Origin of the sequence: Dyella sp. (assembly GCF_035503745.1) — a bacterium.
Taxonomy (GTDB): Bacteria; Pseudomonadota; Gammaproteobacteria; order Xanthomonadales; family Rhodanobacteraceae; genus Dyella_B.
Window position 1 is genome coordinate 1 of record NZ_DATJTC010000001.1, and the last position, 45,545, is coordinate 45,545.

The following is a 45,545-nucleotide window of genomic DNA, read 5'->3' on the forward strand; positions in this document are numbered from 1 at the left end:
CCGCTGAACCTGATCGGCCTGCTCGACCGCGTGGAACAGGCGCTGGGCACGCCGGTGCAGACGGCGGTGAAGCGCGAGGACGAACAGGCCTTCGCGCTGGCCAACGGCAGCAACCTGATGTTCTGCGAGGACGCCGCGCGCGGCATCCAGCGCGCGCTCGATGCCGACGGCAGCATCGCCGATTTCCACGTGCGCCTGGAACATCAGGAAAGCCTGCATCCCCACGACGCGGTGGCCTACGCGAGCAAGGGCGTGCCCGGCGGCTACGGCGCGGACCGGCCCAAGGCCGGCTGAGCCATCGTCGAGAGGATTGCCGTGAAGATACGTCGTGGTTTAGGGCTTGTTGCCGTGCTCGCGCTTGCCGCGTGCGGCTGGATCCCGCACTTTGGCAAGAACAAGGCGCCGCCGCAGCAGGAAGTGCCCCAGCAACAGGTGTTGATGAAATCGCTGAGCGGCGAAGTGGAATACTCCCTGGCGCAGCCGCTGCCGCCGAATGCATACCTGGAGGTGGTGTTGTCCGACGTCAGCCGCCAGGATGCGCCAGCGCGCGTCATCGCCAAAGAGCGCATCTCCCCGGTGGGCGCCTCGCCGGTGACGTTCGTGCTGAGCTACGAGCCCAAGGATCTGGGCGACGGCGTGGATTTTGCCGTGTCCGCACATATCGAACAGGACGGTCAGCTGCTCGCCTTCAACGACACGCGCATCAGCGTGCTGGGCCGCTCCGGCAACAACGGCCCCGTGCGGATCGCACTGGCCGCCGCGCACTGAACATCGGCACCGGCTTCGTTCGAAGGCCGGTGCGGCGTGTGGCTTACCGGTCGAAGGTCAAACGCTGGCCGCGCACGCTGTCGTCGATGCGCGTGCCATCCCATACGCGCTGTCCGTTGACAAAAGTGGCGGCGATCGAGCTATCGAACGTGTAGCCTTCGAAGGGCGACCAGCCGCATTTGGAGAGCACTTCCTCGCGCCGCACCGTGTGCGGCTTGCGCGGATCCACCAGGACCAGGTCCGCGGCATAGCCTTCGCGCAGGAAGCCGCGTTCGCGCACGTTGAACAGCAGCGCCGGCGCATGGCATACCGCTTCGACCACGCGCTCCAGCGTCAACGTGCCTTCATGCACGCGCTGCAGCGCGGCCTGCAGCGCGTATTGCACCAGCGGCAGGCCGGACGGCGCCTGGTCGTACTTGAGCGCTTTTTCTTCCAGCAGATGCGGCGCGTGGTCGGTGGCGAGCACGTCGATGCGGCTTTCGGCCACGGCCTTGGTGATGGCCTGGCGGTCCGCGGCGGTCTTGATCGCGGGGTTGCATTTGATCAAGAAGCCCAGCCGCTCGTAATCGGCATCGTCGAAATGCAGGAAATGCACGCAGGTTTCGGCGGTGATCCGCTTGCCCGTGATCGGGCCGGGCTGGAACAGCGCCAGTTCGTCGGCGGTGGAGATGTGCAGCACATGCAGGCGCGTGCCGTGCTTCTGCGCCAGCGAAATGGCCAGCCGGGTCGACTTGATGCAAGCCTCGCGCGAGCGGATCAGCGGATGTTCGCGCGCGGGAATGTCCTGGCCGTATTTTTCGCGCGCCTTGGCGTGCAGGGCATCGATCATCGGCGTGTCTTCGCAGTGCGTAATGATCGGCGTGGGTGCTTCGCGGAAGATGCCGTCCAGGGTCTGGGGGTTGTCCACCAGCATGTTGCCGGTGGAGGCACCCATGAACACCTTGATGCCCGGCGCCGCCTTGGGGTCGAGCGCGCGGATTGCCTCCAGGTTGTCGTTGCTGGCGCCCAGGTAGAAGGCGTAGTTGACCGCCGAGGTTTCGGCCGCGCGGCTGTACTTGGCCTCCAGCGAGTCGCGGTCGAGCGCGGGTGGCCGGGTGTTGGGCATTTCCATGAAGCTGGTAATGCCGCCGGCCGCGCAGGCGCGCGATTCGTGCGCGATGTCGGCCTTGTGCGTCAGGCCCGGTTCGCGAAAGTGCACCTGGTCGTCGATCATGCCGGGCAGCAGCCACAAGCCGGAGGCGTCGATCGTCTGCTCGCCCGGACGCGTGTCCAGACCCTCGCCGATGGTTTCGATGCGCCCGTGCCTGACGCGCACGTCGGCGTGGAAGCGGCGCCCTTCGTTGACCAGTTCGGCGTTCTTGATCAGCCAATCAGTGGACATGCGGGTCTCCATGGTTGCGGCAGCGGGGAAAGTGGAGGCGCTCGGGCACTGGATCGTTGCCTCCTGCACAGAGCGGCTGGCAGCGTAATATGCGCCATCCGGCCAGCAGACTTCCACGCCAGGGGCCGAAACGGGAGACTGCGACCCGTGCATAATCGGAGCAACTGGGGTAAAAGCGACAACGCTGTCCGAGCAGGGGACTGATGAAGCGCTTGTAGAAGCGAAGTAGTAAAAGGATAAATCGACTCACGGCATTCACATCGCCGATACTGCTTGTGGCACCCGACCCAAGGCCACAAGTATCCCAGAAGGAAGGTTGCCGGTGTTAAGGATATTGGGCTATAACACCCGGCCGCCACGGCCAAAACGGTGAAGGTAAATGGCGAAAACCACGCGTAATACGACCGCCGCCAAGAAAGCTCACAATGGAAAGGCTGCGGGGAAGGGCCACGACGCCAAGGCCAGCAAGGCCAAGGTTGCCGTCGCCAAGTCCGCGAAGAAATCCGCGCCCGAGAAGAAGGCCGCGGTGAAAAAGGCGCCCGTCAAGGCTCCGGCCAAGAAGGAGCCTGCCAAGAAGGTTGTCGCCAAGAAAATTGCCAAGCCGGAACCGAAGAAGGCCGCGCCGGTCAAGCATGTGTCGGCCAGGCCGGAGCCGAAGAAAGCCGCACCGCCCAAGCCGGCGCCCGTGAAGAAAGCCGTAGAAAAGACCACCGTGAAGCCAGCCGCCAAATCAGCACCCGCTCCCGCTCCGGTCAAGCCCGTGCCCAAAGCCGTGGCACCCGCAGCGCAGCCGGCGCCCAAGCCGGTGGCCAGTCGTCCCCCCGTCGCCGGCAAGGTAGCCAGCGCCGTCGGACCGACGGCGCGCGTGGCAAGCGCCACCCACAACCCCACCAAGAAACAGAAGACCCCGCAGTCCTCAATGAATAGTTCCGCTACCACTCTCGACAATGGCGTAACCCGCGAAGACGGCCGTTATGCGCTGCCTACCACGGTCAACATCGACCTGCCTCAGGGATACCGCCCCTCCAACGACGAGGAGTACATGAATCCCCGTCACCTGGCGTACTTCCGCAACAAGCTCCGCGACTGGCGCGAGCAGTTGGTGGAGGAGTCGCGCCAGACCATGGAGAACCTGCGCGACGAAGTCCGTGACGTGGGCGATGAAGCCGAGCGCGCCACGCGCGAGACCGAAAACTCGCTCGAACTGCGTACCCGTGACCGTTACCGCAAACTGATCTCCAAGATCGACAAGGCCCTGCGCCGGATCGAGGAAGGCCGTTACGGTTACTGCGAGGAAACCGACGAGGAAATCGGTCTGGAGCGCTTGGACGCTCGCCCGATCGCCACTTTGTCGCTCGACGCGCAGGAGCGCCGCGAACATCTGCAGAAACAGATGGGCGACTGAACGGCGCGTCGAAACATGTGCAGGTGGAGAGCAAAGCCTCGCCGCCAGGCGGGGCTTTGCCGTTTCTGCCCGGCTGCTGTTCAGCCCAGCTGCTCGGCGGCGTAAGCCTTGATGCGCGCCAGCATCGCGGCCAGGCCGTTGGAGCGCGTCGGCGACAAATGCTTGGCCAGGCCGATGTCCTGGATGAAGGCAGGCTCTGTCGCCACGATCTCCGCGGCCGGCCGGTCCGAATACACGCGCAACGCCAGGGCGATCAGGCCCGAGACGATGGCCGAGTCGCTGGTGGCCTCAAAATGCATGTACGAGGCATCGCCACTGGGCACCAGCCACACCATGGACTGGCAGCCATGCACGCGGTGCTCCTCGGTTTTCCATTCTTCGCGAAAGGGCGGCAATTGCTTGCCCAGATCGATCAGGTACTGGTAGCGCTCGGACCAGTCGCCGAAGAAGGCGAACTCTTCGGCAATATCCTGCTGGGCCTGGGCGGCGCTGGCGGTGGCAATCGTGTTCATGGCGACTATTATCGCGCGGTTGCGGCTATGAAACCGAACCGCGGCGTACTCAACGCTTGATCACGCTCCAGCGCGTACCCTGGGCGCCGTCCTCGATGACCACGCCCATCTCGGTCAATTCATGCCGGATGGCGTCGGCACGCGCGAAATCGCGGGCCGCACGGGCCGTCCGGCGCTCTTCCAGCAGAGCTTCCACCCGACCGGCGTCCACGGCATGGCCCCCGGCCCGCTTGAACCAGGCCTCCGGATCGTCCTGCAGCAGCCCCAATACGGCGCCCGCGCCCAGCAGCGCGGCCTTGGTGCCGGCACCGGGGGCCTGGCGCGCGGCGTCGGCGAGCACGGACAGTTCGGCCAGCGCTTGCGGGGTATTGAGATCGTCGCAGAGAGCCGCTTCCAGGCGCTCGGGCACCGGCAGCGGCTGATCGGGGTCGATGGCGACGTCGTTCAGTTCACGCAGCACGCGATACCAGCCGTCCAGGGTGCCGATGGCTTGCGCCATGGCGGCATCGGACCAATCCAGCGGCTGGCGGTAGTGACCGCGCAACAGCAGCAGGCGCAGCGCTTCGGGGGGGTGTTGGGTCAGCAGTTGGTGCACGTGCAGCACGTTGCCCAGCGACTTGGACATCTTGCGCCCGTCGAAGGTCAGCATGCCGTTGTGCAGCCACCAGCGTGCGAACACCTTGCCGCCATGCGCGCAGGTGGATTGGGCGATTTCGTTCTCGTGATGCGGGAACTGCAGGTCCACGCCACCGGCGTGGATGTCGATGGTTTCGCCCAGATGTGCCGCGCTCATCGCCGAGCACTCGATGTGCCAGCCCGGACGGCCACGCCCCCACGGGCTGTCCCATCCGGGCAGCTCCGGCGTGGAGGGCTTCCACAATACAAAGTCGGTGGGATTCTTCTTGTACGGCGCCACTTCGACCCGGGCGCCGGCGATCAGCTCGTCCGTGTCGCGCCCGGACAACGCGCCGTAGGCGGGGTAGGAGCCGACGTCGAACAGCACGTGTCCTTGTGCTTCGTAGGCGTTTGCGGCGGCGATCAGCGTCTGGATCATCGCCACGATCTGGCCGATGTGCGCGGTGGCATAGGGCTCCACGTCGGGCGGGGCGATGCCCAACCCTGCCATATCTTGCCGGTATGCCTCGCTGAAGCGGCCGGTGATGGTGCCGATCGGCACGCCTTGCTCCAGCGCGGCGGCGTTGATCTTGTCGTCTACGTCGGTGATGTTGCGTGCATAGACCACGTTGGGATAGTGCCGGCGCAGCAGCTTGACCAGCACGTCGAACACCACCGGCCCGCGCGCGTTGCCGATGTGCACATAGTTGTAGACCGTCGGCCCGCACAGATACACCGTCACCCGGTTCGGATCGAGCGGTGCAAACGGCTCGATGCGGCGGCTGAGGCTGTTGTAGAGCGAGATCGGCATGGGGCTGGCGTCCAGGGTGGGCGGTGCGGGCTGGCCGGCCATCTTAACAAGGTCCTGCGCTAGGGAGGCTCTGACTAATGCTTCGCAGGTGTCGCCCGCTCTGTCTGTTCGCAGGCCACAGGGCCATCGGCGCCGGCAGACAGGCTGGCTGTCAAGACGATGGCCCTGTGGCTGCGGACAGACAGAGCGGGCTGCGCATCCTGAATTGACGTGATGGAGTGATGTCCAGAAGGCCCGCGGGCCGTGCCGCACGGCTTGGCAAGACGGCCAGTCTTCCCGGCGCCGCGCAACACCGCTTGCGAAGCATTAATCAGAGCATCCCTAGGGCAGCAGGCGGCCATTTGCGACAATCCTTAAAAGTGCGGCGGCGCTTACATTTCGCAACGCTCGTTCTAAGCGTGGATTCAGCGTGAATTTGTTGGAATTTGCCTATCTGCACGTGGCGCTTTTGATGCCCCCCCATTTCGGAGGACTTTTGTGAATAGAACGATGCTGTTGGCTCCCCTGCTGGCACTGGCCCTGGTTTCGACCGGAGTGTTCGCGCAGGACGGCGGTTATCCGCCCCCGCCGCCGCAGGGTGTCGGCGGCCCTCCGCCGGGAGCCGGCCCGGACAACGCCCACTACGCCTGGGCGGATGTATTGCGCGTGGATCCGGTTTACGGCGTCGCGCGCACGGCCACGCCCACGCAGCAGTGCTATGACCAGCAGGTCGTGCAGCAGACGCCCAGCAACAAGGGCATCGGCACGGTGCTGGGTGCGGTGGTCGGCGGCGTGCTCGGCAGCACCATCGGTCATGGCCGCGGCAACACCGCCGCCACGGTCGGCGGCGCGGTGGTCGGTGGCGCGGTCGGCAACTCGGTAGCCAGCGGTGGCAGCACCACGGTCTCCAACCAGACCGTCTGCCAGCCCGGCACCCAGGTCAGCGAGCAGCGCCAGATCATCGGCTACGACGTCGAATACCGCTATCACGGCGATGTCTACATGTCGCGGCTGAGCTACGACCCGGGCGAACGCCTGCGCGTACGCGTCAGCGTGTCCCCGGCCGACTGACGAACCCGCTGTCGTGGGCCTGCTGAAGGCGATCGCTGCTCCGGCGCGGTCGCCTTTAATTTTTTGTTGCGTAGCAACGGGAATCCGGTCATGATTGAAGTTCAGCCACCCGGAACACCCATGTCCGCAGCCGTCTATACCGCCACTGTTCTTACCAGCGCCCGCATGGCTGCTGGCATGACCTCGCGTGCGCGTCGACCGCTGGACCGACATTCGGCCGGGTAGGCTGTCGCCACGTTGCATGTGTAATACGACGACAAAACCCGGCCCTTGCGCCGGGTTTTTTGCTTTTTTGGACTGGAGTCACCGATGACGCTTCGCCATTTCCTCACCACCCAGGATTACAGCCGCGCCGAGATCGATGCGCTGCTGGAGCAGGCCGCCGCATTCAAGCGCTCGCCGCGCGGCCAGCAGCTTGCCGGCAAGTCGGTGGCGCTGCTGTTCTTCAATCCTTCGATGCGCACGCGCACCAGTTTCGAGCTTGGCGCTTTCCATCTCGGTGGACACGCCATCGTGCTTTCGCCCGGCAAGGACGCGTGGCCGATCGAGTTTCGCCCCAATGTCGTGATGGACGGCGAGGCGGAGGAGCACATCGCCGAAGTGGCGCGCGTGCTAAGCCGCTACGTGGACCTGATCGCGGTGCGCGCGTTTCCGAAGTTCCAGGACTGGGCGATCGATCGCGAAGACTCGGTGATCAAGGCATTCGCGCAATACGCCACGGTGCCGGTGATCAACATGGAGACGATCACGCATCCCTGCCAGGAACTGGCACATGCGCAGGCGCTGAAAGAACGCTTCGGCGATCTCACCGGTCGCAAGTATGTGCTGACCTGGACCTACCATCCCAAGCCGCTGAACACGGCCGTGGCCAATTCGGCGCTGCTGATCGCCACCAAGATGGGCATGGACGTCACGTTACTTTGTCCGACCCCGGACTACGTGCTGGACGAGCGCTACATGGCCTTCGGCGAACAGAACGCGCGCGAAAACGGCGGCTCGCTCAAAGTCAGCCACAACATCGAAGAGGCCTATCGCGGCGCCGACGTCGTCTACGCCAAGAGCTGGGGTGCGTTGCCGTTCTTCGGTAAATGGGAAAACGAAAAGCCGATCCGCGATGCGCACAAGCACTTCATCGTCGACGAAGCGAAGATGGCGCTGACCAACAACGGCGTCTTCAGCCATTGCCTGCCGCTGCGCCGGAATATCAAGGCGACCGATGCGGTGATGGATTCGCCCGCCTGCATCGCCATCGACGAAGCCGAAAACCGCCTGCACGTGCAGAAGGCGGTGATGGCGTCGCTGATCGCGCAGCGTTGACCGCCAAGGACACGCATGTACTTGCCCAAGTCGTTCCATGAAACGCGCCCGGAGGTTTTGCAGGCGCTCATCCGTGCCTATCCGTTCGGCACGGCGGTGATGCATGGCGATAAGGGATTCCTCGCCAACCATCTGCCGTTCGAACTGGTCAGTGATGCGCTTCTGCATGGCCACGTCGCACGCGGCAACGAGCTGGCCAAGGCCGATGGTGCGCCGGTATTGGTGATGTTCCAGGCGGCGGACGGCTATATCAGCCCCAATTGGTATCCGAGCAAGCACGAAACGGGTCGCGAAGTGCCGACGTGGAACTACGCCGTCGTCCACGTGCATGGGCGCCTGCGCGTGGTTAACGACAAGGCATGGCTGCGGCAATTGCTCGAACGGCTCACCGACACGCACGAAGCGAACCAGCCTAAGCCATGGCATGTCGGCGATGCGCCGGAGGATCACATAGAAAGCATGCTCACGCACATCGTGGGTATCGAGATCGCGATCGAGCGCATCGAGGGCAAGTTCAAGCTCAGCCAGAACCATCCCGACGCAAACCGCGCGGGCGTTCGCAAGGGGCTGGGCGAACGCAACGGGCGACGCGACAGCGAGTTGTTGGACCTGATGCAACAAGCCGAGGAGCGCCGCCGTGGCGGATAAGCAGCATCTGTATCCGGTCGGCGTCGTGTGGACCGGCAACCGCGGCGACGGTACCCGAACCTATCAGGGCTACGGTCGCGAGCATGAGGTGCGCGTTGCCGGAAAGCCCGCCATCGCAGGTTCGTCGGACGCGGCATTTCGTGGCGACGCAACCAAGCACAATCCCGAGGATTTGCTGGTAGCCGCGCTCTCCAGCTGCCACATGCTGTGGTACCTGCACCTGGCCGCGCAGGCCGGTGTCGTCGTTACGGCGTACGTCGATTCGGCCGTGGGTACCTTGGCCGAGCGAGGCAAGGACGGGCGATTCACCGAGGTCGTGCTGCGTCCGCTGGTCACCATCGCCGCGGGCGGCGACGCCGAACGCGCCGCCCGCTTGCACGAAGATGCCCACCACGCCTGCTTTATCGCCAACTCCGTCAATTTTCCGGTGCGCTGCGAACCCCGCATTGTCATCGAAGCTGTGTAAACCCCTCCCTTTACCGATAGATCTCCTGGACTTCGCATCATGAGCAAAGACATCGTTCTCGCCTTTTCCGGCGGCCTGGACACCAGCTTCTGTATCCCCTACCTGCAGGAACGCGGCTGGGCCGTGCATACCGTGTTCGCCGATACCGGCGGCGTCGATGATGAAGAGCGCGCCTATATCCAGGCGCGCGCCAAGGAGTTGAAAGCGGCCAGCCACGTCACCGTCGATGGCGGTCCGGCGATATGGAACGGTTTCGTCAAGCCGTTCGTGTGGGCGGGCGAGGGTTATCAAGGGCAGTACCCGCTGCTGGTGTCGGACCGCTACCTGATCGTCGATGCCGCGCTCAAGCGTTGCGCGGAACTGGGCACCAAGGCTATCGCGCATGGCTGCACCGGCATGGGCAACGACCAGGTGCGTTTCGATCTGGCGGTCAAGGCGCAGGGCGACTACGAGATCGTCGCGCCGATACGCGAAATCCAGAAAGAACACACCGAAGTGCGCGCCTACGAACAGAAATACCTGGAAAAGCTGGGTTTCGGCGTACGCGCCAAGCAGAAGGCCTACACCATCAACGAAAACCTGCTGGGCGTGACCATGTCCGGCGGTGAGATCGATCGCTGGCAGACACCGGGCGAGGGTGCCGTCGGCTGGTGCAAGCCGCGCGCTGAATGGCCGTCCAAACCGCTGCGCCTTAAGATTGGCTTCGTCAACGGCGAAGCGGTGGCGCTGGACGGCGAGAAGATGCCCGGCCATGCCATGCTTGCCAAGCTCAACGGCCTGCTGGCGCAATACGGCGTGGGCCGCGGCATCTACACCGGCGATACCACCATCGGCCTCAAGGGCCGCATCATTTTCGAAGCGCCGGGCCTGACCGCGCTGCTGGTCGCGCACCGCGCGCTGGAAGAGGCCGTGCTCACCAAGCACCAGAATCGCTTCAAGCCCGACGTGGCGCGCAAGTGGGTGGAACTGGTCTATGAAGGTTTCTTCCACGATCCGCTCAAGACCGATCTTGAAGCTTTCCTTGCCTCCAGCCAATCGCAGGTCAACGGCGAGGTGACGCTGGAAACGACCGGCGGCCTCGTCAATGCGGTAGCGGTGGAGTCCAGGCACATCCTCAACGCCAAGGGCGCAACCTACGCCCAGTCCGCCGATTGGGGCGTGGCCGAAGCGGAAGGCTTCATCAAGCTGTTGGGCATGAGCAGCACCCTGTGGGCCGAGGTCAACCGAGGATGAGTGCACTGCTGGATGCCACCTTGAAGCACCTCAAGGCGCTGGTCGGCTACGACACGCGCAACCCGCCGCGCAACATCGGCACCGGCGACATCTTCGACTACTTGCGCGAGCAACTGCCCGGTTTCACCGTGAAGGTCACCGATCACGGTGCCGGCGCGGTGACGCTGTATGCCGTGCGCGGTACGCCCAAGTACCTGTTCAACGTGCATCTGGATACGGTGCCCGATTCGCCGCATTGGACCTGCGATCCGCACGTGCTGAAAATCGAGGGCGATCGCGCGATCGGCCTGGGTGCGTGCGACATCAAGGGGGCGGCCGCCGCACTGGTCGCGGTGGCGAACGCCAGCCTGGGCGACCTGGCGCTGCTGTTCTCCACCGACGAAGAAGCCAACGACCCGCGCTGCATCGCGGCCTTCCTGGCCCAAGGCCATGCGTACGATGCGGTGATCGTCGCCGAACCGACCCGCTGCGAAGCGGTGCTGGCGCATCGGGGCATCCATTCGGTGCAGATGAGTTTCGCCGGGCAGGCCGGCCACGCATCGGGTGAGCTGCGGCCTAGCGACAGCGCCTTGCACCAGGCGATTCGTTGGGGCGCGGCGGCGCTCGACTACGTGGAGCGGCAGTCGCACGAACGCTTCGGCGGCCTTACCGGCCTGCGCTTCAACGTCGGGCGTGTCGAAGGCGGCATCAAGGCCAACATGATCGCGCCGACGGCGGATGTACGTTTCGGCTTCCGTCCGTTGCCGAGCATGGATCCGGATCATCTGCTGGAGACCTTCCGCACCTTGGTCGACCCGCAGCCTGCAACGTACGCCGAGCTTTTCCGCGGCATGTCGCTTCCCGCCGGCGATAACGCCACGGCGGAGGCGCGCCGCCTTGCCGCGCGCGACATTGCCGACGAACTGGGCATCCCCGTGGGCAACGCGGTGAATTTCTGGACCGAGGCGGCGTTGTTTTCGGCCGGCGGCCATATCTCCTTCGTCTACGGCCCTGGTGACATCGCCCAAGCGCATACCGCCGACGAATGGGTCGCGTTGGACCAATTGCAAACCTATGTCGACACCCTCTACGAGATCGTGAACCGTGGAATCGCATAAGAACACCCGCCAAACCATCGTGCGCCTGCTTTCGGCGATGGGCAGCGCCAAGGAAATCCAGCAATACCTCAAGCGTTTTTCGCAGTTGGACGCCAAGCGTTTCGCCGTCGTCAAAGTCGGCGGGGCGGTGTTGCGCGATGAGTTGAACGACCTGACTTCTTCACTCACCTTCCTGCAACAGGTCGGCCTGACGCCGATCGTGCTGCACGGCGCGGGGCCTCAGTTGGACGAAGAGCTGCAGGCGGCGGGCATCACCAAGCAGACCGTGAACGGGTTGCGCGTCACCTCGTCCAAGGCTTTGGGCATCGTGCGCCGCGTCTTCCAGCAGCAGAACCTGCGCCTGGTCGAAGCGTTGCAGGCGATGGATACGCGCGCAACATCCGTGCCGTCCGGCGTGTTCATGTCCAGCTTCCTGGACAGGGACGTCTACGGCATGGTCGGCAAGGTCGACAGCATCAACCTCGCGCCGATCGAAGCAAGCCTGCGCGCGGGCTCGATTCCGGTGATCGCCAGCCTCGGCGAAACCGACGAGGGCCAGTTCCTCAACATCAACGCCGACTTTGCCGCCAACGATCTGGTGCGTGTGCTGCAGCCTTACAAGATCGTGTTTCTTACCGGTACCGGCGGCTTGCTGGACGACAAGGGGCAGGTGATCGATTCGATCAACCTCAGTACCGAGTTCGATCACTTGATGCAGCAACCGTGGATCAACGGCGGCATGCGCGTAAAGATCGAACAGATCGCCGATCTGCTGCAGAGCCTGCCGCTGACCTCGTCGGTGTCGATCACGCGCCCGTCGGAACTGGCCAAGGAACTGTTTACGCACAAGGGCTCGGGCACGCTGGTACGGCGCGGCGAGAAGGTGTTCCGCTTCGAAAGCTGGGACGGCATCGATCTGGTGCGCATGCGCAGCTTGATCGAGTCCAGTTTTGGCCGCAAGGTGGTGGATGACTATTTCGAGCGCACCAAGCCCTATCGCATCTACGTGAGCGAAAACTATCGCGCCGCGATGATCCTCACGCAGGAAGAAGGTTTGGTTTACCTGGACAAATTCGCCGTGCTCGACGACGCGCAGGGCGAGGGTCTGGGCCGCGCAGTGTGGCTGGTGATGCGCGAGGAAAATCCACGCCTGTTCTGGCGCTCGCGCCATGGCAATCAGATCAATCATTTCTATTACGCCGAATCCGACGGTTGCTACAAGCAGGAGCGCTGGAAAGTGTTCTGGTACGGCCTGGACGATTTCGACACGATCGCACGCTGCGTCGCGCACTGCGCCGTGCGTCAACCGACCCTGGTGGATTGAGCAGACATGGCTATTTCGAAAAAACGCATCGGCATAGTCGGCGCACGTGGCCATACGGGTGCGGAGCTCATTCGTCTGGTGTCCGCGCACCCGACGCTGGAACTGGCGTATGTGTCCTCGCGCGAGCTGGATGGCCAGCGCGTCGACACGCATGTGGCCCAGTACCAGGGCGATCTGCGTTACAGCTCGCCGGCGCATGAGGATTTGCCCGGACTGGACGCCGACGTCGTCGTGCTGGCGCTGCCCAATGGCAAGGCTGCGGCATGCGTCGAGGCGTTCGATGCGGCGGGCAAGGACCCGGTGATCGTGGATCTATCGGCCGACTACCGCTTCGACGGCAAGTGGCACTACGGCTTGCCGGAATTGACGCGCAACACTTGGCGCGGCGAGAAGCGCATCAGCAATCCGGGCTGTTACGCGACGGCGATCCAACTTTCCATTGCGCCGCTGAAGGAACTGCTCGCCGCGCCGCCGGTATGCTTCGGTGTCTCCGGTTATTCGGGCGCGGGTACCACGCCCTCAGACAAGAACAATCCCGAGACATTGCGCGATAACCTGATGCCGTACTCGCTGACCGGCCACACGCACGAAAAAGAGGCCAGTCGGCATCTCGGTATCCCGGTGGAATTCATGCCGCACGTCGCACCGCATTTTCGCGGCCTTACGGTTACCACCAATCTTTATCTGTCGCGCGCGCTGAAACGCGACGCGGTAAAAGCGTATTTCGAGCGAGCCTACGGCGATGAAAAACTGGTCCGTGTGCTGGACGACGCGCCGTGGGTCAGTCGCATCGCCGGCAAGCACCATGCCGAAGTCGGCGGCTTTGCGATGTCCGACGATGGCAAGCGCGTGGTGATCGTCGCCACGCTGGACAACCTGCTCAAGGGCGCCGCGACGCAGGCGATGCAGAACATCAACAGGGCCATCGGCGTGGACGAATACACCTCCATACCTATGTAAGCGCAAACCTACCCTCTCCCCTGCGTGCGGCAGGGGAGGGCCGGGGTGGGGTAACGCCGTCACGTCACGGCAAGCTCCATGGCCCCTTCGAACCTTCCCGCATGCAGGGCAAGGACTAAAGACTGGAATGTACGAGGGTTACCCATGACCGATCTCCTTTGGCAAAAAGCCGGCGTCGAAACCAATGCCAAGATCATGAAATTCCTGGCCGGCGACGACGTGCTGCTGGATCGCGAGTTTTTTCTGCATGACATCGCCGCCAGCAAGGCGCATGTGGAAGGTCTGGCCAACATCGGCGTGGTAAGCGCGCAGGAAATGCAGGATCTCAAGCGCGAACTCGATGCGCTGGCCGAGGATTTCCGTGCCGGCCGCTTCTTGCTCGATGAACGTTTCGAGGACGGCCATTCGGCCATCGAGGCACGGCTCACCGACCGGCTCGGCGATGCCGGCCGCCGCGTGCACACCGGGCGCAGCCGCAACGACCAGATCCTGGTCGCCACCCGCCTATGGCTGAAAGAGAAGCTGGCCCAACTTGAAACGCACTGCCGCGCGATCGCGCAAGTGTGCCTCGACCGGGCGGCACAACCGGCGATCCCGCTGCCCGGCTACACCCATTTGCAACGCGCGGTGGTGTCGTCCACCGGCATGTGGTTTGCCGGTTTCGCGGAGGGCTTTATCGACAATGCCTGGCGCGCGCGGCAGACGTCGGCATGGATCGACGCCAATCCGCTTGGCACGGCGGCCGGATATGGCGTCAACCTGCCGCTCGACCGCGCGCACACCACGCACGCGCTGGGTTTCGCGCGCATGCAGATTTCACCGGTCTACGCGCAGCTTTCGCGCGGCAAGTTCGAGATGGCGGTGATGGAAGCGTTGAGCAGCGCGATGCTCGATGCGCGCCGTCTTGCATGGGATCTTTCGTTGTTCACCACGGCGGAATTCCATTTTGTATCGCTGCCCGCCCAATACACCACCGGCAGCTCGATCATGCCCAACAAGCGCAACCCCGACGTCGTGGAGCTGCTGCGCGCTTCCTATGCCACGGTGGCGGCTTCGCGTTGCGAAATCGAGCAGTTGTTGTCGCTTCCCACCGGTTACCAGCGCGACTTGCAATTTTCCAAAGGCTCCCTGTTCCATGGCGTGACGCATGGCCTGGCTGCGCTGGAGCTATTGCCGGACCTGCTTGCGCGGATGCAATGGAACGAGGCGGCGATGCGCGCGGCGATCGAGCCGGCGATGTACGCCACCGACGTCGCCATCGAGCAGGCTGCAGCGGGCGTGCCGTTCCGCGATGCTTATCGCGCGGCGGCAGAAGCCGCTACGGCGGCAGGGCAAGGCCGCACCCCCGAAAGCAGTCTTGCGGCGCGCACTTCACCCGGAGCCGGCAACGATTTGCAACTGAATGCGCTGCGGCAACGTCTTGCCGAACTTTTATAGCCATCACGGAGACGACATGGCCGCCGTCAGCACTGCCAACGCAGAGCATTACCACTGGGGCCAGTCGTGCGACGGTTGGCACCTGCTTGCCGGGGATGATTTGAGCGTCATCGAAGAACGTATGCCGCCGGGAAGCGTCGAGCAACGGCACCGTCATGCGCGTGCGCGTCAGTTTTTTTACGTGCTGGAAGGCGAGGCGATGATGGAGCTGGAAGGTGTCGTTCATCGCTTGCATCGTGGCGAAGGTTTGCATGTGCCGTCCGGCAGTGCACACCAGGTGCGCAACGAAAGCGCCGCGGACGTACGCTTCATGGTGATCTCCGCGCCGAAAAGCCATGGCGACCGTATCCCCGCACCGTTGGAAGCCGTGCAGCCATGAACAACGCACAGCGCGACTTGCCCGAACGAGCCTTGCCGACATGGCGTCGCGCCGTGCTCAAGGTAGGCAGCAACCTGCTGGCCGCGGACGGCGGCGGATTGACCGAGCGTTACGCCCAGGCGCTGGCGACGTTCATGACAGCCAGCCACGCAGTGGGCCGCGAAGTAGTGTTGGTGTCGTCCGGTGCTGTGGCCGCCGGACGCGCGCTGATGCGCGAGCGCGCCGCGCTGGGTGGCGACCTTGCCGCGCGCCAGGCGCTGGCCGCACTTGGGCAGGCGCCGATGATCGCGTTGTGGCAGGGCTTGTCCGAGCGCCCCGTGGCGCAGGTGCTGCTCACCCACGACGATCTGCGCAACCGCCGCCGTTACCTCAACGCGCGCGCCACCTTGCGCGAGCTGCTGGCGCTTGGCGTACTGCCGGTGGTGAACGAAAACGACACCGTGGCCGTCGACGAACTGAAACTGGGCGACAACGACAATCTCGCCGCTATCGTCGCCGCCCTGGTCGATGCTGACCTGCTGCTGATTGCCTCGGACGTGGATGCGCTTTACAGCGCCGATCCGCGCCGCGACCGGCATGCCGTGCCGATCGGCCATGTGCCGGACTTGACGCCGGACGTACTGGCGATGGCCGGCGGCAGCGGCACCAGCGTGGGCACCGGCGGCATGCGCACCAAGCTGGAAGCGGCCACGAAGGCCGCCGCCGCCGGCATCCCCACCGCTTTGTTCGGCGGCCGCGATGCGGACACGGTCCAGGCGCTAGCGCAAGGCAGGTTGCGCGGCACGCTGCTGGATGTCGCCGGCAACCGCATGCAGGCGAGAAAATACTGGTTGCGCCATGCGCCGGGCGGCAACGGGCATATCCGCGTGGATGCGGGTGCGGCGCGCGCCTTGCTGGGCGGCCGCGCATCATTGCTGCCTGGCGGTATCCTGGACGTGGCCGGCGAGTTTCACCGGGGCGACCTGGTCGAGATCGTCGATGCCCAGGAACGTGCCATCGCGCGCGGACTCTGCCAGTACGGTGCCGGGGAAGTGCGCCGGCTGGTTGGGCGGCACAGTCGCGACATCGGCTCGGTGCTGGGCTACAGCTATGGCGCCGAGATCGTGCATCGCGACGACTTGGCGACGCTTGCAAACCCCCAGACGACCCAGGGAGGAAGGGAAGCATGAGCGAGATCCGCAACCTGGCGCTGGCGTGCCGCGACGCAGCGCAGGCGACATTCGCGCTGGACGGCCAAACCAAGCGCCGCTTGTTGTGCGATATGGCCGCCGCGCTGGAAGCCCGATGCGATGCCATACTCGCCGCCAATGCACGCGATGTGCAGCAGGCGACGGCGAAAGGCATCCAGGGCGCCATGCTCGATCGTCTGCGCCTGGACGAGGCGCGTGTATCGGGCATCGCGCATGCAGTGCGCGAGATCGCCGCGCTGCCCGATCCGGTCGGGCAGGTCACGCGCAGCGAAACCCGCCCGAACGGGCTGGAAATACAGCGCATACGCATTCCGCTCGGCGTCGTTGCCATGATCTACGAGGCGCGCCCCAACGTTACCGCCGATGCGGCGGCGCTGTGCCTGATGGCGGGCAACGCGGTGATCCTGCGCGGCGGCTCCGAGGCCCTGCACTCGAACGTCGCCATCGCCGGCCTGTTGCGCCACGTGCTGGAACAGCACGACATTCCCGCCGCGGCAATCACCTTGGTGGAAGATCTCAGTCGCGATGCCATGGTCGAACTGTTGCAGCTGAGCGATCTCATCGATCTGGCCATACCGCGCGGCGGCGAAGGTCTGATCCGCTTTGTGGCCGAGCATGCGCGTGTGCCGGTGATCAAGCACTACAAAGGCGTGTGCCATCTGTACGTGGACGCATCGGCCGACATCCCGCTCGCATTGAATTTGCTGGTCGATGGCAAGACCTCACGGCCGGGCGTTTGCAACGCGCTGGAGACGTTGCTGGTGCACCGCGATATCGCCGCCCCCTTTCTTGCGCAGGCGGCACGCGTGCTGGAAGAGCGCGGCGTCGAATTGCGCGGCTGCGAGCGTTCGCGTGCCTACGTGCCGGGCATGCGCGCCGCCACCGACGACGATTACGCGGCCGAATTCCTCGACCTCATTCTTGCGGTGCGCGTGGTCGACGATCTTGGCGGCGCGATCGGCCACATCCAGCGTTTCGGTTCCGACCATACCGAAGTCATCGCCACCCGCGACGATGCTGCCGCCCGGCGCTTCGTGCAGGCGATTCGTTCGGCCGTGGTGATGGTCAACGCGTCGTCGCGTTTTTCCGACGGCGGCGAGCTTGGCCTGGGCGCGGAGATCGGCATATCCACCACCCGCCTGCATGCCTACGGCCCGATGGGAGCCCCATCGCTGACGATCGAGCGCTTCGTGGTCCGTGGGGATGGCCAGGTACGTCACCCGCAAAGCAAGTTGTAGCGGTTTGCGCCGCTTAAGGCGGCCTGGTTTTAAGGCGTGGCCGGCCTGGGGCATACTGCGGCCACATGCCTGTGGGAGCGGTTGATGAGAGACGCCGTCATTGCCATGCCGCGCAGAGTGTTCCAATGGTTTCGCGGGCAATCGCTTCCCGCGAAGGCGGTGGCGCATGAGCCCGTCCGGGATGTGCCGGCGGCAAGTATCCGGTCAGTCGAGCTCGACGCCATCGGCCCGCAGGGCCTGTTCGTCATTGGCGCGGCGCGCAGCGGCACCACGGTGATGCAAAACGCGCTGAACGACTCGCGTGAGATTTTCCTGTTCGGCGAGCCGGTTTTTCATGAGGATCCGGGCACGCCGGATTTTGCCGCGCGCTACAACGGCAAGCATCGCGGTTGGGGCAACCAGGAGAACAAAAGCAGCTTTTGCCCGCCGCTTTTCGAGGGCGATGCGCCGTGGTTCGCTTATCTGTGCCGTCTGGCGGCCATGTATCGCTATGTGGGCAGCAAGCTGGTGGTCAATCCGCATCGGGCGCAGGAGAACTGCCAGGCCATCTTCGACTTCCATTGCCGGTATTTCTATCGCGCGCATTATGTGTTCACGTTCCGCAATCCCATCGATGTACTGATGTCCACGCGCGGACTGGCTCAGCTCAACGGCGACACCGCGGCGGACTACGAGACGGTTTTGCGCAGTTTCGTCCACGTGGCGGGGTTGTACATTCGCATGCTGCGCAATCTTCCCGCCGTCAGCGCGGTTTTTCATGAAAACGTCGGCGAAGCGGTATTCCGCGATCTAGGCCAGGAACTTGGCGTGGATCTCTCGGCGGCCGTGCGCTACTACGATACCCAACGGGTGAGGCACTACACGCTGGATGATATTCCCGCGCCTGTGCGGGGAGCGGCCGAGGCCGTCATCGGTCTCTACGAAAACCTGCGCGAGCAGGCGCTTGCCGGATTCAAATCCATCCAGCTTGAGCAGAATTCCAAACATCTTGACGCGCGGCATTTCACGCCGCTGGGTGCGCTGCAGCGCGAGGTGGAGCAACTGCTCGCGCGGCTTTAACGAATCGGCCCGATCGCGCGGTGGCATCCTGATGCCGCCGCCGCGTTACCGCGGCGGTTTCCGTGGCAGGTCAGCGCTGCGCCTGGCTATGCCAGCGGCGCACCGCTTGGGCAAACGCCAGGCAGTCGGCAAAGCGGTTGTAGAGCGGCGCGGGGGAAATGCGAATGACGTCGGGTTCGCGCCAGTCTCCGATGATGCCGTGGTCGATCAGGTAGTCGAACAGCGCGCGCCCCTGTGCGCGTCCGCCAAGTACGCGAATGGACAGTTGCGAGCCGCGACGTTCGGGTTCCCTTGGCGTGACGATGTCCAGCACGTCCGCGAGCTGGCTGTGCACCAGCCATTCCAGATAGCCGGTAAGCGCCAGCGATTTTTCGCGCAGCCGCGCCATGCCCGCGCGATGGAAGATTTCCAGCGAGATGCGCAGCGGCACCAGGGCGAGGATGGGCGGATTGGAAAGCTGCCAGCCATCGGCGCCAGGCGTGGGCACATAGTGGGGGCCCATCTGGAAGCGCGTGTGCTTGTCGTGCCCCCACCAGCCGGCGAAACGCGGCAGTGTGGAGTGGGCGTGGCGCGCGTGCACGAACGCACCGCCCACGGCGCCGGGACCGCCGTTGAGGTACTTGTAGCTGCACCAGATGGCGAAGTCGGCACCGCTGTCGTGCAGGCGCAACGGCAGGTTGCCCACCGCATGGGCCAGATCGAAGCCGACCGTGCAGCCGTGCTGATGGGCCAGCGCGGTGATGGCCTTGAGGTCGAACGCCTGGCCGGTGCGGTATTGGATGCCGGGCAGCATCACCAGCGCGATGCGCGAGCCATGTTCGGCCAGGGCGCGCTCGATGGCAGCCATGGAGAGGGTGCCGTTCGGCTCGTCGCCCTCCAGCTCGATCAGCGACAGATTCGGGCTGAAACCGTGAAAGCGGATCTGCGATTCGACCGCGTAGCGATCGGTCGGGAACGCGCCCGCCTCGATGAGGACGGCATGGCGATCGGGCGTGGGGCGATAGAAGCTCACCATCATCAGGTGCAGGTTTACGCCCAGCGTGTTCATGGCCACCACTTCTTGTGGCTGCGCACCCACCACTTCGGCGAGGTGATCGCGCACGAACTCGTGGTAGTCCATCCACGGCAGGCGGCCCTTGAAGTGGCCTTCCACGCCAAGCTCGCCCCAGTAGTCCAGTTCCGCATTCAGCGCATCGCGCGTGGCGCGCGGCTGCAAGCCCAGCGAGTTGCCGCAGAAGTAGTGGGCGTCGCCCTGTTCGTACGGCGGGATCAGGAATTCGTCGCGGAACGCACGCAGCGGATCGGCGTCGTCACGGGCCTGGGCCCAGGCTGTGGTGGCTTCGTAGGTTGCGGACATCGGGTATTCCAGCTTTTTTCGATTCGTGCGCTGCCTGGGGTGCGGGGCAGGGGGATGGCGCGCCCGAAGGCAACCGCAGGCGCGCAACCGGTCAGATGTTCAGCGAGCCGGCCAGCGCGCTGCAGCCTTTGTCGAACGCCGCGGCCCAGCCCGCGCCGGCCTGGCTTGAGGTGGGGCGCACGCAGCGCAACTGGATGGCGTGGCCGTTGCGGAACCAGTAGCGCTCGAGGTAGGTGTAGGGCGTACCGCTTTCGGTGGCGGTGTAGACGAAGCTATTCTGGTCACCCGTGGCGCTGCTGCTGGGCTGGTAGTTCTTAAGGTCCTTCGCCTTGTTGACCGCGTTGCTGACGTAGTCGTTGAAATCCTGCAGGTTGGCGATCTGTTTCACGGTGACGGTGACGCGCGCCAAGGTGTCCTTGGCGCTGGGCGAGGGATCGGGTACCTGGAACACGCGCACTTCAGGGTCGCCATCCACTTGCATGATGCCAACCCAATTGGAAGGCGTGCTAAAGCGCACGCTGCCCGAAGCCATGGTCACTTCGTCGGCCTGGGCCACGGCGATGCCGGCCACGGCCAGCACGACGGTCACCATCATGTAGCGCCAAAAATTCATGCGTGCTCCTGAGTCGGTCGATCGGAAACGAAACGGCGATGCGGCAACCCCAGCCATTCCAGCGCGGTGCCGTGGAACAGGCGGGCGCAGTCGGACTCGTCCAGTTGCAGCGCTTCGATGCCGCTGCCTGGCTGCTGTTCCCCCAGCGGGAAAGGATAGTCGGTACCCAGCATCACGCGCTCGACGCCGGTCACATCCAGGAGATAACGCAGCGCCTGCGGATCGTGTACGCAGGAATCGAAGTACAGGCGCTTGAGGTACTCGCGCGGGTTGCGCGGGTTGTCGGTAGCGACCAGGTCCGGGCGCATGCGAAAACCATGTTCGATGCGCCCGATCGTCCACGGAAAGCTGCCGCCGCCATGCGCCAGCATCACGCGCAGTCTGGGCAGGCGCTCAAGCACGCCGCCGAACGACAGGCAGCAGGCCGCGCGCGATTGCTCGGCCGGCATGCCCACCAGCCAGGGCATCCAGTATTTGGGCATGGTCGCCGCGCCCATCATGTCCCACGGATGCACCATCACGGCCGCGCCAAGGTCCGCGGCGGCTTCGAAAAACGCAAACAGTTCCGGCGCGTCCAGATTCCATTCGTTGCAATGCGAGCCGATCTGTACACCGCACAGGCCCAGCTCATCGATGCAGCGCTCCAGCTCGCGAATCGCCAGTTCCGGTGCTTGCAGCGGCACGGTGCCGATGGCTGCGTAGTGCCTGGGATAGTCGCGGCACACCTGCGCCATGTGATCGTTCAAGTGCCGATGCAGCTCCAGCGCCTGGTAGCCCGGCGCCCAGTAGGAGAACAGCACCGGTACGGTGGAGATCACCTGCACGTTCACGCCGAAGCGGGCGTAGTCCTCGATGCGGTACTGCGGATCGAACGACGATTCCCACACCTCGCGGAAAAACTTGCCGTCCTTGTAGATACGATGCCGTCCGTCGCCGTGGATCATCACCGGGAAGGCCTCGTTGCCGTACTTGGCGGCAAGGTTGGGCCAGTCGCGGGGCAGGATATGGGCGTGGGTGTCGATCTTGAGCATTGCCACAGTGTATCGCGTATGGACGCGAGCCACGGTGGCGGGCCGGCGCCGATCAGGGGTGAACCCGCCGCTCCCCTTGCGCCGCCGCCGATTCCTGCGGGCCGCGGCTTACCACGTGCGTGAGGGTGTTGATGTTGTCGGCCAGGCGGTCGCTGATGCGCACCAGTTGCTCGGCCCGCGTGCGGTCGTCGGCCATGGCCAGCAGGGTGGCCAGGCTGCGCTGCAGCTGGCGCAGTTCCGGCGCGGTGGCGGGTACCTGGTTGTCGCGCAGCGCGCTCGCCAGGGCGTGCAATTGGGAGGCCGAGCGGTCGATGAACTGCGTTACCTCCGCTTGCTCGGGCAGGCTGTCGCAGTCATGCAGCAGCGCTTCCAGTGTCATCGCGGTGCGCGCCAGGCGGTTGCTGTTGAGGAACAGCGCGTTGGCCAGGTCCAGCAAGGGCAGCGGGGTGGCGGGTTCGGCCTGCATGCGGTCCAGCGACGCCTGTGCGTTGGTGCGCGCGGTACGCACCCCCGTGCGCGTTTCGCGGTGCGCGTCGCGACGCTCGGGCCGGGCCAGGGCGTGCAGGTACTGGGCATAGGCTTCCAGCATGTCCGAGAGCGCGGCGCGCGCGCGTCCGCGTTCCCAGGTCGGCCACAGCACGTACGCCAGCAGCGCCATGCCGCTGCCCAGCGCGGTATTGATCACCCGATCCATGACCGCCACGTCCGAATGCACGCCTTCGAACGAAAGAAACACCACCACCGTGCCGGTCAGCGCCGCTACCGCGATGCCGTAATGCGCGGTGGCCAGGTAGCGGAACAGCATGCACAGCACCGCCATCAACGCCAGGTGTGCCCACGGATCGTGCGGCGTGATGTACAGCAGTGCGGTAGTCAGCACCAGACCCAGAACCGTACCCACCACGCGCAGTAGGCCGAAGTTGAAGGTGGCGGCAAAATCCGGGCGCAGCACGATCGCCGCCGTCATCGGCAGCCAATAGCCATGCGGCAATTGCCAGATGCGCGACACCAGCAGCGCGGCGCTCAGGCACACCGCACAGCGCAGCGCATGGCGGAACGCGGCCGAACGCACGGTGAGCGATGCCTTCAGCGTGGACAGCGCCGAGCCGCCGCGCAGCGCGCGCGGCAGGCTCATCTCCGCCGCGGCGGCGCGCTGCTCGCCGCGCGCGCCGGCCCAGTTCGCATTGCGTACGGCGGCGGCCAGCTGGCCGGAAAGCGCATGGATGTGGGCGGCCGCGGCATCGGTGCGGGTGCTACGGTCCAGCAGGGCGCGCTCGCTGGCCTGCAGGGTTTGCAATGCGCGCGTGGCCTGATCGGGAGAGTCGCCGCTTTCCAGCGCGTCGGCGATCGCGCTCAGCACGCGCTCGGCATCCTGGCGGAACATGGCATGGATGGACGCGGCGCTGTGCATCTCGGCCATGGCGACCAGTTCCAGGCGAATGCGCTCGGCCAGTTCCAGCAACGCGGCGAAGGCTTCCATCGCGCGTCCGCGCGCATGGTGGCGGCCCAGCAGCGTGTGTTGCAACGTGGTCATCGACTCGGTGAGCGCGGGCGCGACCGATTGATCCTGCGCGTATTCCCGGGCGAGCGAGGCAAGCTCGCGATACACCGTCGCCAGCGCCTGACGCTCCGGGCGATAGCGGTTCAGCGGCCACGCGGCGACGGAAAACAGCGCCAACAGCAAGCCGCCGGCGAAAATCAGCGCGGCGCCGTCCAGCGCATGATCGAGGGTAGTGGGCGTGGCCGCGGTGATCACCAGCAGGATCATGCTGGTCATGCCCACGCGTGCGATGTCGGTACCGAACACCACCAGCAAGCCGCCGAAAAAGCCGAACACCATGGTAGCGAGCGTGATCGGCAGCAGATCGCCGCCGAGCAGGAATCCGCACAGCGAAGCGAGCCCGGCGGCCAGCGACGCAAGCAGCAGCTGCCACAGGCGTTGGCGATAGGGGCCGGGCTGGTCGGAGAACATCGTGTCCAGCGCGCCCGCGCCGATGGCCAGCCCCGCTTGCGGATGGCCGGTCAGCATGCCCGCTGCCAGCGGCAGCACCACCGCGGCGGTATTGCGCAGCACCACCCACGCCGGCACGTCCGGCCGCTTGGTGGTGGTCAGGCTTTGCAGCACGCTGGCGCGTAGCGAGTAAGCGCGGGTGGACATGGCGGGGAACGATGCCGACGATGCGTCGATTCTGCATCATCGGCGCCACCGCTGTCCCTATATACAGATACCAAAACGGCGTCGCCCGATGGCGGCGCCGCATGCATGTATTGGCGCAGGGGACTCAGGCGCGGCCAGCGAATTCGCCGGTCAGCGTATTGACCCACACCTTCTCGTCGTTGGTGATGTATTCAGGCACCTGGATCTCGATGCCGGTGCTGAGCTTGGCCGGCTTGGTGCGCTTGGTGGCGCTGGCACCTTTCAGTTCGGGGGCGGTGTCCACGACGGTAAGCATTACGCTGGTGGGCACCTGCAGGCCGACCGGCGCGTCGTCGATCACCTGCACGTAGTAACCCTCGACGCTTTCCACGATGTAGCCCGCGTTGTCGCCGATCAGCTCGGCGTCGAGCGTGTACTGGGTGTAATCCTCCGCGTCCATGAACACGTAGGCTTCGCCGTCCATGTACGAGAAGTTGGCGGCGCGGCGCACCAGATCCATTTCCTTCAGGTCGTCATCGGCACGCAGGCTCAGGTCGAACTTGCGGCCGCCCGGGATCGAATACAGCGTAAAGCGGAAGGTGACGTTGCCGCCACGCGCGGTGGGCGAGCTGCGCTCGATGTCGCGCACCTGGTAGACGGTGCCTTCGTGTTCGACCACGTTGCCTTTCTTGACGTCGGAAGCTTTCATGGATGTAAGCCGATGTAGTGGTGTTGGGGTTGCGCCATTGCGGCGTGCCGCAATGGCGGTGAGGCTGGTCGCGGCGGTGCCTTTGGGAGCGCAGGGTTACTTCGGCTGCAACCGCACTGCGCCATCCAGGCGGATCGTCTCGCCGTTGATGTAGCGGTTGCCGAGAATGAAAGCCACGGTAGTGGCAAATTCGTCCGGCTTGCCCAGGCGCGAAGGGAAGGGGATCGATGCCGACAGCGATTCCTGCACCTGCGGCGGCATGCCATCGACCATCGGCGTCCAGAAAATGCCGGGCGCAATCGTCGCCACGCGGATGCCAAAGCGCGACAGTTCGCGCGCCATCGGCAGCGTCATGCCGACCACGCCGCCCTTGGAGGCCGAATACGCGGCCTGGCCGATCTGGCCTTCGAACGCGGCCACGCTGGCGGTATTGACGATCACGCCGCGCTCGCCGTCTTCGCCCGCCTCGTTGTGCTGCATCAGCGCGGCGCCGGCCTTGGCCACGTTGAAGCTGCCGACCAGGTTCACCATCACGGTGCTGGCGAAGGTGCCCAGCGGCATCGGACCTTCCTTGCCCAGCATGCGGCCCGCGCCCAGGATGCCGGCGCAGTTGATCACCACATTGAGGCCGCCCATCGCATCGCGCGCGGCGGCGACGTTGCCGGACACCCCGTCTTCGGAGGTGACGTCGGTGCGGAAGAAGCGCGCATTGCCGCCCAGCGCCTTGGCCGCTTCCTGGCCCTTGTCCTCGTTGACGTCGAACAGGGTGACCTGGCCGCCGTTCGCTACCAGGTGCTGTGCTACCGCATGGCCGAGACCGGAAGCACCGCCGGTGATGATTGCCTTGACCTGATTGAGCTGCATGGGATGCCTCGGGAGGGAATGTAAAAACCGCAATGGTAGCGCACCGGCTTGGCGGGACGCCTCGGCGTCGCCGGGGCCTGAACGTGAAATCTTGCTGCGGCGAAGTGTTCACGGCGCATTCGGCATGCTGTCGCGAAGCTGACAGGCCCGTCGCGGCGATGATCCCGTGTGCGGTGGCAGGCAAATCAATGGATTACGGTAAGGAGTACATCATGAAGAAGCAGTTGGGAGCGATCATCCTGTGCGGCGCGATCGTGGCGTCGCCGCAATATGCGTTGGCCCAGGCGTACCGGCCGGGACCGCCACCGCCGTCACCGCCGGCATCGAAATATCACGGCATGTACGACCAGGGGCGCCATGAGGGCTGGTATCGCAAGGGCGGGCACGTGCCGGCTTCCTATCGCGGCAGCCGCTACGTGGTCAGCGATTGGAAGCGCTACCGCCTCAAGCCGCCGCCGCGCGGCTACCAGTACATCCGCAGCGATAACGGCGACTTTCTGTTGGCGGCGATCGCCACCGGCACGATTCTCAGCATCATTGCCGCCGGTCACTGACGGCGGATGAACCAGGGCCAGGCATGCAGTGCGTGCCTGGCCTTGGGGTTGATTCACGCGCCGGGCACGCGCTTTAACCATTGAAGCAGCTCAGGCGATGCGGCCAACGACGAAAACGCTTGCAGCGGCGTTGGTGGATTCGTGGGCGCTTGCAGCTGTTTCTGCCATACGCCCACGTCCCACCACTGTCCGGCTTTGTGGCCGGCCTTGCGCCATACGCCGGCCGCCGTAAAACCCATCGCTTCGTGCAGCGCGACGCTCACCTCGCCGGGCAGGGTGATCACGCCCATGGCCTGGTTGATGCCCTGCAGGGTCATCACCTGCAGCAAGGTGTCATACAAGCGGCGCGCAATGCCACGGCGACGCGCATCGGTGTGCACGTAGATCGAGGTTTCGGCGATCCAGTCGTATGCGGCGCGTTCGCGAAAGCGCGTGGCGTAGGCATAGGCCAGCACCTGGCCATGTTCTTCCCACACCAGCCAGGGATACTGCTGCAGGCGCGCAAGGATGCGCTGGCGCATGGCCTCGACGCCGGGCAGCTCGGTTTCGAACGTGATCGCGCTATGGGTGACGGCGGGCGCGTAGATGGCGTGGATGGCAGCGGCATCCTCGGCGCGGGCGATGCGGATCATTTCATGTATTTCCAGTTGCGTTGCTTGCCTTCGGCGAGCCATTCCAGTGCCGTGTCCATACGCCTTTGGCGGGTGGCATCGGTTTTGGCCTCGGTGATCCAATCGATGTATTCGCGTTGCGCGCTGGGGCTGAACGCTTCGTAGGTCTTGCGCGCGGCAGCGCGCTTGTTGAGCAGCGCCGCAAAATCGGCGGGCAGGATGGGCGGTGGTTTGGGCGCGCTTGCCGGGCGCGGTTTCTTGATGCCGGCATCGTTCAGTGCCATTGCCTTGCGTATATAACCGGTCAGCTCGCGCTTGCCGGGCAGATCCTTGATGCTGAGGATCTTGCCGAACTGGCCCATGCCTTGCTCGGCCTGTGTGCCCGTCACATCCTTGCGCTGCCAGAAGCCGAAGCTGCAGTGCTGCTTGAACGCGGCCATCGAACACATCATTGCGCCGCGATAATCGAAGTGCGGAAAACCCCATTTGATGGTTTCTTCCGCTTCCGGACATGCGCTGTGCACCACCATGCGAATGTGCTCCAGGATGGGCCGCGCGAAGTCGGCGGATTTGGCGATGTAGGCATCCACGCGCGGATCGCGGCTGGCCATGGCAACCTCGTCAAAGATCCAGGATGAAGAAACGGTCGCAGCTGAAGTGGCCGGTGCCGCCCATCGGTGCATTCAGCGGCACGAACCCGTGCTTGCGGTACAGCGACTGGGCGGCATCCATGCCGGTCAGGGTTTCAAGATAACAGCGTTTGAAGCCGAAGCCGCGCGCCGCATCCAGGCAGTGCCGCATCACCGCGGCGCCGGCGCCGATGCCGCGCGCTTGGGGCAGAAAGTACATCTTGCGCAGTTCGCAGACGTCTTCGGCGGCGCCTTCCAACTGCGCCACGCCGCCGCCGCCGAGTACGATGCCATCGCATTGGACCACGAAATACGCGCTGCGCGGCTGTGTGTAAGCGGCATGCATATTGTCCACTTCGGCGTCGTGAATGGCGAAGCCCGGGCCGTCGGCGCCAAATTCGGGCATGACGGCGCGAATGACGCCGGCGACCGCCGCGTCGTCGCGCGGCTCGATGGGGCGGATCACGAATTCGGACATACGGCGCTGGCTCAAGGGGAGTTCACCAGCGTAACGACCTTGCGGGCCGGCGCAAGATGCCGATGGTCAGGCCGCCGACATGGTGCGCGCTTTGGTCACGCGGCTGGCCGTGGGCTTGTTGAGCTGTGTGGCGAGCCACGCGCCGGTCGCGACGAGCAGGTCCAGGTTCACGCCGGTCTGCATGCCCATGCCGTGCAGCATGTAGACCACGTCCTCGCTGGCGACGTTGCCGGTGGCGCCTTTTGCATATGGACAGCCGCCGGTGCCGGACACGGCGCTATCGACCACGCGCACGCCTTCCTCCAGGCAGGACAGGATGTTGGCCAGCGCCTGGCCGTAGGTGTCGTGGAAGTGCACCGACAGCGCATGGATCGGCACTTCCTGCGCCACCGCGCGCAACATCGCACGCGCCTTGGCGGGCGTCCCGACACCGATGGTGTCGCCGAGCGAGATTTCGTAGCAGCCCATCTCGTACAGGCGTTTGGCGACGCTGACCACGTCGGCCACCGGCACCTCGCCCTGGTACGGGCAGCCCAGCACGGTGGACACGTAGCCACGCACCTTCACGCCATCGGCCTTGGCGCTGTCCATCACCGGCTGGAAGCGCACCAGCGAATCGGCGATGGTCGCGTTGATGTTGGCGCGGTTGAACGCCTCGGAGGCCGCGGTGAACACCGACACTTCCTGCGCGCCCGCCTCGCGCGCGGCGCGATAGCCTTGTTCGTTGGGCACCAGCACCGGATAACTTACACCCGGCACCTTGCGAATGTGGCGGAACACTTCGTCCGCATCGGCCAACTGCGGCACCCAGCGCGCGCTGACGAAGCTGGTCGCCTCGATGGTCTTGAGCCCTGTCGAGGAAAGCCGGTCGATCAGCGCGATCTTGACCTCCGGCGGCAGCAGCGTCTTCTCGTTCTGCAGGCCGTCGCGGGCGCCGACTTCGACGATGCGTACGAAATGGGAAGTATCCATGAGCATCCGGTTACGGCTCGGAAAGCGGGCGGGGTCGCCGCACGGGCAGGATGGGCGGGAGCATGGATGCCGCGCGCAGGCTGCGAACGCGCGCCGCGATCGCCCATGGCGCCATCGCGATGGATACTGCCAGGTACATCCACGCTTGCGTTGCCATACCTACCCACGCCAGGAAGCCGATGACGAAGTCTTCTATTTATCGGGTAATTAATTTGTAAAACGCACCAGAACCGCGTCCGCCTCGACGAATTGGCCCTGCGCGGCACTCACGCTTTCAATGGTGCCCGAGCGCGGGGCCTTCAAGGCAAGCTCCATTTTCATCGCTTCCATGACCAGGATTTCCTGGCCTTCTTCCACCTTATCGCCTGCCTTGGCTTTTACTAAAACGATGCGGCCGGGCATCGGCGCGATGATCTGATTGCCGCCGCCGCCTTCTTTCGACTCCCAGGCGAACGCGGCGGCGCGCGCGAAGGCGTAGCGTTGGCCGCAGGCGTCGTGCAGCAGCACGCGATCGCCGAAGGCGCGCGCGGCGAGCCGTACGCCTTCGGCGTTCAGGCGTGCGCTGAGTACCCCGTGCTGGAGGCGCGCGCCTTGCACTTGGCCTTGCGACGGGCCGTGCTGCAGTTGGTAGTCGCCGTCATGGCCATGCGCTTCGATTTCGTAACGCTGGTCGCGCGACGCCAGCGCCACGATGCGCTTGCCGGCATGACCGATGCGCCACGCATCGGCGCGCGACCACGGCGAGTAAGGATCGGAAGTGGACGAGGCGGCGGCGACCACGGCGCCTTCGTCGTACAGCAGCGCGGCAGTGGCGGCGGCGAACAGCACCGCTTCGGGTACGGCGGCGTCGCCGGTTAGGAATTGGTCAAGATGGCGGTCCAGGTAACCGGTGTCGATGCGGCCTTCGACTACCACCGGATGGCGCGCCAGCCGTTCCAGGAAGGCGATGTTGGATTTGGGCCCCACGATCTCGCATTCGGCCAGCGCCTCGCGCAGGCGCTGCAGCGCCTGCGTGCGGTCGGTGTCATGGACGATCAGCTTGGCGATCATCGGGTCGTAGAAAATCGTGACGGTGTCGCCTTCGATCACTCCGCCATCCAGGCGCACATGCCGCGACGGTGCCGGTAGCTTGAGCACGCGCAGCTTGCCCGAGCCGGGCAGGAAATTCTGGTCCGGATCCTCGGCGTACAGCCGCACCTCGATCGCGTGGCCGTGCGCCTGCACTTGCTCCTGCCGCAACGGCAGCGCCTCGCCAGCTGCGATGCGCAGCTGCCATTCGACCAGGTCAAGCCCAAGCGTTTCTTCGGTGACCGGGTGCTCCACCTGCAGGCGCGTGTTCATTTCCATGAAGAAGAACGTGCCGTCCTGGCCGACGATGAATTCCACCGTACCCGCGCCCACGTAATCGACCGCCCTGGCCGCGGCGACCGCCGCCTCGCCCATGGCCCTGCGGCGCTCGGGGTTGAGGAAAGGCGAGGGCGTTTCTTCCAGCACTTTCTGGTAGCGGCGCTGCGCGGAGCATTCGCGCTCGTTCAGATGGATGATGTTGCCATGCGTATCGCCGAACACCTGGAATTCGATGTGGCGCGGATGCTCCACATAGCGCTCCAGGATCACGCGCGTGTCGCCGAAGGAACTGGCCGCCTCGCGTTGCGCCGAGGCGAGCGCGTCGGCAAATTCCTTTTCTCCGCGCACGATGCGCATGCCCTTGCCGCCGCCGCCCGCCGCCGCCTTGATCATCAGCGGAAAGCCGGTCTTGCGTGCTTGTTCGGCAAGGAATGCGGGCTCCTGGTTGTCGCCGTGATAGCCCGGCACCAGCGGCACCTGGTGGCGCTCCATGAGCGCCTTGGCCGCTGCCTTCGATCCCATGGCGTCGATGCTTTCCGGGCGCGGGCCGATGAAGACGACGCCCGCATCGCTGCAGGCGCGCGCGAAGCCGGTGTTTTCCGACAGGAAGCCATAGCCGGGATGGATTGCCTGCGCGCCGGATTTTTTTGCGACCTCCAGGATCGCCTCGCCGCGCAGGTAGGAATCGGCCGGGCGCGGGCCGCCGATCGGCCAGGCTTCGTCGGCCAGGCGTACGTGCTGCGCGTCTTTGTCGGCTTGCGAATAGACGGCGATGGTGTGGACCCCTAAGCGCCGGCAGGTGCGGATGACACGGCAGGCAATCTCGCCGCGGTTGGCAATCAGTACGCGCTCGAACATGCGAGATCCTTGCGGGTGATACGACGGCTGCAAAGCCTGTAAAACTATCAGATTCGTACGCGTTAGCCGATGCGCGGCGCAGCATGGCGCCGGGCGCGGGTGTGGTTCATTCGCCGTCCCAGTAGTCCAGCGAATCCTCGGGCCGGCCGATCACGCGAACCTGCCGCGGCAGCGGTTTTCCGGATGGATCGCCCGATGCAGACGCAAGGTACTTGCCCGAGTCGGGGTATTCGCAGATGTCCACGTCCGACTCGGTACTCACGGCAAGATAACGAAGTTCCGCCTCGCCGGTGTTGATGATCTGGTGCGCCGTTTCCGGGCCGCCGGTGGGGCAGGCGATGACATCGCCCGCGCGCAGCGGGTAGCGCGCGTCGCCGTAGCGCAGCTCGCCGGTGCCTTGCAGGATGAAGAACATTTCCTCGTCCACGCGATGACTGTGGAACGGGCAACTGGTTTTGCCCGGCGCCACGGCGGTGAGGTTGTAGCCGAGCTTGCGCGCGCCGATCCGGCTGGCGATCTTGCCCCGGCGGATATCGTAATACTGCGCGTTCGCGCCCTTGGGCGCGCGATCGGCGGCAGGTGTTTGGAGCACTACTTCATCGAGGTTGAGCACCGGCTTGGTCATGACGACTCCAGAGGTTTCAAGTGTTGGCGCTCCATGCGGGCGCGCGTTTGTCGAGAAAGGCGCCCAGGCCTTCCTGGCCTTCGGCCGAGACACGCAACCGTGCGATCAACGCCGCGTTGTCGCGGTCGATGCGTACGGCCGCTTCCTCGGTGAAGCCGTGCATGCCAAATGCCAGCCGCTTGGCTTCGTGCTGCGCCACCGGGCCGGCCTTGGCCAATTGCTTGAGCACGCCGTGCACGGTGTCGTCGAGCATGTCCGCCGGCACCGCCTGATGCAACAGACCCATGCGCGCGGCGGTGTCGGCATCGAACACTTCGCCGGTAAGGAACAGCCGGCGCGCATTGCGCAAGCCGATCGCGGCGATCACATATGGCGAAATCACCGCCGGCACCAGGCCAAGTTTCACTTCGGTGAGGCCGAATTTGGCGCTATCCACGCCGATGGCGATGTCGCAGCACGCGACCAGCCCCACGCCGCCGCCGTAGGCCGCGCCATTGACCCGCGCGATGGTGGGCTTGGGCAGAAATTGCAGCGTGCGCATCAGCTGGGCCAGGCGCAGCGAGTCGTCGCGGTTCTCGGCTTCGCCGGCCTTGGCCATGCCGCGCATCCAGTGGAGGTCCGCGCCGGCGGAAAAACTTGCGCCCACGCCCGTAAGCACCACCACGCGCACGGCCGGGTCGGCAGCTGCCGCCTCCAGCGCGGCGGTGAGATCGGCGATCAGGCGGTCGTCGAAGGCGTTGTGGACCTCCGGGCGATTCAGGCGAAGCTCGCGGATGCCGCTGTGGTCGGCGATTTGGACGGCGCAGGTCATGGGGGGAATCCTGGGAAGCAAACGCGGGCATCTTAACTATTGCCGGGCAAAGATGACGGTTCCACTGCACTACATGCGAAAAGTGGATACAATGCGAACTATTCTTATTTAGAAAGCTGGCAACCGTGCGCCTGTCCGATCTGCCGAAAGGTGCTTCCGCTGTGGTTGAACGAGTCGAAGATAGCCATCCCGACGACCTGATCGCGCAACGCCTGCGCGATCTGGGCTTTGTCGAGGGCGAGCAGGTGCGCCTGGTGGCGCGTGGGCCGATCGGTGCCGATCCCTTGCTGGTGCAGATCGGCTCGACCCGTTTTGCGTTGCGTCGTGCGGAAGCGGCCAGGGTCAGCGTGCGGGCGCAGGAGGTCGCATGAGCGCCGATACGCTGCGCATTGCCCTGGTCGGCAATCCCAATTGCGGCAAGACCGCGCTGTTCAACCAGCTCACCGGCGGCCGCCAGAAGGTGGCCAATTACGCCGGCGTCACGGTGGAGCGCAAGGAAGGGCGCTTTACCGCACCGTCGGGCCGCGTGCTGCAGATCCTGGACCTGCCCGGCACCTACAGCTTCGATGCGGCCAGCCCCGACGAGCAGATCACCCGCGACGTGCTGGAAGGCAATTACCCGGGCGAGGCGGCGCCGGATTTGATCGTCTGCGTGGCCGATGCCACCAACCTGCGCTTGCATCTGCGCTTCGTGCTTGAAGTGAAGCGGCTCGGCCGCCCGGTGGTGCTGGCCTTGAACATGATGGATACCGCGCGCCGTCGCGGCATCGAGATCGACGTGCCCGAGCTGCAGCGTCGCCTGGGCCTGCCGGTGGTGGAAACCATCGCGGTCAAGCGCGGCGGCGCACGCGCGCTGATCGAGCGCGTGGACGGCGAAGTGCCCGAAGCGGCGCCCGCGCAGCCCGATGACCCGATCAGCCGCGCAGACCTGCATGCGCAGGTGCGCGAGTTGCTCGCCGCCACCGTGCGCATGCCGCGCGCCACCGACGCGCTGGACGATGCGCTCGATCGCTGGGCGCTGCATCCGGTGTTCGGGCTGATGATTCTTGCCGTGGTGATGTTTCTGGTATTTCAGGCGGTGTATTCGTTCGGCAAGCCGATGAGCGACCTGATCGGCGACGGCTTCGACTGGCTGGGCGCGCAGCTTGGCGTGTGGTTGCCGGAAGGGCCGCTGCGCGGCTTGCTGAAAGATGGCATCTGCACGGGCCTGGGCACGGTGCTGGGCTTTCTGCCGGAAATCCTGGTGTTGTTCTTCTTCATCCTCACGCTGGAGGAATCGGGCTATTTGCCCCGCGCGGCCTTCCTGCTCGATCGCCTGATGCTGGGCGTGGGGCTGACCGGGCGTTCCTTCATTCCGCTGCTTTCCAGCTTCGCCTGCGCCATTCCCGGCATCATGGGCACGCGCAGCATCCAGGATCCGCGCGATCGCCTCACCACCATCCTGGTGGCGCCGCTGATGACGTGCTCGGCGCGGTTGCCGGTGTATGCGCTGCTGATCGGTGCGTTCATTCCCATGCATCGCGTGCTGGGTATTTTCAATCTGCAGGGGCTGGTGCTGTTTGCGTTGTACGTGGCCGGCATCGGCGGCGCCATGCTGGTGGGTTGGGTGATCAAGCACCTGCACCGCGACCGCAGCGAGCACGCCTTGCTGATGGAACTGCCCGCCTATCGCATGCCGCAGCCGCGCGACGTGGCGATCGGCCTGTACGAGCGCAGCGCGATCTTCCTCAAGCGCCTGACCGGCGTGATACTGGCGCTGACGATCCTGATGTGGTTCATCTCCACCTTCCCATCGCCGCCGGCCGGCGCGACCGGGCCCGCGATCGACTACAGCATTGCCGGTTATCTTGGCCGTGGCCTGCAGTACATCTTCGCGCCGCTGGGTTTCAACTGGCAGATCAGCCTGTCGCTGATTCCGGCCTTCGCGGCGCGCGAAACCGCCGTGGCGGCGCTGGCGACCGTGTATGCGGTGGCCGGTGGCGATGCGCAGGGTAGCGGGTTGGCGCATGCGCTGACGACGAACTTCTCGCTGGCTTCCGCGCTGTCGCTGCTGGTGTGGTTTGCGTTCGCGCCGCAGTGCATGTCCACGCTGGCGGTGATCCGCCGCGAAACCAATTCGTGGCGCAACGTCGCCATATCCTTCAGCTACATGTTCGCGGTCGCTTACGCGGCGTCGTTGATCACTTATCAGGTGACGAGGCTGTTCCTGTGAGTACGAGTCTGCTTGTCCAGTACGTGGTGATCGGCGTGGCGGTGTTCGCCAGCGCGCTGTATGCGTTGCGCAAGCTCGCGCCGCAATTGACCAATCGCTGGCTGGCCGCGGCATCGATCCGTTTCAGCCAACCCGGGCACGCGGCCTGGCTGCGCGGCGTCGGCCGCCATCTGCAACCCAAGCAGGCCACCGGCAACTGCAGCGACGGCTGCAGCACCTGCGGCGCTTGCGGCCCCAAGCCGCCGGCTGCGGCGCATTCGGATGTACGTCCGCTGGAATTTCGCCCGCGCGCCAAGTAATGCCCTAGCGGCAACGCTCTGCAACCCGGACAGGCCGCCGGCCATGGCGGTGACAGTGACAGGGCGGGGTGACGCGATTCGGGGCAGAAGGCGTCGGCGTTGCGCGCTGGCGGCCTGTAGGCGGTCGGCGCGGAATAGAGGTGGTGTAAACCCCGTGCCCGGTCTCTAGCGAAGGCACATCTCCCACTTGGCTATCCGGCGAAGGCGCATGTGCCGTGCCCGGTCTCCATGGCTTGCGGTTCCTTGCGTTTTAGCGGCTCATGCCGTCCGGTGCCCCGTTTCCGGGGCGTCAGCCGCCTGGCATATCGCGAAAATCCGGCGCCAGCCGGCCGATATGTCCGCGGTTGGCCTTTTCGTTACGAAAGAATACGACAGGACTTGCAAGGCGTATTTGTTTTCGAATACTGTTGGTTTGCCGTTTTGAAACATTTCGATTTGCATCATATCTTGTCGGAAGCTTATGCCTGCCCAGCCCGTCCGGGATGTCCTCACCATCGAATCGTTGTGCGCGGCGTCGCTTGGCGAGCCGGCCCGGCTGGGTTGTGCCGGCACCTTGCGGGACATCCCGCGGCCGCCGGCCTGCCGGCGCAATGCGGCGGCCACGCTGCCTGGCGTCGAGGTTCGCGCGCTGTTGCGGGATCTGATCGCCCAGCGGCAGCGGCATGCCGGGCCAACTGACTTGGACGGTTGTATCGATGCCGGCGAGCGTCTCGCACTCGGCCAGCGAGACGGTGCGCGCGGTGGAAACGTTCGCGATCCATCGCGAAGCGGGGCACGCATGACAACGCCGCTTGCTGCGATGACGGGCAAGCGTAAACGGCGAGGCATCCCGTGCCCCGCCGCACGAATACCCACGACCTAGCGTTCGGCGCCATCCGCGCGGCTGGGGAGATGCGCGGACACGGCGATCGGACGAGCGGCAGGAAGTGGCAGGGGAGCGATGGATGCGCGCCAAGAACACCCGTGACGGCAACGTCGCGCAGGTGTCCCGCATGCCATGGAACGGGAGTACGGCAAGGCACTTTTTGCAGGGTTGATGAAAGTCATCATTCGAAAGAGGGAGGGGTTGGCCAACATGAAAAGAACGTATGCGTTGAAGAAGAAATGCCTGGGTCTGACGATCGGTTCGTTGCTGATGGCCGCTGGCTTGCACGCACAGTCCACCACCGGCAGCATTTACGGCCAGGTGCCGGTCGAGAAAGATCTCAGCGTGGTCGTGCGCAGCGACTCGGGCCTGACGCGCGAAGTCGGCATCGACAGCCAGGGGCGCTACAACGCCACGCAGCTGCCGGTGGGCACTTACACCGTCACCCTGATGCGCAGCGGCACGGCGGTACAGACGCACGATCACGTGACCGTGAACGTAGGCCTTGGTGTCAACGTGTCGTTCTCCGAGCCGGTGGCGGCCAAGCAGCTTTCGGGCGTATCGGTGACGGCGAACAGCACGCCGCCGATCGACGTGAGCACGGTCGATTCGCGCACCGTCATCACCGCCGCGCAGCTGGCGGCATTGCCCTTGCCGCGCACGGCGGAGGCAGCGGCGCTGCTCGCGCCCGGTGCCGTTGCCGACAGCGGCGGCTTCACCAGTACCACCGGCGTGCCGCTGGTGAGCTTCGGCGGTTCGTCGGTGCAGGAGAACGCGTATTACATCAACGGCTTCAACACCACCGATCCGTATCTGGGGCAGGGCGGCATCACACTGCCGTACGGTTCGATCGATCAGGAAGAAGTCTATACCGGTGGCTACAGCGCCCAGTACGGCCGCTCCGACGGCGGCGTGCTGAACATGATCGGCAAGAGTGGCACCAACCAGTGGCACTTCGGCGGCCAAATGCTATACGAGCCCGAGGGCCTGCGCTCGGCCCAGGACAACACCTATTACGCCAACGGCACGCCGCCTTCGCCGGTGGCGGGCAATCTGTTCGACCCCAACAGCAAGGACAGCCACTGGACGTCCGTTTACGACGCCTACGTCGGCGGCCCGATCATCAAAGACAAGCTGTTCTTGTTCGCCTCGGCTGAAATGAGCGACGAAGGCGGCCAGACCGTCAACAACGTTACCTCCAGCACGCCTGCCGAAAACTACAAGACGCGCCTGCCCAAGTGGTATGCGAAGGTCAACTGGAACATCACCGACAAGAACCTGCTGGAACTTACCGGTGCCTCCAGCAAAGAGGAAGGCCTGGGCACCTACTACAACTACGACTACAACGCGCAGCAGGAAACCACGTTCCGCGGTTATGCCAACGACACCAAGAGCGGTGGCGACATGTGGTCGGCGAAGTTCACCAGCTACATCACGGACGACCTCACCTTCACTGCCATGTACGGCAAGATGAAGACGTTCAACTACAGCGTACCGGTGGATTACGATCCCGACGCCACGTATATCGCCGGCGCGACCTACCAGAACCCGGCCTACAACAATGGCGTGCCGAACAACGGCCAGCAGACCATCGCTTCGCTGTACAACCCCTACTACCGCACCAGCAACCTGCGTGCGAGCTTAAGCTACGTGATCGGCAATCACACCATCACCGCCGGTATCGACAACCTGACCTCGGGTGCCTTCGATCAAGGCAACAATAGCTCCGGCCCGGGCTATTACTGGAATTACGGACAGACGCCCGATCCGACCGTGCCGCTTATTCCCGCGTTGGGCGTCGGCGCGCTGGCCAACTATCCCAACGGCGCATCGGGTTACTACGTCAGCAAGAACATGTTTATCGGCGGCGCCAACCTGCTTACCAAGCAACGCGCCCAATACATCGAAGATCAGTGGCAGGCGACGGATCGCTGGCTGCTGTCGATCGGTTTGCGCGACGACGGCTTCACCAATTTGAACGCGGCGGGCCAGTCGTACATGGCGCAGAACAAGCCGCAGTGGGCGCCGCGCCTGGGCTTCAGCTGGGACGTGAATGGCGATGGCAGCTTCAAGGTGTACGGCAACGCCGGGCGTTATTACCTCGGCGCGCCGCTGGCGCCCGGCGGCCCCGCCAACGGCTACATCAGCACGCAGCAATATTTCACTTATAGCGGCATCGCGCCGAACGGAACGCCCATCGGCCTGACCCAGGTTTCTCCGCCCGTGTCGGCGGACAATGCCTTCGGCCAGACGCCCGACCCGCGCACGATCACGGTGCAGAATCTCAAGGCCGAAGATCAGGACGAATTCATTCTCGGCTTCACCAAGACGCTGGGTTCGTCGTGGATTTACGGCGCGAAGCTGACGCGCCGCATCCTGCGCCACGACATCGACGATTATTGCGATATCCAGACGGTGATCAACAAGGCGGCATCCGAAGGCATCACCGACGTCAACAATGCCAGTTGCTACTACATCAATCCGGGCCAGTCCAACACGTTCGCGGTAGAAGATCCCAATGGCGTCTTTCACAACGTGACGTTGACCAATGCGCAAATGGGTTTCCCCGACATGGTGCGCAAGTACTACGGGCTGGAATCGTTCCTGGAACATCCGTTCGACGGCAAGTGGTACGGCAAGATCGATTACGTGTTCTCGCGCAGCTACGGCAACAACGAAGGCATGGGTGAAACCGACATCCAGGCCCTGGCGGCCACGCAGACCACCTACTGGGATTTCCCGCAGCTGATGGAATACGGCATCGGCCCGCAGGGCGAGGACCATACGCATCAGCTGAAAGCCTTCGGCTATTACCAGCTCACGCCCGAATGGCAAGTGTCGGCGAACCTGACGCTGGTATCCGGCGGTCCGCGCTATTGCCTTGGCTTGTACGGACCCGGCCAGACCGATCCGGTCGGCTACGGTTCGCTCTATCAATGGTGCAACGGCCTGCCTTCGCCGCCCGGGGCGGCCGGGCGCTTGCCATGGGAGAAGCAGTTGGACATCGGCGTGCGTTATCGGCCGGCATTTGCCGCGCACAAGCTCGGGTTTAGCCTGGATGTGGTCAACATCACCAACAATCAGGCGCCGCTCAACGAATATCCGGAATACAACACCGGTACCGTGCCGGCCGCGCCGAACCCGCAGTATGGAACGGTGATGCTGTTGCAGACGCCGCGTTACGTGCGTCTGGGCGTCACCTACGATTACTGATGCGCGGTTGTTTCACCTGACTGGAAAAAGGCGCATGGGTGGCAACCCATGCGCCTTTTCCGTACCGGCGATGTTTTACCGGTGATGGTGGATTACCACGGCGTGCCGCCCGAATAATCGCTGCTCATGGTGCTCTCAAGCTGCTGCAGGACGCTCGCATTGGTGGTGGTCAAGCCCAGTTCGCGGTTTTCGGTCAGCGAAGCGCTGGAAAAGTTTTCCGAACCCACGAACGCCACCGCGCTGGACGTGCCGTAGTCGGCCACGATCGCCTTGGCATGGATGTACAGCGCCGTATCGTTATCCGGATACGTGCTGATCTTCACGCCGTCTTTGGTCAGCGCGTTGAACTCGCTGGAGTATTCGTTATCGTCATTGGTCATCACGACGGTCACGCTCACGCCTTTCTCGGCGGCCTTCTCCAGCGCACTGACGATGGCGCTGTCGCTCATTTCCTCGTTTTCGACCAGCAGACTGGTCTTGGCATTGTTGATGATGTCGAGCAGGGAGGTCTGCGAATTGGTCGGACTCCACACCAGGTCGGCGCCGTCGGAGGGCGTGACGGAGTCGTGCGCGTAGTCCTTGGCGAAGGTGGCTTCGATAGCGGCGATATCGGTCGCGTTGTTTTCGATCACCGCGAAATCGCGCGTGGTGCTGTAGTAGCGGCTGGTGAGGTTGGCGGTCATGATCGCCGTTTGCGCGTTGGCGGTAGCGCCGTCGATCGTGATCGTCTTCTGGTGTGTCGCCTCATACTTGGTCCAGGCCCACACCACGCTCACTCCGCAATCCTTCAGCTGATCGTAGGCGGAGGTGTTGTTGCTCTTCTCGTCGTTGACGTCCAGGATCACGCGAACCTTCACGCCGTTGGAGGCGGCCGTGCACAGCAGGTTCTGCGCGGTGGTGTCCTGAAGTTCGTACATGGTCATGTCGATGGTTGACTTGGCCGCCGAGATCAGGTTGTAGATCGAGGTGAAGCCCTGGTCGGGCTCGATCACCAGTGTCTGGCTGGTCTGCGCGAAGGCCGGAGCGGCCGCGCCGAAAGCGCAGACCAGTGCAGCGGAAAGCATCGTTTTCGCAAAAGAACGTTCACGCTTCATGATTAATCCTTATAGAGTCGGAAGGTAGGCGCGCATTCCGTGCGCAATCGACTGCCGCTCTCCCTGGGCGGCTCCGGCCTGACCGGTCCACCCGGTCTTCCCCGCATTGCAACGCATGTGCACGCCGGCCGAAGCGGCGATCACAACGGCTCTAGATGACACGAATCTTTCTTCGAGATGGCAACGCGATGTGCGTTTAGCGTTCGTGCGCCTTCGTCGCGATGGGGTGAACGTGAACGTTTTGTCGACCGATGTGATGTGGCGCACACAGAAGCGGGAGATGGTTGGCGGTTGACGCTTCCATCACGCCATGTGTGGATGTCTCGCACTACTCGCCATGCAGTGCGCGTCGGCGCGGTTGGGCGGTCGCCGACCGGCGGCGGTGTGGTGTCATCCACCGCACGTTCCGGGCTTATGAATACGTGAGGTGCGCCATTGGCAGTGACGAGCCGTCAAAAGCAGCTTGGCCTGTTTTACGACCAGAAATCGCCAAGCGCAGCTGGCGCGCGTGCATCTTGGTCGCGAACGGCTGCGTGAATGCTTTCGCCCAAAAGGCCAGTCAAATGCGGTCGCACCGGAATTGCATTTTTAGCGGTAGCAGCATCACGCGTTCTTTGGCCATAGGGTGGCGCGATGACGCCACGTGTCGAGCAGCCACAAGCACATCGCCACGGCCGCGCCGATGGCGGCGAACGGTATATCGAGTGCGACGGTGTTATCGTGGGCATACGATCTGTATGCGTTGCTCAAGACGATGCCGCCGATCCACAGCGGAGCACGCAACGATCCGAAAGAGAAGCTCGACCCGGCACGCGATCGGCGGGAAAGCCAGCGGCGCAGTGACAGTATGAGCGCGAGCGCCACCACCGGGCCGCCGATGAGTGGCATATCTGCCAGGTAAGCGAACCCCGCGCCTGTAGCGCACAGCGCAGGGATGGCCAGGCGTCGCAGCCATATCCAGCGCGATGGCATGGATTCGGGTAGACGTTGCCAGCCGTCGAGCCATGCCCAGCCCGCAAGCGCCAGCCATGCAGCGAGGGTGCCTGCAAAGGCAAGCATCGTCGGGGCGACGACACGACTCCATACCGTTTCGCCGGGGCTCCCATCGAGCAGGCTGCACACTGCCAGCGTGAGGAGCGCCAGCAAGAGGCCGATGTAGACAGCGCGAACCGTGTTGACGGCAAACCGCTCCCAGATCATCGCGCCCGGCGTGGACGCGCGATGCCAGAACAACGCGTGTTCGCGATTGAGCGGTGGGCGAATTTCCTCGAACATGCCGCCGCAAAAGGCGCGCACGAAATCGCCGCGACGCTTGACGCGTTCGCTGCTCAGTGCGGAGGTGGCAATGTGGTACCAGCGAAGAGGTTGTTGCAAAAGCGCCAGATGACGGCGCAGCTTAGTGACGTCGGGAGTACCGCCGGTGGTTACGCTAGTCCGGCGCGCAAGCTCGTGATGATGCTCTGGTTTGAGTTCCCATTGCAGCGATTGCCGCATGCGCAGCTGCTGCAGCGCAAACGGGTCGATGCCCGACAGCACGTGGTCGAGATTGAAGAAGCGCAGCACGGCGTCCAGGTTGCGCGATGACATCGGTTGCGGGTTCTTGAACAGCTTGCCGAGCACCATCTGCCCGATTTGCTGCTTCACCTGGATCGACCAGAACTCCGGCCTGTCCTGCAGTAGCCGGGTGAGTTCGAGGTGGTCCTCGGTCTGGATGGCGCTGGTGATGACCGAATCGGCCAGCTGGTTGGCGCTGACGGTGACGACCCTGGCTGGTGCCGGCGAAGGCGGCGGTGGGGTTGCGGGTTGTGCGGGTTCAGGGGCCTGCTCATGCGCTACGGGCGGCGCCTGCACTGGCGTCGTGGCCGTCGGCTCGGATTCGCGCGCAACGGGCGCCTGGGCCGGCGTGGACTGGTTTGGCCGGGCGGCGCGCATCAGCGCGGTCTTGTAGGCCGTATGCAAGCGCTGGAATGCTTCGGGATCCTCGTCCGGACGCGTCGTGCGCAGCAGCTGTGCGTAGGCGCGCTTGACCGTGCGCTCATCGGCATCAGGCGAAATGCCCAGCAACTCGTAGGCCCAGTTCAAAGCTGCGCTTCCAGCGCATCGAGTGCCTGACGAAAGTTGTCGCGATGCTCGCCGATGGTTTTCTCGTTCTGGCTTTCCAGCGTCTGGCGGAATTGACCGATCCACTGCTGAAGCACCTGTCGGGCGGAAAGAAACTCTTCGTACAGCCGTTCGGCGCGCGCCAGCAGGGCGATGTTTTCCTGCCGCGCACGCGGGTGGATCTTCAGCTCCGACAAGGAGGCAAGGCGGGCGCGTATCTCCGTTTCGCTGAGCAGGCCCGGGTTTTGTTCCAGCACGAGTTCATGGCAGATGCCCGTCGCCGCCGGGGTCGCCTCGATTTGCAGCACACCGTTGATGTCGTAGGTGAAGCGCACGGTGACCTGGTTTTGTGCGGTCGACAAGCGCGGGTCCATCGGAATGTCCAGTTGGCCGAGCTTGATGTTGTTGGCTACGAGCGGATTTTCGCCCTGGTAGATCTTCAGCTCCAGCACCTGCTGGCGCTCACTGAGCGGCTGGTAGGTGTTCTCGCGGCTGACCGGCACCACGCTATTGCGTTCGATGATCGGCGAGAACATGCCATTTTGTATGTGGCCATGTGCATCGCGCTGCCCGACTTCCACGCCAAGCGTATAGGGACAGACATCGGTGAGGATGATTTCTTCCAGCTTGGCGTTGCGGCTTTTCAGGCCCGACGCGACCGTCGCGCCGATGGCGATGGCTTCGTCGGGATTGACGTGGCGCAACGGCAACCGGCCGAACATGCGCGTGGCCAGGCGCGATACCAGCGGCATGCGGCTGGCGCCGCCGACCAGCACGATCTCGTTGAGCTGGTCCGGGCGCAGGCGCGCGTCCCTCAGCGCACGCTCCAACGGTGCGCGCATGCGTTGCAACAGCGGATCGGCCAGGTGCGCAAAGCGATCCTGATCGAGCTGCCACTGAATAGTGTGTTTGCCGATCTGGCAGTCGAGCGTGGCAGTCTGCTGCTGGGTCAGCGCGCGCTTGACCGTTTCAAGCCGGCGTCGGAGCGAGCCGCGTTCGACCGGGCTGAAATCGTCTGCGCGAAGTTTCAGGTCGGCCAGGCAGGTGTTCTGCAGTATTTCAAGGAAATCCTCGCCGCCGAGGTAGTTGTCGCCGGCACTGGCGTGCACCTCCACGACACCCTCGAACATTTCCAGGATCGATACGTCGAAGGTTCCGCCGCCCAGATCGAAGACCAGGAAGCGGCTGCCTTCCTGCCGCTCTTGCAGTCCGTAGGCGAGAGCCGCGGCGGTGGGTTCGTTGATCAGCCGCTCGACCTTCACGCCGGCTAGTTCGCCCGCGGCACGGGTGGCTTTGCGCTGCGCATCGGAAAAATAGGCCGGCACGCTGATCACCGCTTCGCGCACTTTTTCGCCGAGCGCCGCTTCCGCGTCGGCCAGCAGCGAGCGAAGCACGAGTGCGGACAGCTCCTCGGCACGCAGGCTGCGCCCTCCGAGCGCGGTTTCGCGCGAAGTACCCATCCAGCGCTTGAACGCGGCGACGGTCACGCCGGGATGGCTGATCAGCCGGTCACGGGCGGCCGCGCCGACGATCATGTGGCCGTCCTCGTCCATGCTTACCACGGACGGCGTCAGGTATTCGCCCAGCGCGTTGCGAAACAATTGCGGACCCGACTCGCCGTAACAACCGATCAGCGAGTGGGTGGTGCCCAGATCGATGCCAACGATCATTGCCTAACTTCCCCCTGTCTTGCGTCCATGGCCGTTAGGCCACGTCTTCATTACATGCGGAACACGCCATACCGCTGCGGTTCGATCGGCGCATTGAGCGAGGCGGAAATGGCCAGGCCCAGCACCCGGCGCGTATCGGCCGGATCGATGATGCCATCGTCCCACAGGCGCGCGCTGGCGTAGTAGGGGTGGCCTTGCCGTTCGTATTGCTCCCGGATCGGCGCCTTGAAGGCATCCTCTTCTTCGGTGCTCCAGTTTTTGCCGGACGCTTCGATGCCGTCGCGCTTGACCGTGGCCAGCACGCTGGCGGCCTGTTCGCCGCCCATCACGCTGATGCGCGCATTGGGCCACATCCATAGGAAACGCGCGCCATAGGCGCGGCCGCACATCGCGTAATTGCCGGCGCCGAAGCTGCCGCCGATCACCACCGTGAACTTGGGTACATGCGAACACGCCACCGCCGTGACCATCTTCGCGCCGTCCTTGGCGATGCCGGCGTTTTCGTATTTTTTGCCGACCATAAAGCCGGTGATATTTTGCAAAAAGACCAGCGGCACGTTGCGCTGGTTGCACAGTTCGATGAAATGGGCGCCCTTGAGCGCCGATTCGGAAAACAGGATGCCGTTGTTGGCGACGATGCCCACGGGATAGCCATGGATGTGCGCGAAGCCGCATACCAGCGTCTTGCCGTAGCGCGCCTTGAATTCGTGGAATTGGGAATCGTCGACGATGCGTGCGATCACTTCGCGGATATCGAACGGCCGGCGCGTGTCCTGCGGAATCACGCCGTAAAGTTCTTCGGCCGGATAGCGGGGCTCAACGGACGGGCGCAGCGCCAGCGGCATGTCTTTCTTGCGATTGAGGCTGGCGACGATGTCCCGCGCGATCGACAGCGCGTGCGCGTCGTTTTCCGCGAAGTGGTCGGCCACGCCGGAGATGGACGTATGTACGTCCGCGCCACCCAGCGCTTCGGCATCCACCACTTCGCCGGTGGCGGCCTTCACCAGCGGCGGGCCGCCCAGGAAGATGGTGCCCTGTTCGCGCACGATGATGGTTTCGTCGCTCATCGCCGGTACGTAGGCGCCGCCGGCGGTGCAAGAGCCCATGACCACGGCGATCTGCGGAATGCCAAGACCGGACATGCGCGCCTGGTTATAGAAAATGCGCCCGAAATGTTCCTTGTCCGGAAACACCTCGTCCTGCATCGGCAGGAAGGCGCCGCCGGAGTCGACCAGATAGACACAGGGCAGCCGGTTCGCCAGCGCCACCTCCTGCGCCCGCAGGTGCTTCTTCACGGTCATCGGGTAGTAGGTGCCGCCTTTGACCGTGGCGTCGTTGGCGACGACGACGACCTCGCGGCCGTGCACGCGGACGATCCCGGCGACCACCCCGGCCCCGGGCGCGGCGCCGTCGTAGAGATCCTCGGCGGCCAGCGGCGCGAGCTCGAGGAAGGGGCTGCCGGGATCGGCAAGCCGGTCGACCCGCTCGCGCGGCAGCAGCTTGCCGCGCGCGGTGTGGCGCTCGCGGCTGGCCTCGGAGCCGCCGAGCGCGGTCTCCGCAACCTTCGCGCGCAAGGCTTCGGCGAGAGCGCGATTATGCCCCGCGCGGGCTTTGGCCTCGGGACTAT

General features: G+C 64.6%; 43 protein-coding genes. 21 read left to right on the top strand and 22 right to left on the bottom strand.

The features are described 5' to 3' along the window. Window positions 1-294: GTP cyclohydrolase, FolE2/MptA family (locus tag VME63_RS00005; protein WP_325428950.1), on the top strand; the 294-nt coding region annotated here is incomplete at its 5' end. Window positions 295-315: 21 nt separating this feature from the next. Next, complete coding sequence (locus VME63_RS00010; protein WP_325428952.1) at window positions 316-768, top strand: YbaY family lipoprotein; 453 nt, start codon at window positions 316-318, stop codon at window positions 766-768. A 43-nt stretch (window positions 769-811) separates the two neighbouring features. On the opposite strand, the gene VME63_RS00015 is transcribed toward VME63_RS00010, so the two are convergent. Together VME63_RS00015 and yidD are read right to left on the bottom strand one after the other, a co-directional pair. After that, window positions 812-2,149 (bottom strand): dihydroorotase, encoded by a 1,338-nt coding sequence (locus VME63_RS00015; RefSeq protein WP_325428954.1) that lies wholly within the window; start codon window positions 2,147-2,149, stop codon window positions 812-814. Continuing rightward, window positions 2,139-2,399 (bottom strand): membrane protein insertion efficiency factor YidD, encoded by a 261-nt coding sequence (yidD, locus tag VME63_RS00020; RefSeq protein WP_325428956.1) that lies wholly within the window; start codon window positions 2,397-2,399, stop codon window positions 2,139-2,141. The genes VME63_RS00015 and yidD overlap by 11 nt, the downstream gene beginning before the upstream one ends. Window positions 2,400-2,528: 129 nt before the next feature. Between yidD and dksA the strand changes: the two genes are divergently transcribed. Beyond that, entirely contained in the window at window positions 2,529-3,554 is a 1,026-nt protein-coding gene (dksA, locus tag VME63_RS00025) for an RNA polymerase-binding protein DksA (protein WP_325428958.1), read from the top strand. Window positions 3,555-3,634: 80 nt separating this feature from the next. Here dksA and VME63_RS00030 read toward each other — a convergent pair whose 3' ends face one another. Together VME63_RS00030 and cysS are read right to left on the bottom strand one after the other, a co-directional pair. Continuing rightward, window positions 3,635-4,066: a SufE family protein gene (locus VME63_RS00030; protein WP_325428960.1), complete on the bottom strand. Its 432-nt coding sequence runs from the start codon at window positions 4,064-4,066 to the stop codon at window positions 3,635-3,637. A 49-nt stretch (window positions 4,067-4,115) separates the two neighbouring features. Next, on the bottom strand, window positions 4,116-5,492 hold the full coding sequence (cysS, locus tag VME63_RS00035; protein WP_325429027.1) for a cysteine--tRNA ligase: 1,377 nt from the start codon (window positions 5,490-5,492) through the stop codon (window positions 4,116-4,118). A gap of 489 nt (window positions 5,493-5,981) precedes the next feature. Between cysS and VME63_RS00040 the strand changes: the two genes are divergently transcribed. From VME63_RS00040 to VME63_RS00100, 13 genes are all read left to right on the top strand, one after another. Then, the gene (locus VME63_RS00040; RefSeq protein ID WP_325429029.1) at window positions 5,982-6,542 is read left to right on the top strand and encodes a glycine zipper 2TM domain-containing protein; all 561 of its coding nucleotides are present in this window, start codon (window positions 5,982-5,984) and stop codon (window positions 6,540-6,542) included. Between the two features lie 309 nt (window positions 6,543-6,851). Further along, window positions 6,852-7,859 carry an N-acetylornithine carbamoyltransferase gene (locus VME63_RS00045; protein ID WP_325428962.1) on the top strand — a complete coding sequence of 336 codons (1,008 nt, stop codon included), beginning with the start codon at window positions 6,852-6,854 and terminating at the stop codon, window positions 7,857-7,859. A gap of 15 nt (window positions 7,860-7,874) precedes the next feature. Beyond that, window positions 7,875-8,507 (top strand): FMN-binding negative transcriptional regulator, encoded by a 633-nt coding sequence (locus VME63_RS00050; RefSeq protein WP_325428964.1) that lies wholly within the window; start codon window positions 7,875-7,877, stop codon window positions 8,505-8,507. Next, window positions 8,497-8,973, top strand: a complete 477-nt coding sequence (locus tag VME63_RS00055; RefSeq protein ID WP_325428966.1) for an OsmC family protein — start codon at window positions 8,497-8,499, stop codon at window positions 8,971-8,973. The genes VME63_RS00050 and VME63_RS00055 overlap by 11 nt, the downstream gene beginning before the upstream one ends. A 36-nt stretch (window positions 8,974-9,009) precedes the next feature. Further along, window positions 9,010-10,206 (top strand): argininosuccinate synthase, encoded by a 1,197-nt coding sequence (locus VME63_RS00060; RefSeq protein WP_325429031.1) that lies wholly within the window; start codon window positions 9,010-9,012, stop codon window positions 10,204-10,206. After that, complete coding sequence (locus VME63_RS00065) at window positions 10,203-11,303, top strand: acetylornithine deacetylase (protein ID WP_325428968.1); 1,101 nt, start codon at window positions 10,203-10,205, stop codon at window positions 11,301-11,303. The genes VME63_RS00060 and VME63_RS00065 overlap by 4 nt, the downstream gene beginning before the upstream one ends. A 37-nt stretch (window positions 11,304-11,340) precedes the next feature. Further along, window positions 11,341-12,606: an acetylglutamate kinase gene (locus VME63_RS00070; protein ID WP_325429033.1), complete on the top strand. Its 1,266-nt coding sequence runs from the start codon at window positions 11,341-11,343 to the stop codon at window positions 12,604-12,606. Between the two features lie 6 nt (window positions 12,607-12,612). Continuing rightward, the gene (gene argC / locus VME63_RS00075) at window positions 12,613-13,566 is read left to right on the top strand and encodes an N-acetyl-gamma-glutamyl-phosphate reductase (RefSeq protein WP_325428970.1); all 954 of its coding nucleotides are present in this window, start codon (window positions 12,613-12,615) and stop codon (window positions 13,564-13,566) included. 144 nt (window positions 13,567-13,710) lie between these two features. Next, entirely contained in the window at window positions 13,711-15,003 is a 1,293-nt protein-coding gene (gene argH / locus VME63_RS00080; protein ID WP_325428972.1) for an argininosuccinate lyase, read from the top strand. Window positions 15,004-15,019: 16 nt separating this feature from the next. After that, the gene (locus VME63_RS00085; protein ID WP_325428974.1) at window positions 15,020-15,382 is read left to right on the top strand and encodes a cupin domain-containing protein; all 363 of its coding nucleotides are present in this window, start codon (window positions 15,020-15,022) and stop codon (window positions 15,380-15,382) included. Continuing rightward, a complete protein-coding gene (gene proB / locus VME63_RS00090; protein ID WP_325428976.1) occupies window positions 15,379-16,551 on the top strand; it encodes a glutamate 5-kinase in 1,173 nt (390 codons plus the stop codon). The genes VME63_RS00085 and proB overlap by 4 nt, the downstream gene beginning before the upstream one ends. Then, entirely contained in the window at window positions 16,548-17,810 is a 1,263-nt protein-coding gene (locus tag VME63_RS00095) for a glutamate-5-semialdehyde dehydrogenase (protein ID WP_325428978.1), read from the top strand. The genes proB and VME63_RS00095 overlap by 4 nt, the downstream gene beginning before the upstream one ends. Before the next feature lie 84 nt (window positions 17,811-17,894). Then, entirely contained in the window at window positions 17,895-18,869 is a 975-nt protein-coding gene (locus tag VME63_RS00100) for a sulfotransferase (protein WP_325428980.1), read from the top strand. Between the two features lie 70 nt (window positions 18,870-18,939). On the opposite strand, the gene kynU is transcribed toward VME63_RS00100, so the two are convergent. The 6 genes from kynU to VME63_RS00130 form a co-directional block, all read right to left on the bottom strand. Beyond that, a complete protein-coding gene (gene kynU, locus VME63_RS00105) occupies window positions 18,940-20,226 on the bottom strand; it encodes a kynureninase (protein ID WP_325428982.1) in 1,287 nt (428 codons plus the stop codon). Between the two features lie 91 nt (window positions 20,227-20,317). Further along, on the bottom strand, window positions 20,318-20,839 hold the full coding sequence (locus VME63_RS00110) for a hypothetical protein (RefSeq protein WP_325428984.1): 522 nt from the start codon (window positions 20,837-20,839) through the stop codon (window positions 20,318-20,320). Continuing rightward, the gene (locus VME63_RS00115) at window positions 20,836-21,870 is read right to left on the bottom strand and encodes an amidohydrolase family protein (RefSeq protein ID WP_325428986.1); all 1,035 of its coding nucleotides are present in this window, start codon (window positions 21,868-21,870) and stop codon (window positions 20,836-20,838) included. Before VME63_RS00115 ends, VME63_RS00110 begins: the two co-directional genes overlap by 4 nt. Before the next feature lie 52 nt (window positions 21,871-21,922). After that, window positions 21,923-24,028 carry an FUSC family protein gene (locus tag VME63_RS00120; RefSeq protein WP_325428988.1) on the bottom strand — a complete coding sequence of 702 codons (2,106 nt, stop codon included), beginning with the start codon at window positions 24,026-24,028 and terminating at the stop codon, window positions 21,923-21,925. A gap of 124 nt (window positions 24,029-24,152) precedes the next feature. Beyond that, on the bottom strand, window positions 24,153-24,716 hold the full coding sequence (gene yeiP / locus VME63_RS00125) for an elongation factor P-like protein YeiP (protein ID WP_325428990.1): 564 nt from the start codon (window positions 24,714-24,716) through the stop codon (window positions 24,153-24,155). 96 nt (window positions 24,717-24,812) lie between these two features. Further along, a complete protein-coding gene (locus tag VME63_RS00130; protein ID WP_325428992.1) occupies window positions 24,813-25,580 on the bottom strand; it encodes an SDR family NAD(P)-dependent oxidoreductase in 768 nt (255 codons plus the stop codon). A gap of 212 nt (window positions 25,581-25,792) precedes the next feature. On the opposite strand from VME63_RS00130, the gene VME63_RS00135 reads away from it, so the two are divergent. Next, complete coding sequence (locus VME63_RS00135) at window positions 25,793-26,134, top strand: RcnB family protein (RefSeq protein ID WP_325428994.1); 342 nt, start codon at window positions 25,793-25,795, stop codon at window positions 26,132-26,134. A 53-nt stretch (window positions 26,135-26,187) separates the two neighbouring features. On the opposite strand, the gene VME63_RS00140 is transcribed toward VME63_RS00135, so the two are convergent. The 7 genes from VME63_RS00140 to VME63_RS00170 form a co-directional block, all read right to left on the bottom strand. After that, window positions 26,188-26,766, bottom strand: coding sequence for a GNAT family N-acetyltransferase (locus tag VME63_RS00140; RefSeq protein ID WP_325428996.1), 579 nt, complete (start codon window positions 26,764-26,766; stop codon window positions 26,188-26,190). After that, entirely contained in the window at window positions 26,763-27,356 is a 594-nt protein-coding gene (locus VME63_RS00145; protein WP_325428998.1) for a YdeI/OmpD-associated family protein, read from the bottom strand. The genes VME63_RS00140 and VME63_RS00145 overlap by 4 nt, the downstream gene beginning before the upstream one ends. 10 nt (window positions 27,357-27,366) lie before the next feature. Then, on the bottom strand, window positions 27,367-27,852 hold the full coding sequence (locus VME63_RS00150) for a GNAT family N-acetyltransferase (protein WP_325429035.1): 486 nt from the start codon (window positions 27,850-27,852) through the stop codon (window positions 27,367-27,369). Between the two features lie 66 nt (window positions 27,853-27,918). After that, window positions 27,919-28,824 carry a hydroxymethylglutaryl-CoA lyase gene (locus VME63_RS00155; RefSeq protein ID WP_325429000.1) on the bottom strand — a complete coding sequence of 302 codons (906 nt, stop codon included), beginning with the start codon at window positions 28,822-28,824 and terminating at the stop codon, window positions 27,919-27,921. Window positions 28,825-29,031: 207 nt separating this feature from the next. Continuing rightward, window positions 29,032-31,029, bottom strand: coding sequence for an acetyl/propionyl/methylcrotonyl-CoA carboxylase subunit alpha (locus VME63_RS00160; RefSeq protein WP_325429002.1), 1,998 nt, complete (start codon window positions 31,027-31,029; stop codon window positions 29,032-29,034). Window positions 31,030-31,135: 106 nt separating this feature from the next. Further along, window positions 31,136-31,654, bottom strand: a complete 519-nt coding sequence (locus VME63_RS00165; protein ID WP_325429004.1) for a cupin domain-containing protein — start codon at window positions 31,652-31,654, stop codon at window positions 31,136-31,138. A gap of 16 nt (window positions 31,655-31,670) precedes the next feature. Further along, window positions 31,671-32,465: an enoyl-CoA hydratase-related protein gene (locus tag VME63_RS00170; RefSeq protein ID WP_325429006.1), complete on the bottom strand. Its 795-nt coding sequence runs from the start codon at window positions 32,463-32,465 to the stop codon at window positions 31,671-31,673. Window positions 32,466-32,590: 125 nt separating this feature from the next. On the opposite strand from VME63_RS00170, the gene VME63_RS00175 reads away from it, so the two are divergent. From VME63_RS00175 to VME63_RS00185, 3 genes are read left to right on the top strand one after another with little or no spacing between them, the layout of a single operon-like run. Then, on the top strand, window positions 32,591-32,836 hold the full coding sequence (locus VME63_RS00175; protein WP_325429008.1) for a FeoA family protein: 246 nt from the start codon (window positions 32,591-32,593) through the stop codon (window positions 32,834-32,836). Continuing rightward, window positions 32,833-34,677, top strand: a complete 1,845-nt coding sequence (gene feoB / locus VME63_RS00180; protein ID WP_325429010.1) for a ferrous iron transporter B — start codon at window positions 32,833-32,835, stop codon at window positions 34,675-34,677. Before VME63_RS00175 ends, feoB begins: the two co-directional genes overlap by 4 nt. Continuing rightward, window positions 34,674-34,976 carry a DUF6587 family protein gene (locus VME63_RS00185; protein ID WP_325429012.1) on the top strand — a complete coding sequence of 101 codons (303 nt, stop codon included), beginning with the start codon at window positions 34,674-34,676 and terminating at the stop codon, window positions 34,974-34,976. The genes feoB and VME63_RS00185 overlap by 4 nt, the downstream gene beginning before the upstream one ends. Window positions 34,977-35,265: 289 nt before the next feature. Here the strand turns inward: VME63_RS00185 and VME63_RS00190 are convergent, their stop codons facing one another. After that, the gene (locus tag VME63_RS00190; protein ID WP_325429014.1) at window positions 35,266-35,640 is read right to left on the bottom strand and encodes a hypothetical protein; all 375 of its coding nucleotides are present in this window, start codon (window positions 35,638-35,640) and stop codon (window positions 35,266-35,268) included. A 411-nt stretch (window positions 35,641-36,051) separates the two neighbouring features. Between VME63_RS00190 and VME63_RS00195 the strand changes: the two genes are divergently transcribed. After that, window positions 36,052-39,054, top strand: coding sequence for a TonB-dependent receptor (locus VME63_RS00195; protein ID WP_325429016.1), 3,003 nt, complete (start codon window positions 36,052-36,054; stop codon window positions 39,052-39,054). A gap of 92 nt (window positions 39,055-39,146) precedes the next feature. Here the strand turns inward: VME63_RS00195 and VME63_RS00200 are convergent, their stop codons facing one another. From VME63_RS00200 to VME63_RS00215, 4 genes are all read right to left on the bottom strand, one after another. Beyond that, window positions 39,147-40,148, bottom strand: coding sequence for a phospholipase D-like domain-containing protein (locus VME63_RS00200; RefSeq protein ID WP_325429018.1), 1,002 nt, complete (start codon window positions 40,146-40,148; stop codon window positions 39,147-39,149). Between the two features lie 603 nt (window positions 40,149-40,751). Beyond that, window positions 40,752-42,230: a J domain-containing protein gene (locus VME63_RS00205; protein ID WP_325429020.1), complete on the bottom strand. Its 1,479-nt coding sequence runs from the start codon at window positions 42,228-42,230 to the stop codon at window positions 40,752-40,754. Next, window positions 42,227-43,918, bottom strand: coding sequence for a molecular chaperone HscC (locus VME63_RS00210; protein WP_325429023.1), 1,692 nt, complete (start codon window positions 43,916-43,918; stop codon window positions 42,227-42,229). Before VME63_RS00210 ends, VME63_RS00205 begins: the two co-directional genes overlap by 4 nt. Before the next feature lie 50 nt (window positions 43,919-43,968). After that, a partial coding sequence (locus VME63_RS00215) for a carboxyl transferase domain-containing protein (protein WP_325429025.1) occupies window positions 43,969-45,545 on the bottom strand: 1,577 nt, incomplete at its 5' end.

Coding starts and splice junctions, on each gene's coding strand:
- argC (WP_325428970.1), top strand. CDS start 12,613: ATGGCTATTTCGAAAAAACGCATCGGCATAGTCGGCGCACGTGGCCAT.
- VME63_RS00095 (WP_325428978.1), top strand. CDS start 16,548: ATGAGCGAGATCCGCAACCTGGCGCTGGCGTGCCGCGACGCAGCGCAG.
- proB (WP_325428976.1), top strand. CDS start 15,379: ATGAACAACGCACAGCGCGACTTGCCCGAACGAGCCTTGCCGACATGG.
- VME63_RS00195 (WP_325429016.1), top strand. CDS start 36,052: ATGAAAAGAACGTATGCGTTGAAGAAGAAATGCCTGGGTCTGACGATC.
- VME63_RS00130 (WP_325428992.1), bottom strand. CDS start 25,580: ATGCAGCTCAATCAGGTCAAGGCAATCATCACCGGCGGTGCTTCCGGT.
- VME63_RS00070 (WP_325429033.1), top strand. CDS start 11,341: ATGGGCAGCGCCAAGGAAATCCAGCAATACCTCAAGCGTTTTTCGCAG.
- VME63_RS00100 (WP_325428980.1), top strand. CDS start 17,895: ATGAGAGACGCCGTCATTGCCATGCCGCGCAGAGTGTTCCAATGGTTT.
- VME63_RS00160 (WP_325429002.1), bottom strand. CDS start 31,029: ATGTTCGAGCGCGTACTGATTGCCAACCGCGGCGAGATTGCCTGCCGT.
- VME63_RS00065 (WP_325428968.1), top strand. CDS start 10,203: ATGAGTGCACTGCTGGATGCCACCTTGAAGCACCTCAAGGCGCTGGTC.
- VME63_RS00015 (WP_325428954.1), bottom strand. CDS start 2,149: ATGTCCACTGATTGGCTGATCAAGAACGCCGAACTGGTCAACGAAGGG.
- cysS (WP_325429027.1), bottom strand. CDS start 5,492: ATGCCGATCTCGCTCTACAACAGCCTCAGCCGCCGCATCGAGCCGTTT.
- VME63_RS00155 (WP_325429000.1), bottom strand. CDS start 28,824: ATGGATACTTCCCATTTCGTACGCATCGTCGAAGTCGGCGCCCGCGAC.
- VME63_RS00110 (WP_325428984.1), bottom strand. CDS start 20,839: ATGAATTTTTGGCGCTACATGATGGTGACCGTCGTGCTGGCCGTGGCC.
- VME63_RS00115 (WP_325428986.1), bottom strand. CDS start 21,870: ATGCTCAAGATCGACACCCACGCCCATATCCTGCCCCGCGACTGGCCC.
- VME63_RS00190 (WP_325429014.1), bottom strand. CDS start 35,640: ATGCCGCTGCCGCTGGGCGATCAGATCCCGCAACAGCGCGCGAACCTC.
- VME63_RS00150 (WP_325429035.1), bottom strand. CDS start 27,852: ATGTCCGAATTCGTGATCCGCCCCATCGAGCCGCGCGACGACGCGGCG.
- VME63_RS00120 (WP_325428988.1), bottom strand. CDS start 24,028: ATGTCCACCCGCGCTTACTCGCTACGCGCCAGCGTGCTGCAAAGCCTG.
- VME63_RS00050 (WP_325428964.1), top strand. CDS start 7,875: ATGTACTTGCCCAAGTCGTTCCATGAAACGCGCCCGGAGGTTTTGCAG.
- VME63_RS00085 (WP_325428974.1), top strand. CDS start 15,020: ATGGCCGCCGTCAGCACTGCCAACGCAGAGCATTACCACTGGGGCCAG.
- yeiP (WP_325428990.1), bottom strand. CDS start 24,716: ATGAAAGCTTCCGACGTCAAGAAAGGCAACGTGGTCGAACACGAAGGC.
- kynU (WP_325428982.1), bottom strand. CDS start 20,226: ATGTCCGCAACCTACGAAGCCACCACAGCCTGGGCCCAGGCCCGTGAC.
- VME63_RS00170 (WP_325429006.1), bottom strand. CDS start 32,465: ATGACCTGCGCCGTCCAAATCGCCGACCACAGCGGCATCCGCGAGCTT.
- feoB (WP_325429010.1), top strand. CDS start 32,833: ATGAGCGCCGATACGCTGCGCATTGCCCTGGTCGGCAATCCCAATTGC.
- VME63_RS00135 (WP_325428994.1), top strand. CDS start 25,793: ATGAAGAAGCAGTTGGGAGCGATCATCCTGTGCGGCGCGATCGTGGCG.
- argH (WP_325428972.1), top strand. CDS start 13,711: ATGACCGATCTCCTTTGGCAAAAAGCCGGCGTCGAAACCAATGCCAAG.
- VME63_RS00140 (WP_325428996.1), bottom strand. CDS start 26,766: ATGATCCGCATCGCCCGCGCCGAGGATGCCGCTGCCATCCACGCCATC.
- VME63_RS00210 (WP_325429023.1), bottom strand. CDS start 43,918: ATGATCGTTGGCATCGATCTGGGCACCACCCACTCGCTGATCGGTTGT.
- VME63_RS00030 (WP_325428960.1), bottom strand. CDS start 4,066: ATGAACACGATTGCCACCGCCAGCGCCGCCCAGGCCCAGCAGGATATT.
- dksA (WP_325428958.1), top strand. CDS start 2,529: ATGGCGAAAACCACGCGTAATACGACCGCCGCCAAGAAAGCTCACAAT.
- VME63_RS00040 (WP_325429029.1), top strand. CDS start 5,982: ATGCTGTTGGCTCCCCTGCTGGCACTGGCCCTGGTTTCGACCGGAGTG.
- VME63_RS00045 (WP_325428962.1), top strand. CDS start 6,852: ATGACGCTTCGCCATTTCCTCACCACCCAGGATTACAGCCGCGCCGAG.
- VME63_RS00200 (WP_325429018.1), bottom strand. CDS start 40,148: ATGAAGCGTGAACGTTCTTTTGCGAAAACGATGCTTTCCGCTGCACTG.
- VME63_RS00145 (WP_325428998.1), bottom strand. CDS start 27,356: ATGGCCAGCCGCGATCCGCGCGTGGATGCCTACATCGCCAAATCCGCC.
- VME63_RS00165 (WP_325429004.1), bottom strand. CDS start 31,654: ATGACCAAGCCGGTGCTCAACCTCGATGAAGTAGTGCTCCAAACACCT.